The sequence below is a fragment of the Pleomorphomonas koreensis DSM 23070 genome (genome assembly GCF_000425185.1).
GTDB classification, from domain to species: domain Bacteria; phylum Pseudomonadota; class Alphaproteobacteria; order Rhizobiales; family Pleomorphomonadaceae; genus Pleomorphomonas; species Pleomorphomonas koreensis.
The window spans coordinates 112,521-167,013 of the sequence record NZ_AULH01000006.1 but is presented as its reverse complement, the minus strand read 5'-3'; the positions used below and the strand labels follow the sequence as shown (position 1 = coordinate 167,013).

Below are 54,493 nucleotides of genomic sequence, written 5' to 3'. Positions count from 1 at the left end.
GCCGTCGTCGCGGACGGGCATGCCCAGGATGCGGCGGAGTGATCCGGCGCGTTAGCTGACCGAAAACGCCTTGAGCTGTCGGCGCTCCCACGCCGGCAGTTCGGCGTTTCCGGAAACCGGCGCCAGGCGGCGCCTCGAGATTTTTCATGCAGCCCCCGCCGGCGAGGCGGACAGACGGCGGTCGGGCGGCATCACAGGAGAACGAGCCGATGAACCAAGAGGTCATGAACCTTTTCAACGCACAGGCTCCCGTGCAGGTCTTCGACCAGATCAAGATCTCCCTCGCTTCCCCCGAGAAGATCCTGTCCTGGTCCTACGGCGAGATCAAGAAGCCGGAAACCATCAACTACCGCACCTTCAAGCCCGAGCGCGACGGCCTGTTCTGCGCCCGCATCTTCGGGCCGATCAAGGACTACGAGTGCTTGTGCGGCAAGTACAAGCGCATGAAGTACAAGGGCGTCATCTGCGAGAAGTGCGGCGTCGAGGTCACGCTGTCGCGCGTCCGCCGCGAGCGCATGGGCCACATCGAACTGGCGGCGCCCGTCGCCCACATCTGGTTCCTGAAGTCGCTGCCGAGCCGGATTGGCCTCCTGCTCGACATGCCGCTGAAGGACCTCGAGCGCATCCTCTACTTCGAAAACTACGTCGTCACCGAGCCCGGCCTGACGCCCCTCAAGCAGCATCAGCTCCTCACCGAAGAGGACTACATGCGCGCCCAGGAGGAATACGGCGAGGACACCTTCACCGCCCTGATCGGCGCCGAGGCGATCCGCGAGCTGCTGCAGTCGCTCGACCTCGCCAAGCTGGCCGAGAAGCTGCGCCAGGAGATCGCCGAGTCGACCTCCGAGCTGAAGCCGAAGAAGCTCGCCAAGCGCGTCAACATCATCGAGGCGTTCATCCAGTCGGGCAACAAGCCCGAGTGGATGGTGATGAGCGTCATCCCGGTCATCCCGCCGGACCTGCGTCCGCTGGTGCCGCTGGACGGCGGCCGCTTCGCGACCTCCGACCTCAATGACCTCTATCGCCGCGTCATCAACCGCAACAACCGCCTGAAGCGCCTGATCGAGCTGCGCGCGCCGGACATCATCATCCGCAACGAGAAGCGCATGCTTCAGGAGTCGGTCGATGCGCTGTTCGACAACGGCCGCCGCGGCCGCGTCATCACCGGCGCCAACAAGCGGCCGCTGAAGTCGCTCTCCGACATGCTGAAGGGCAAGCAGGGCCGCTTCCGCCAGAACCTGCTCGGCAAGCGCGTCGACTACTCCGGCCGTTCGGTCATCGTGGTCGGCCCGGAAATGAAGCTGCACCAGTGCGGCCTGCCGAAGAAGATGGCGCTGGAGCTGTTCAAGCCGTTCATCTACTCCCGCCTCGACGCCAAGGGCTTCTCCTCGACGGTGAAGCAGGCCAAGAAGCTGGTGGAGAAGGAGCGTCCGGAGGTCTGGGACATCCTCGACGAGGTGATCCGCGAGCATCCGGTGATGCTGAACCGCGCCCCGACGCTGCACCGCCTCGGCATCCAGGCCTTCGAGCCGATCCTGATCGAGGGCAAGGCGATCCAGCTGCATCCGCTGGTCTGCTCGGCCTTCAACGCCGACTTCGACGGCGACCAGATGGCCGTCCACGTGCCGCTGTCGCTGGAGGCGCAGCTCGAAGCCCGCGTGCTGATGATGTCGACCAACAACATCCTGCACCCCGCCAACGGCGCGCCGATCATCGTGCCGTCTCAGGACATCGTGCTCGGCCTCTACTACCTGTCGATCATGAATGACGGCGAGCCCGGCGAGGGCATGGCCTTCGCCGATTTCGGCGAATTGCAGCACGCGCTCGATACCGGCGCCGTGACGCTGCATTCCAAGGTGCGCGGCCGCTTCAAGACGGTCGACAAGGACGGCAATCCGGTCTCCAAGATCTACGAGACCACGCCCGGCCGCATGATGATCGGCCAGTTGCTGCCCAAGCATCACAACGTGCCGTATGATCTCTGCAACGAGCTGATGACCAAGAAGAAGATCTCGGCGATGATCGACGCCGTCTACCGCCATTGCGGTCAGAAGGAGTCGGTGATCTTCTGCGACAAGATCATGGCCCTCGGCTTCAAGGAGGCCTGCAACGCCGGCATCTCCTTCGGCAAGGACGACATGGTCATTCCCGAGACCAAGGCGGACCTCGTCGGCGAGACGCTGGCGCTGGTCAACGACTACGAGCAGCAGTATTCCGACGGCCTGATCACCCAGGGCGAGAAGTACAACAAGGTGGTCGACGCCTGGGCCAAGTGCACCGACAAGGTGGCCGAGGAGATGATGAAGCGCATCTCCGCCGTGCAGAAGGACGACGTCGGCCGCACCAAGCCGATGAACTCCATCTACATGATGAGCCATTCGGGTGCCCGCGGTTCGCCGGCCCAGATGAAGCAGCTTGCCGGCATGCGCGGCCTGATGGCCAAGCCGTCGGGCGAGATCATCGAGACGCCGATCATCTCGAACTTCAAGGAAGGCCTGTCGGTGATGGAGTACTTCAACTCCACGCACGGCGCCCGCAAGGGTCTGGCCGACACCGCGCTGAAGACCGCCAACTCGGGCTACCTCACCCGTCGCCTCGTCGACGTGGCGCAGGACTGCATCATCACCGAGACCGATTGCGGCGCCGAGGACCAGGGCCTCAGGATGCAGGCGATCGTCGACGCCGGCCAGGTGGTGGCGACGCTAGGGGCCCGCATCCTCGGCCGCACCGCCGCCGAGGACATCACCGTGGCGGCCACGGGCGAAGTGGTGGTCGAAAAGGGCAAGCTGATCGAGGAGCGCGACGTCGAGCGCATCGAGAAGTCCGGCATCCAGTCGGTGAAGATCCGCTCGGTGCTGACCTGCGCCACCAAGATCGGCGTCTGCGCCAAGTGCTACGGTCGCGACCTCGCTCGCGGCACGCCCGTCAACATGGGCGAGGCCGTCGGCGTCATCGCCGCACAGTCGATCGGCGAGCCGGGCACCCAGCTCACCATGCGCACCTTCCACATCGGCGGCACGGCGCAGGTGGTGGACTCGTCGTTCATCGAGTCGACCATCGAGGGCACGGTCAAGATCCGCAACCGCAACGTGGTACGCGACTCTGAAGGCAAGCTGATCGCCATGGGCCGCAACCTCGCGGTCGTGCTGGTCGACGAGGCCGGCAACGAGCGTTCGACCCATCGCGTGGTCTACGGCTCGCGCCTGCACGTCGACGACGGCGACAAGATCAAGCGCGGCCAGCGTCTTGCCGAGTGGGACCCCTACACCCGCCCGGTGCTGACCGACGTCGACGGCGTCGTCGGCTACGAGGATCTGGTCGAAGGCGCCTCGGTGTCGGAGACCACCGACGAGGCGACCGGCATCACCAAGCGCGTCGTCATCGACTGGCGCGGCTCGGCCCGCACGTCGGACCTCAAGCCGGCCATCATCATCAAGGATGCCAACGGCAAGATCGGCAAGCCGCAGAAGGGCGGTGACGCCCGCTACCTGCTCAGCCCCGACGCCATCCTGTCGGTCGAGCCGGGGTCCAGGGTGCATGCCGGCGACGTGCTGGCGCGTATTCCGCTCGAAAGCGCCAAGACGCGCGACATCACCGGCGGTCTGCCGCGCGTTGCCGAGCTGTTCGAGGCCCGTCGTCCGAAGGATCACGCCATCATCGCCGAGATCGACGGCACCATCCGCTTCGGCCGCGACTACAAGAACAAGCGTCGCGTGCTGATCGAGCCGCACGACCAGAGCCTCGAGCCGCGCGAGTACCTGATCCCCAAGACCAAGAACTTCCACCTTCAGGAAGGCGACGTGGTCGAGAAGGGCGATTACATCGTCGACGGCAACCCGGCGCCGCACGACATCCTGGCGATCAAGGGCGTGGAGGCACTGGCCGCCTATCTCGTCAACGAGATCCAGGAAGTCTACCGGTTGCAGGGCGTGGTGATCAACGACAAGCATATCGAGGTGATCGTTCGCCAGATGCTGCAGAAGGTCGAGGTCACCGAGGGCGGCGACACCGACCTGATGGGCGGCGACCAGGTCGACAAGCTGGAGTTCGAGCAGATCAACGAGCGGGCGACGTCCGACGGCAAGCGGCCGGCCATCGCCCACCCGATCCTGCTCGGCATCACCAAGGCCAGCCTGCAGACCCGCTCCTTCATCTCGGCGGCGTCCTTCCAGGAGACCACCCGCGTCCTCACCGAGGCGGCGGTCAACGGCAAGGTCGACACGCTGGAGGGTCTCAAGGAGAACGTCATCGTCGGTCGCCTGATCCCGGCCGGTACCGGTTCGCTGATGAGCCGCATCCGCCAGGTGGCGACCCGCCGCGACGAGCTGATCCTCGAGGAGCGCCGCAAGGACGCCCTCGGCGAGGGCGTCGAGGTGACGGTCGGCGAAGTCGACCGGATCGGCACCGCCGTCTGATCGGCCGGACCGACGCGAAACGAAAAGGGCGCGGCGCTCCGGAAAGGGCGCCGCGCCTTTCATTTGGAGAAATGGATTCTTGCTCCGATGTCGGCTGACGTTTGACATCGGATTCGACCATGCGCATCCGGCGGCGAAATCGGGCTTTGCCCAAATTCGCCGAGAGTCTCGAAAACGCGGAAGGCATCCCGCTTTACGGATTCGTGGACGATCCAAGGATTCGCGGGCAAGGATTCGCTACGGGCATCCGGGCAGCGGCTTCAGTTCGCCGATATGGAAGCGGATTCGCCGTTCCGACCGCTCGATCCCCTGGCAAATGACATGCATATTGCATTTGTTGCGTCGGATCGTACGGAAATTGCCGCTTTATGCTGGGGTGGCGCGCGCAGATAGCCGGGAGGCCGAGGTTTCCGCCTTTTTTGCGCGTCCGGCTTGACGGTCGGGGATAGTTTGAGTAGTGTCCGCGCACTTGATGAGTTGGTCTGTAACGAGAGATCGATCACTGGTCCTTAAACCTTTGATCAAGCATCGTTAAACGCAATTCGCTCCACTGGTGGTGAAAGCTGTTGTACGCACGAACGGTGCCGATCGGCATTGTTCCTCTGCTTTCCGCCGCGCCGGACGTGAGATTTCACGTTATCGGCGCGCTTCGTTTTGTGCGGGCGGGGTGCGGAGAGTTGCGAATTCGGTCAGGGAGCTGGCCTGTCGCCTTGGTTCTGGTGGCGGTTGGTTCTGTAAGGAAGTGAAGTTCCGGTCTTGCTGTAGATCCGGACGTTTGGATTGAAGGTGAAGGATGCCGACGATCAATCAGCTGATCCGTAACCCGCGCGTCGCGCCGGTTTATCGTGAGAAGGCCCGCCATCTCGAGGCTTGCCCTCAGAAGCGTGGCGTTTGCACGCGCGTCTATACGACGACCCCGAAGAAGCCGAACTCGGCTCTCCGTAAGGTCGCCAAGGTCCGTCTGACCAACGGTTACGAGGTCATCGGCTACATTCCCGGCGAAGGTCACAACCTTCAGGAGCACTCGGTGGTCATGATCCGTGGCGGCCGCGTCAAGGACCTTCCGGGCGTGCGCTACCACATCCTCCGCGGCGTGCTCGACACGCAGGGCGTCAAGAACCGCAAGCAGCGCCGTTCCAAGTACGGCGCCAAGCGTCCGAAGTGATCCCTGGCCGGATCCGCGCGTGAAGCCGGGTCCGGTCGGTCTTGTTTTGCTATACCCGGAGACGAAGTATGTCCCGTCGTCACAGTGCAGAGAAGCGCGAGATCAATCCCGATCCGAAGTTCGGTGATATCGTCGTTTCCAAGTTCATGAACTCGATCATGCAGGACGGCAAGAAGTCGGTCGCCGAGGCGATCGTCTATGGTGCCTTCGACAGCATCGAGACCCGCACCCGCCAGAGCGCCGTGCAGACCTTCCATCAGGCGCTCCACAACGTGATGCCGCAGATCGAGGTTCGTTCGCGCCGCGTCGGTGGTGCCACCTACCAGGTTCCGGTCGAGGTTCGGACCGAGCGTCGTCAGGCGCTGGCCATCCGCTGGCTGATCACGGCCGCTCGTGGCCGCAACGAGAAGACGATGATCGATCGTCTGTCGGGCGAGCTGATGGATGCCGCCAACAACCGCGGCACCGCCGTCAAGAAGCGTGAAGACACCCACCGGATGGCCGAGGCCAACCGCGCCTTCTCGCATTATCGCTGGTAAGCCGGACAGGCGGAGACGAACATGGCTCGTACGCATAAGCTCGAGGACTACCGCAACTTCGGCATCATGGCCCACATCGACGCGGGCAAGACGACGACGACGGAGCGGGTCCTCTTTTACTCGGGCAAGTCCCACAAGCTCGGCGAAGTGCACGACGGCGCTGCCACCATGGACTACATGGAGCAGGAGCAGGAGCGTGGCATCACCATCACGTCGGCTGCCACCACCACCTTCTGGAACGGCAAGCGCCTGAACATCATCGACACCCCCGGCCACGTCGACTTCACCATCGAAGTCGAGCGTTCGCTGCGCGTGCTGGATGGCGCCGTCTGCGTGCTGGACTCCAACCAGGGCGTCGAGCCGCAGACCGAGACGGTGTGGCGCCAGGGCGACAAGTACAACGTGCCGCGTATCGTCTTCTGCAACAAGATGGACAAGACCGGCGCCAACTTCGACCAGTGCCTCAGCGACATCCGCACCCGCCTCGGCGCCCGTCCGGTGGCCCTGCAGCTGCCGATCGGTTCCGAAGCCAACTTCAAGGGCGTCGTCGACCTCATCCGCATGAAGGCAGTGGTCTGGGAAGACGAGCAGCTCGGCGCCAAGTTCCATGACGAAGAGATTCCGGCCGACATGCTGGAGCGCGCCAAGGAAGCGCGTGGCGAGCTGATCGAAGCCGCCGTCGAGCTGGACGACGACGCCATGGAGGCCTACCTCGAGGGCAACGAGCCCGACGAGGCGACCCTCAAGAAGCTGATCCGCAAGGCGGTTCTGATTTCGGCCTGGTTCCCGGTTCTCGCTGGCTCGGCGTTCAAGAACAAGGGCGTGCAGACGCTGCTCGACGCCGTCGTCGACTTCCTGCCGTCGCCGGTCGACGTGCCGCCGACCCGTGGCATCGATCCGAAGACCGAGGAAGAGACCGTCCGCCTGTCGTCCGACGACGAGCCGCTCTCCATGCTCGCCTTCAAGATCATCGAAGATCCCTACGGCGTTCTGACCTTCGCCCGCGTCTACTCGGGCGTGCTGACCAAGGGTTCAACCGTCCTCAACTCGACCCGCGAGAAGAAGGAGCGCATCGGCCGTATGGTGCAGATGCACGCCGACACCCGCGAGGACGTCGAGGAAGCCCGTGCCGGCGACATCGTCGCCTTCGTTGGCCTCAAGGACACCCGCACCGGCGACACGCTCTGCGACCCGCTGAAGCCGGTCATCCTTGAGAAGATGGAATTCCCCGAGCCGGTCATCGAGATGGCCGTCGAGGCGGCCACCAAGAGCGAGCAGGAGAAGCTCTCCATCGCTCTGGCCAAGCTGGCTTCGGAGGATCCGTCCTTCCGCGTCTCGACCGACCAGGAGTCGGGCCAGACGATCATCAAGGGCATGGGCGAGCTGCATCTCGACATCAAGATCGACATCCTCCGTCGCGCCCCGCACAACATTAAGGTGAACGTCGGCGCGCCGCAGGTGGCCTACCGCGAGACCATCCGCAAGGCGACCGAGATCGACTACACCCACAAGAAGCAGACCGGCGGTACCGGTCAGTTCGCCAAGGTGAAGTTCATCGTCGAGCCGAACGAAGTCGCCAAGGGCTTCACCTTCGAGAACAAGATCATCGGCGGCGTGGTTCCCAAGGAATACATCCCCGGCGTCGAGAAGGGCCTGAACTCGGTGATGACCTCCGGTCCGCTCGCCGGCTTCCCGGTGGTCGACGTCAAGGTGACGCTGATCGACGGCGCCTACCACGAGGTGGACTCCTCGGCCATCGCCTTCGAAATCGCCTCGCGCGCCGCTCTGCGCGAAGCCATCGAGAAGGCCTCGCCCGTGCTGCTTGAGCCGGTGATGAAGGTCGAGATCGTGTCGCCCGAGGAGTACGTCGGTTCCGTCATCGGCGACGTCAACTCCCGCCGCGGCCAGATCCAGGGCCAGGACATGCGCGGCAACGCCAATGTCATCACGGCCTTCGTGCCGCTCGCCAACATGTTCGGCTACGTGAACCAGCTCCGTTCGATGAGCCAGGGCCGCGCCAGCTACACCATGCAGTTCGACCACTACGAGCAGGTTCCGGCGGCGGTTGCCCAGGAAGTCCAGGCCAAGTACGCCTGAGTTCCCGACCGCTGACCTCAACCCGCTACACGAGACAAAGGAAGATATCCGATGGCCAAGGAAAAGTTTTCGCGGACGAAGCCGCACTGCAACATCGGCACGATCGGTCACGTCGACCACGGCAAGACGTCGCTGACTGCGGCGATCACCAAGGTTCTGGCCGAGACGGGCGGTGCGACGTTCAAGGCCTATGACCAGATCGACGCGGCTCCGGAAGAGAAGGCGCGCGGCATCACGATCAACACGGCGCACGTCGAGTACGAGACGCAGAACCGTCACTACGCGCATGTCGACTGCCCCGGCCACGCCGACTATGTGAAGAACATGATCACCGGCGCGGCGCAGATGGACGGCGCGATCCTGGTGGTCTCGGCGGCCGACGGCCCGATGCCGCAGACCCGCGAGCACATCCTGCTGGCCCGTCAGGTCGGCGTTCCGGCGATCGTGGTGTACCTGAACAAGTGCGACATGGTCGACGATCCGGAGCTGCTGGAACTCGTCGAGATGGAAGTGCGCGAGCTTCTGTCGTCCTACGACTTCCCCGGCGACGACATCCCGATCATCAAGGGTTCGGCTCTCGTTGCCCTCGAGGGCGGCGATCCGGTTCTGGGCCATGACTCGATCCTCGAGCTGATGACCCAGGTCGACGCCTACATCCCGCAGCCGGATCGTCCGGTCGACCAGCCGTTCCTGATGCCGATCGAGGACGTGTTCTCGATCTCCGGCCGCGGCACGGTGGTGACCGGCCGCGTCGAGCGCGGCATCGTCAAGGTCGGCGAGGAAGTCGAGATCGTCGGCATCCGTCCGACCACCAAGACGACGGTGACCGGCGTCGAGATGTTCCGCAAGCTGCTCGACCAGGGCCAGGCGGGCGACAACATCGGCGCGCTGCTGCGCGGCACCAAGCGCGAGGACGTCGAGCGCGGCCAGGTGCTGTGCAAGCCGGCTTCGGTGAACCCGCACACCAAGTTCAAGGCCGAAGCCTACATCCTGACCAAGGAAGAGGGTGGCCGTCACACGCCGTTCTTCACCAACTACCGCCCGCAGTTCTACTTCCGCACGACGGACGTGACCGGCGTGGTGACGCTGAACGAAGGCGTGGAGATGGTGATGCCGGGCGACAACGTGACGATGAACGTCCAGCTGATCGTGCCGATCGCCATGGAGGAGAAGCTCCGCTTCGCCATCCGTGAAGGCGGCCGTACCGTCGGCGCCGGCGTCGTCGCTTCGATCGTCGAGTAATTGATCGTTTCGAGGTGATACGGGGCGGGGTTCGCTCCGCCCGCGTCTCCTCCAGAGGTAGAGAAATGAACGGTCAGAATATCCGTATCCGTCTCAAAGCGTTCGATCATCGTATCCTCGATGCCTCGACGCGCGAGATCGTCAACACGGCCAAGCGCACGGGCGCGCAGGTCCGGGGCCCGGTTCCGCTTCCGACGCGAATCGAGAAGTTCACGGTCAACCGCTCGCCCCACATCGACAAGAAGAGCCGCGAACAGTTCGAGATGCGCACTCACAAGCGCCTCCTGGACATCATCGATCCGACCCCGCAGACCGTGGACGCGCTGATGAAGCTCGACCTCGCGGCCGGCGTGGACGTCGAGATCAAGCTCTGAGAACAAGAGCCGGGTTGAGAGAGAACGCTATGCGCTCAGGTGTCATTGCACAGAAGGTCGGCATGACCCGCGTCTACAACGACGCAGGCGAGCATGTTCCCGTGACGGTTCTCAAGCTAGAGAACTGCCAGGTGGTCGCTCACCGTACCGAAGAAAAGAACGGCTATACCGCGCTCCAGCTTGGCGCCGGTACGGTCAAGGTCAAGAACGTCTCGAAGGCGCTGCGCGGCCACTTCGCCGTGGCGCAGGTCGAGCCGAAGCGTGAAGTCGCCGAGTTCCGGGTGTCGCCCGAGAATCTCATCGAGGTTGGGGCCGAGCTGACGGCCGACCATTTCGTCGCCGGCCAGTTCGTCGACGTCACCGGTACCTCGATCGGCAAGGGCTTCGCCGGCGCCATGAAGCGCTGGAACTTCCATGGCGGCCGCGCCACCCACGGTAACTCGGTGTCGCACCGCGTTCTGGGTTCGACCGGTCAGCGTCAGGATCCGGGCAAGGTCTTCAAGAACAAGAAGATGCCTGGCCATCTCGGCGACGAGCGCGTGACCACGCAGAACCTGAAGATCGTGCGCACCGACGCCGATCGCGGTCTGATCCTGGTCGAGGGCGCGGTCCCCGGTGCCAAGGGCGGCTGGATCCTCGTCCGCGATGCGGTCAAGAAGAAGCTTCCGGAAGGTGTTCCCACCCCGGGCAAGTTCCGCAAGGCGGCGCCCGCTGCGACTGCGGAGGCAGGTGAGTGATGGAACTCGAAGTCAAGACCCTCGATGGCACCGTTGCCGGGACGGTCGCGCTCTCGGACGAGATCTTCGGTCTCGAACCGCGCGCCGACATCCTGCAGCGCGTCGTGCGCTGGCAGCTCGCCAAGCGCCAGGCCGGCACGCACAAGACTCTGACCCGTACAGAGATCACCAAGACCGGCAAGAAGATGTACCGGCAGAAGGGCACCGGCGGCGCCCGTCACGGCAACAAGGCGGCTCCGCAGTTCCGTGGCGGCGGCAAGGCCTTCGGCCCCGTGGTGCGCAGCCACGAGCACGACCTGCCCAAGAAGGTTCGGGCCCTTGGCCTGAAGCTCGCCCTGTCGGCCAAGGCCAAGGGTGCCAACATTTTCGTCCTGGACGAGGCGGTCGCCGCCGAGGCCAAGACGAAGGCCCTGAAGACGAAGCTCGCCGCGCTCGGTCTCACCAACGCGCTGATCATCGACGGCGCTTCGCCGCAGGATCAGTTCCGCCTGGCGGCCCGTGCCATCCCGCAGATCGACGTGCTGCCCGTGCAGGGCATCAACGTCTACGACATCCTGCGGCGTGACACGCTGGTTCTCACCAAGGCGGCCGTGTCGGCGCTCGAGGAGCGGTTCAAATGACCAATCTGAAGCACTACGACATCATCCGCACGCCGGTGGTCACCGAAAAGGCGACCATCCAGGCTGAGAACAACAAGGTGGTCTTCAACGTTGCCCGGACCGCCACCAAGCCGGAGATCAAGGCTGCCGTCGAGCAGCTGTTCTCGGTGAAGGTGAAGAGCGTCAACACGCTCGTGCGCAAGGGCAAGACGAAGCGCTTCCGGGGCATCATCGGCACCCAGTCCGACGTGAAGAAAGCGGTCGTGACCCTCGAGGAGGGGCACTCGATCGACATCACGACGGGCCTCTGATCCGAGCGGCAGGACGATTATGGCACTCAAATATTACAAGCCGACGACCCCGGGCCAGCGTCAGTTGGTCCTCGTCGATCGCTCCGAGCTTCACAAGGGCGCGCCGGTGAAGGCGCTGACCGAAGGTCTCAACAAGACCGGCGGTCGCAACAACCTCGGCCGTATCACCGCCTACCATCGCGGTGGCGGTCACAAGCGCTCCTATCGCCTCGTCGACTTCAAGCGTCGCAAGCTCGGCGTTCCCGCCGTGGTCGAGCGGCTGGAGTACGACCCGAACCGCACCGGCTTCATCGCCCTCATCAAGTATCAGGACGGTGAACTCAGCTACATCCTGGCCCCGCAGCGGCTCTCGGTCGGCGACACCGTCGTCGCCGCCGCCGCCGCCGACGTCAAGCCCGGCAACGCGATGCAGCTGTCGGCCATTCCGGTCGGCACGCTGGTCCACAATGTCGAGCTGAAGCCGGGCAAGGGCGGCCAGATCGCCCGGTCGGCCGGTTCCTACGCCCAGATCGTCGGCCGCGACCAGGGTTACACCGTCGTGCGTCTCAACTCCGGTGAGCAGCGCAAGGTGCTCGGCACCTGCTTCGCCACCATCGGCGCCGTGTCGAACCCCGACCACGCCAACGTGTCGATCGGCAAGGCCGGCCGCAACCGCTGGCTGGGCAAGCGTCCGGTCAACCGCGGCGTGACGATGAACCCGATCGACCATCCGCACGGCGGCGGCGAAGGCCGCACTTCGGGCGGCCGTCACCCGGTCACCCCGTGGGGCAAGCCGACCAAGGGCAAGAAGACGAGGTCGAACAAGTCCACGGACAAGTTCATCGTCCGTAGCCGCCACGCGCGCAAGAAGTCGCAGTAAGAGAGAGGAACGACCGTGACTCGTTCGGTTTGGAAAGGCCCGTTCGTCGACGGCTACCTCCTCAAGAAGGCGGAAGTCAGTCGCGCCAGCGGCCGCAATGAAGTCATCAAGATCTGGAGCCGCCGCTCCACGATCCTGCCGAATTTCGTCGGACTGACGTTCGGCGTCTACAACGGCCAGAAGCACATCCCGGTGTCGGTGAACGAGGACATGGTGGGGCACAAGTTCGGCGAGTTCGCGCCGACCCGCACCTACTATGGCCATGGCGCCGACAAGAAGGCGAAGAGGAAGTAACCCATGGGCAAGCCGAAGCGTGAACGCACGCTCGCCGACACTGAGGCGCAGGCGGTGACCCGCAACCTCCGCGTCTCGCCGCAGAAGCTCAACCTTGTCGCGGCGCTGATCCGCGGCAAGAAGGTCAACACGGCCCTGGCCGATCTCACCTTCTCGCGCAAGCGCATCGCCGGCGACGTGAAGAAGACGCTGGAGTCGGCGATCGCCAATGCCGAGAACAACCACGACCTCGACGTCGACGCGCTCGTCGTCAAGGAAGCTTTCGTGAGCAAGGGCCTCGTCATGAAGCGCTTCTCGCCGCGGGCTCGTGGTCGCGTCGGCCAGATCCAGAAGCCTTTTGCGAACCTGACCATCGTGGTTCGTGAAGTCGAGGAGACCGCCTGATGGGTCACAAAGTCAATCCGATCGGTCTGCGTCTCGGCATCAACCGGACCTGGGACTCGCGCTGGTTCGCCGGCAAGACCGAGTACGGCGCGCTGCTGCATGAAGACCTCGCCATCCGCAACTTCCTCTTCAATGAGCTGAAGGCGGCGGCGGTCTCCAAGATCGTCATCGAGCGTCCGCACAAGAAGTGCCGCGTCACCATCCACTCGGCTCGTCCGGGCGTGGTGATCGGCAAGAAGGGTGCGGACATCGAGAAGCTGCGCAAGCAGATCGCCAAGTTCACCGCCTCGGAAGTGCATCTCAACATCGTCGAGGTGCGCAAGCCCGAGACCGACGCGACGCTGATCGCCGCGTCGATCGCCCAGCAGCTCGAGCGCCGCGTGGCTTTCCGCCGTGCGATGAAGCGTTCGGTGCAGTCGGCGATGCGTCTCGGTGCCGAAGGCATCCGCATCAACGCCGGCGGCCGTCTCGGCGGCGCCGAAATCGCCCGCCTGGAGTGGTATCGCGAGGGCCGCGTGCCCCTGCATACCCTGCGCGCCGACATCGACTACGGCATTGCCACCGCCCACACCGCCTATGGCACCAACGGCCTCAAGGTCTGGGTGTTCAAGGGCGAGATCCTGGAGCACGACCCGCTCGCTTCCGAGCGCAAGGCTCTCGAGGGTGGCAATGACGGCGAGCGTTCGGGCGGCGACCGCCGTCGTGACCGCGACCCCCGTGGCGACCGTGAAGGCCGTGGCCGTGGCCGTGGTCGTGACCGCGACGCCGATGGTGCGCGTTAACTAGAGTTTTGGGAGAAGGAAGATGCTTCAACCGAAGCGCACCAAATTCCGCAAGCAGTTCAAGGGCCGCATTCATGGCGCGTCCAAGGGCGGCACCGATTTGAACTTTGGCGCCTATGGCCTCAAGGCCATGGAACCCGAGCGCGTCACCGCGCGGCAGATCGAGGCGGCCCGCCGCGCGATCACCCGCCAGATGAAGCGTGTCGGTCGTGTCTGGATCCGCGTCTTCCCGGACGTGCCGGTCACCGCCAAGCCGACCGAAGTCCGCATGGGTAAGGGCAAGGGGTCCATCGAGTTCTGGTGCGTTCGCATCAAGCCCGGCCGGATCATGTTCGAGCTCGACGGCGTTCCCGAGGAGGTCGCCCGCGAGGCGCTCCGTCTCGGCGCGGCCAAACTTCCGATCAAGACGCGCTTCATTCAGCGCATCGCCGAGTGATCCGGAGGGGCATCCGCCCGGAAGGCAAGGCGCCTTCCGGACGCGGATGCTTATCGGAAGACCGGCCCTACTGTTAGGACGAGAAAACGATGAAGGCGAACGACGTTCGGGCCATGACGCCCGACCAGCTCGAGGACGAGCTGGCCAAGCTGAAGAAAGAGCAGTTCAACCTGCGCTTCCAGAAGGCGACGGGCCAGCTTGAGAATACGTCCCGCGTGCGGGTCGTGCGTCGCGACATCGCCCGCATCCAGACGGTTCTGCGCGACAAGCGCGCGGTTGCCAACGCTTAAAGGAGAGACGAGTTGCCGAAGCGCATCCTGCAAGGCGTCGTCGTCAGCGACAAGACCGACAAGACGGTCGTGGTGAAGGTGGAGCGTCGCTTCACCCATCCGGTGCTCAAGAAGACCGTGCGCCGGACCAAGAACTACCAGGCGCATGACGAGGCGAACCAGTACAAGGTTGGAGACGTGGTTTCCATTGAGGAAAGCCGTCCGATCTCCAAGACCAAGCGCTGGGTTGTGCTCTCCACCGCCAGCGCCAGCTGAGCGGACGAGACGAATTAGCTTCCCCGGGTCATTGACTTCCGGCCCGGAGAGGCTTATGCGGCAGACGCTGATTTCTAGACGGAGCGGTAGAATCTGCCGTTCCGTTTCGGATTGTTTTGTCGAGGCTGCCTGAGGGCAGCGCGACCTGACGGCGAAAGCGAGACATCCGGTCTTGTTTCCGGCCGCCTCACGAGGCGGCAGGGTAGGGACCGGGCCTCCCGGGCTGCGGATACGGCCTGGGACTGGAGCGAACTCGAAAGAAGGGTCCGGCACGCCGCACCCCCATTTCCAGAGTTCCGATCAAAGTCGCTGCCCCTGGCGCCTCCCGGCGCCGGCGGGCGCATGCATCAAAGATAAGGCGGCCCAGTCATGATTCAGATGCAAACCAACCTCGACGTGGCGGATAATTCCGGCGCCCGTCGTGTTATGTGCATCAAAGTGCTCGGCGGCGCGAAGCGGCGTTATGCCTCGGTGGGCGACATCATCGTCGTTTCCATCAAGGAAGCCATTCCTCGCGGCCGTGTGAAGAAGGGCGACGTGATGAAGGCGGTCGTGGTCCGCACGGCCAAGGACATCCGTCGCACGGACGGTTCGGTCATTCGTTTCGACAAGAATGCCGCCGTTCTCATCAACAACCAGAAAGAGCCGATCGGGACCCGTATCTTCGGGCCGGTTCCGCGCGAGCTTCGCGCCAAGAACCACATGAAGATCATCTCGCTCGCCCCGGAGGTTCTGTAACCATGGCCGCCAAGATCAAGAAGGGCGACAAGGTCGTGGTTCTCGCCGGCAAGGACAAGGGCAAGACCGGTGAGGTCATCGAGGTCCGTCCGTCCGAGAATCGCGCCGTTGTCCGCGGCGTCAACATCGTTCGCCATCATCAGCGCCAGTCGGCCAAGTCCGAGGGTGGTGTCGTCGCCAAGGAAGCGGCGCTCGACCTCTCGAACCTTGCCGTTGCCGATCCGAAGGACGGCAAGCCGACCCGCGTTGGGTTCAAGCTGCTCGACGACGGCCGCAAGGTCCGCTTCGCCAAGCGTTCCGGAGATGTGATCGATGGCTGATGCGGTCTACATTCCGCGCCTCAAGCGCACCTACGACGAGACGATCCGCAAGGCTCTCATCGACCAGTTCAACTACAAGAACGCGATGGAAGTTCCGGCTCTCGACAAGATCGTTCTGAACATGGGCGTCGGCGAGACCGTCGCCGATGGCAAGAAGATCAACTCGGCTGTCGGCGATCTCACGCTCATCGCCGGCCAGAAGCCGGTGGTCACCAAGGCCCGTCAGTCCATCGCGACCTTCAAGCTGCGCGAGGGCATGAACATCGGCGCCAAGGTGACGCTGCGTCGCCAGCGCATGTACGAGTTCCTCGACCGCCTGATCACCATCGCGCTGCCGCGTGTGCGTGACTTCCGTGGTCTGAACCCGAAGTCCTTCGACGGCCGTGGCAACTTCGCCATGGGCATCAAGGAGCACATCGTTTTCCCCGAGATCGAGTACGACAAGGTCGAGCAGGTCTGGGGCATGGACATCATCGTCTGCACCACGGCGAAGACCGACGACGAGGCGCGCGCGCTTCTCAAGGCCTTCAATTTCCCGTTCCGGCAGTGACGAGAAGGGTTCGGATTTAAATGGCAAAGAAGAGCGCCATCGAGAAGAACAAGCGTCGCCAGAAGCTGGTGAAGCAGTTCTCCGCCAAGCGTGAGGCCCTCAAGGCCGTCGCGAACGACAAGTCGCTGTCGATCGAGGAGCAGTTCGCTGCCCGCCTGAAGCTCGCCGAGCTTCCGCGCAACTCGTCGGCGGTCCGCGTTCGCAACCGCTGCGAAGTCACCGGCCGTCCGCGGTCTTATTATCGCAAGCTCAAGATGAGCCGTATCGCCCTGCGTGAGCTGGGGTCGCTCGGTCTCATCCCGGGCCTTGTGAAGTCGAGCTGGTAAGGAGAACGGTCCCCATGCCGATGACCGATCCTTTGGGTGATATGCTCACCCGCATTCGCAATGCCCAGATGCGCAAGATGTCGAAGGTGACGACGCCGGCCTCCAAGCTGCGCAAGAACGTCCTCGACGTCCTGGTTGCCGAGGGCTTCCTGCGTGGCTATGCCGAGGTTGATGCCGAAGGCCGTGCCGAGTTCGAGATCGAGCTGAAGTACTACGATGGCCTCGGTGTCATCCGTACCATCGAGCGCGTCTCCAAGCCGGGCCGCCGCGTCTACGCTTCGGTGAAGAACCTCCCCCGAGTTGCCAACGGCCTCGGCGTGTCGATCCTCAGCACCCCGCGCGGTGTGATGGCCGACCACGACGCCCGCGAGCAGAATGTCGGTGGCGAAGTTCTCTGCCGCGTCTTCTAACCTTCGACTGGAAACGGGTTAAAACCATGTCGCGCATTGGCAAGAAGGCTGTTCCGGTCCCTAGTGGGGTCACGGCCGACATCGCTGGGCAGACCGTTTCGGTCAAGGGACCGAAAGGCACGCTCACCTTCGATCTGAACGAGCACGTCAACGTCTCCAAGACCGACGACGGCTCGATCCAGATCGAACCGAAGGACGACTCCAAGCTGGCCCGCGCCAGCTGGGGCATGTCCCGTACGCAGATCGCCAACCTTGTGAAGGGTGTGACGGTCGGCTTCGAGCGCAAGCTCGAGATCTCCGGCGTCGGCTACAAGGCGGCCTTGCAGGGCAAGACCCTGCAGCTGTCGCTCGGCTACAGCCATGACATCGCCTATCCGGTGCCGGAAGGCATCGCGATCGCCGTTACGAAGCCGACGGAAATCGTCGTCTCCGGCATCGACGCCCAGCGTGTCGGTCAGGTCGCCGCCGAGATCCGCAAGTACCGCCCGCCGGAGCCCTACAAGGGCAAGGGCGTGAAGTACGCGGGCGAGTATATCGTCCGTAAGGAAGGCAAGAAGAAGTAAGGGGACGATCATGGCTCACCTCACCGGCAACGATCGCCGCCGCGCCCGCGTGCGCCGCGCGATCAAGGCGGCGGCCAACGGTCGCCTCCGGCTCTCCGTGCATCGCTCGTCGCTGCACATCTATGCTCAGGTTATCGATGACGTTCAGGGTCGTACCCTGGCGTCCGCGTCGACCCTCGACAAGGACGTCCGCGACACTCTGAAGACCGGGGCCAACGTGGCCGCGGCCGCCGTGGTCGGCAAGCTCATCGCAGAACGCGCCAAGGCGGCGGGGGTGACCTCGGTCATCTTCGATCGTGGTCAGTTCCTGTACCATGGCCGCATCAAGGCGCTGGCGGATGCCGCCCGCGAGGGCGGACTCGACTTCTAAGGCCGGTCCCGATCGAGAGAGACAAAGACAATGGCTGAACGTGAACGCAACAACCGGGACCGGGATCGCAACGAAGAGCGCGACAGCGAGTTCGTCGATCGCCTGGTCCATATCAACCGCGTCGCCAAGGTGGTGAAGGGTGGTCGTCGCTTCGGCTTCGCCGCTCTCGTCGTCGTCGGCGACCAGAAGGGCCGGGTCGGCTACGGCCACGGCAAGGCGCGTGAAGTGCCCGAGGCGATCCGCAAGGCGACGGAAGCCGCCAAGCGCGCCCTGGTGCGCGTGCCGCTGAAGGAAGGCCGGACGCTGCATCACGACGTCGCCGGCCGCTGGGGCGCCGGTCGCGTCTACGTGCGCACCGCGCCGGCCGGTACCGGCATCATCGCCGGTGGCCCGATGCGCGCTGTGTTCGAGACGCTCGGCGTCCAGGACGTGGTGGCGAAGTCGCTCGGCTCGTCCAACCCCTACAACATGATCCGCGCTACCTTCTCCGCCCTGGCGAACGAGGATAGCCCGCGGTCGGTTGCCGCCCGTCGCGGTCTCAAGGTCTCGACCTTGCAGTCCCGCCGTCGCGACATCGACCCGGAAGCTGCGGCGTCGGCCGAAGGCTGATGGATATCGAACGGGGGGAGGGGTTCCCTCCCTCCTCATTCGTAAACTGGCTTTCGTAAGGTGAAAACCATGTCGACCAACAAGAAGTCGAGCAAGACCGTCACGGTCGAGCAGATCTACAGCCCCTCCCGCCGCCCCGCCGAGCAGCGCGCCACGCTGATCGGTCTCGGTCTCAACAAGCTGCACCGCACCGCGACGCTGGAGGATACCCCCTCCGTTCGCGGCATGATCGCCAAGGTCCAGCACCTCGTCCGCGTCGTGGACGAGGCCTGAGACAGCGACGGTCGAAAGGATCGATGAAATGAAGCTCAACGAGCTCAAGGATAACGAAGGCGCGACCAAGCCGCGCATGCGCGTCGGTCGCGGCATCGGCTCGGGCAAGGGCAAGACCGCCGGTCGCGGCGTCAAGGGCCAGACCTCGCGGTCGGGCGTCGCCATCAACGGCTTCGAAGGCGGCCAGATGCCGCTGCATCGCCGCCTGCCCAAGCGCGGCTTCAAGAACATCTTCGCCCTCGATCTCAACGAGATCAGCCTGACCAAGGTCCAGGCCGCCGTCGATGCCGAGAAGCTCGACGCCAAGGCGCCGGTGACCGTCGAAGCGCTGGTGGCCGCCGGCCTGCTGCGTCGTCCGCTGGACGGCGTGCGCGTGCTGGGTGGCGAGATCAAGTCGGCGCTGACCTTCGAGGTCGTCGGGGCTTCGGCGCCGGCGATCACGGCGGTCGAGGCGGCCGGCGGCAAGGTCACCGTGTCGGTGCTGACCAAGCGCACCAACGGCAAGGCTGCCGCGGAGACGACTGGCGCCTGATGATCATCAGGCCCCCGGTCGACGCCGGTTTCACGCGAACGTTTTCGTGCCGCGTGGGATTGGTGTCGTCCGGGGGCTTATTTCGTTCGCGACATGGGTCTATAAAGCGGACGAGCAGGATTGGCCTGGAGCGCGGCTTTGCGCGCCCGGCGGTCCGAAACCGGCACGCGGCGCTTCATCGAATCGCTCGAACGCGCTAAGGCCGGCGGCATGACGGGCGAGGCGCCCCGCGAGGCGGGACGGCGTGCCCCGAGGTTTCCCATTTCGGGCGGAGTGAGACATGGCCTCTGCGGCAGAACAACTCGCTGCAAATCTGAATTTCGGCGCGCTCGCCAAGGCGGAAGAGCTCAAGAAGCGGATTTGGTTCACCCTTGGCGCGCTCCTGGTGTATCGCCTCGGCACCTACATTCCGCTGCCGGGCATCAACCTGCAGGCGCTCGCCGAAGCCTTCAAGCAGCAGAGCCAGGGCATCCTCGGCCTGTTCAACATGTTCTCCGGCGGCGCCGTAGGCCGCATGGCGATCTTCGCGCTGGGCATCATGCCCTATATCTCCGCCTCGATCATCATCCAGCTCCTGACTTCGGTCATCCCGGCGCTGGAGGCGGTCAAGAAGGAAGGCGAATCGGGCCGTAAGAAGATCAACCAGTACACCCGCTACCTGACGGTGGTGCTGGCCGCCGTGCAGTCCTACGGCATCGCCGTCGGCTTGCAGGGGCAGGGGTCGATCGTCCTCAATCCCGGCCCGACCTTCATCATTTCCACCGTGCTGTCGCTGATGGGCGGCACCATGTTCCTGCTGTGGCTCGGCGAGCAGATCACCTCCCGCGGCATCGGCCAGGGCACGTCGCTGATCATCTTCGCCGGCATCATCGCCAACCTGCCGCACGCCCTCGTCGGCATGCTGGAACTCGGCCGCCAGGGCGCTCTCGCCACGCCGATCATCCTCGCCGTGCTGGTGCTGGCCGTGGTGGTCATCGGCGGCATCGTGTTCTTCGAACGCGCCCAGCGCCGGCTGCTGATCCAGTATCCGAAGCGCCAGGTCGGCAACAAGATGTTCCAGGGCGAATCGAGCCATCTGCCGCTGAAGCTCAACACCTCGGGCGTCATCCCGCCGATCTTCGCTTCGTCGATCCTGCTCATTCCCGGCACCATCACCGGCTTTGCCGGCGCCAACGCCGCCGGCGGCTGGTTGCAGACCTTCGGCACGCTGATGGCGCACGGACAGCCGCTCTACATGCTGTCCTACGCGGCGATGATCGTCTTCTTCGCCTTCTTCTACACGGCCATCGTGTTCAATCCGACCGACACGGCCGAGAACCTGAAGAAGCAGGGCGGCTTCATCCCCGGCATCCGGCCGGGCGAGCGCACCGCCAACTACATCGACTACGTGCTGACCCGCATCAACGTGCTCGGCGCCATCTATCTCGTCGTCGTCTGCCTGCTGCCCGAGTTCCTGATCTCGACCACCGGTGTCCCGTTCTACTTCGGCGGCACGTCGCTGCTGATCGTGGTGTCGGTCACCATGGACACGGTGTCCCAGATCCAGGGGCATCTCCTCGCCCATCAGTATGAAGGGCTGATCAAGAAGAGCAAACTTCGGGGGAAGCGTAGATGAGGCTGATTCTTCTCGGACCGCCGGGCGCCGGCAAGGGGACGCAGGCGCAGCGGCTGGTCGATCGCTACGGCATCGTGCAGTTGTCGACCGGCGACATGCTGCGCGCCGCCGTCGCCGCCGGCACCGAGATCGGCAGGAAGGCCAAGGCGATCATGGACGCCGGCCAGCTCGTGCCGGATGAAATCGTCAACGGCATCATCTCCGAGCGAATCGACGCGCCGGATGCGAAGAACGGCTTCGTGCTCGACGGCTTCCCGCGCACGGTGGTGCAGGCCGAGGCGCTGGAGAAGATGCTGGCCGGCAAGGCCATGAAGCTCGACGCCGTCATCGAGTTCAAGGTCGACGCCGAGAAGCTGGTCGATCGCATCGTCCGCCGGGCCGAAGATGCCAGGGCCGCCGGCCAACCGGTGCGCAAGGACGACAATCCCGAGGTGTTCCGCAAGCGCCTCGAGGAGTTCCGCGCCCTGACCGCGGCGCTGACCCCTTTCTATGCCGAGCGCGGCCTGTTGAAGCCCGTCGACGGCATGGCCCCCATCGAGGACGTGGCGGAAGCGATTCGCACCGCCCTGGAGCGCCTGCCGGCCTGATCGGCGGCTGCTTCCAATCAAGACAAGGCCCGGCGGCGGGACATCCGTTCCTCTGCCGGCCGATCGGTCGCCGTTCGGGCTTTCCTGCGGCGATTTCGGCGACGAATCCGTGCCGAAAGGTTGACGGAAAGGCTGGTTCCGGCTATGAACCGCCACCTATCCACGGGTTCGTCGTGCGATGGCTCGTTGGCGCTTGTCCGTTGCGGACGATGTGTCGCTGCCCTCGCCAAGTTTAGCCCGGCCGGCGCCGCCCTCCGCGGACCGCCGTCAAGACACCGACCTCCACGGCATGATCCGGGGGAGGGAGCGCCCGAGAGGGTCGCGACTGCAGGAGTGAAGTGAAGTGGCCCGTATCGCTGGCGTCAATATTCCCACGGCCAAGCGCACTCTGATTGCGCTTCAGTATATCCATGGCATCGGCCCGAAGTTCGCCGAGGAGATCATGGAGAAGGTCGGCATCGATCAGACCAAGCGCGTCAACGAGCTGTCCGACGCCGAGGTGCTGCAGATCCGCGAAGTGATCGACCGCGACTACGTCGTCGAGGGCGACCTCCGCCGCGAGACGGCGATGAACATCAAGCGCCTGATGGACCTCGGCTGCTACCGCGGCCTGCGCCATCGCAAGGGCCTGCCGGTCCGCGGCCAGCGCACGCACACCAACGCCCGCACCCGCAAGGGTCCGGCCAAGGCGATCGCCGGCAAGAAGAAGTGATTCCGTTTCGTCGGACCGGCGGCTCGCCGGCCCGGCGGAAAGGTTGGGACATGGCGCCGGTTCCGCGAGCGATCGCGGTCGGCGCTTTGTCCATGGTGGAGGGTCCGGCAGGATCGTTCGCCGTTCCGGGGAAGGGCAGGTGCCTTCCCGCAGTCGTTCCGGTGCGCTGGGTTTCGAGTAGAGGCATGCGCTCCGGTGTAGCCGCTGGCATTACGGCGGTGACGAGATCGAAAACGAAAGAGTGAGAGAGCATGGCCAAGGAAGCCGCAGGCCGCGTCCGCCGTCGCGAACGCAAGAACATCACGTCCGGCATCGCCCACGTGAATTCCACCTTCAACAACACGATGATCACCATCACCGACGCGCAGGGCAACACCATCTCCTGGTCGTCGGCCGGCACCATGGGCTTCAAGGGTTCGCGCAAGTCGACCCCGTACGCCGCCCAGATGGCCGCCGAGGATGCCGCCCGCAAGGCGTCCGAGCATGGCGTCAAGACCCTCGAAGTCGAAGTCTGCGGTCCCGGCTCCGGCCGTGAGTCGGCGCTGCGCGCCCTGCAGGCCGCCGGCTTCCTGGTCAGCTCGATCCGCGACGTTACCCCGATCCCGCATAACGGCTGCCGTCCGCGCAAGCGTCGTCGCGTCTGACGCTCATCCGCGAACGCCCGGCGGCCGATCCGCGGCGCCGGGCATGGCCCGTCAAGGCGGTGGTCCCTGCGGGAGATGCGGCCCGTGGCGAACCGCTTCACATGAAAGGGTATCAACGTGAGCATCCAGAAGAACTGGCAGGAGCTCAAGAAGCCGAACAAGCTCGAGGTCATCCCGAGCCGCGATCCGAAGCGCTTCGCGACCGTCGTCGCCTCGCCGCTCGAGCGCGGTTTCGGCCTGACGCTGGGCAACGCGCTCCGTCGTGTCCTGTTGTCCTCGCTGCAGGGTGCGGCGGTGACGGCGGTTCAGATCGACGGCGTGCTGCACGAGTTCTCATCGATCGCCGGTGTGCGTGAAGACGTCACCGACATCATCCTGAACATCAAGGAAATCGCCGTCCGCATGCAGGGCCAGGGCCCGAAGCGGATGGTCGTGCGCAAGCAGGGTCCGGGCGTCGTCACCGCCGGCGACATCCAGACCGTCGGCGACATTGAGATCCTGAACCCCGAGCTGGTCCTCTGCACCCTCGACGAGGGCGCCGAGATCCGCATGGAGTTCACCGTCGACACCGGCAAGGGCTACGTGCCGGCCGACCGCAACCGTCCCGAGGACGCTCCGATCGGTCTCATCCCGGTCGACAGCCTCTACTCGCCGGTGCGCAAGGTGTCCTACAAGGTCGAGAACACCCGCGAGGGCCAGGATCTCGACCTCGACAAGCTGACGCTGACCGTCGAGACCGACGGCTCGGTCAAGCCCGAGGACGCCGTCGCCTACGCCGCCCGCATCCTCCAGGACCAGCTGGCGATCTTCGTCAACTTCGAGGAGCCGCAGAAGGACACCAAGGTCGAGACCGTTCCGGAACTCGCCTTCAATCCGGCGCTGCTCAAGAAGGTGGACGAACTCGAGCTGTCGGTCCGTTCGGCCAACTGCCTGAAGAACGACAACATCGTCTACATCGGCGACCTGATCCAGAAGAGCGAGGCGGAGATGCTCCGCACGCCGAATTTCGGCCGCAAGTCGCTCAACGAGATCAAGGAAGTGCTGGCGCAGATGGGGTTGCATCTCGGCATGGAAGTCCCGAACTGGCCGCCCGAGAACATCGAAGACCTGGCCAAGCGCTACGAAGACCACAACTACTGAGCCGAAAGCTCGCCGGAGGGCGTGGCTCTCCGGCTCGTTGAAACAATCCTGCCCGGCGTGAGCCGCGCGAAAGAAAAATAGGAGTAGGCCATGCGTCACGGTAATGCGGGCCGTCGGTTCAACCGCACTCAGAGCCATCGCAAGGCGATGCTCGCCAACCTCGCCATCTCGCTCGTCGAGCATGAGCAGATCGTCACCACCCTGCCGAAGGCCAAGGACCTGCGTCCGATCGTCGAGAAGCTGGTGACCATCGCCAAGAAGGGCGATCTCGCCGCCCGTCGTCAGCTCGCTTCCGAGCTGCAGAACAACGAGATCGCCGCCAAGAAGCTGTTCGATGTGCTCGGCCCCCGCTACAAGGCCCGCGCCGGCGGCTACACCCGCGTGCTGAAGGCCGGCTTCCGCCATGGCGATTCGGCCCCGGTGGCGGTGATCGAGTTCGTCGACCGCGACGTCGCCGCCAAGGGCGCCGCCGACAAGGCCCGCCAGGCCGCCGAGCCGGTCGAGGCCGAGACGGCCGCCGCCTGATCGGCAGCGATCTGTGAGCTTGCGAAGGGGCGGCCCGCCGGGTCGCCCCTTTGTTTTTGGCCCTTTGTCGGCCGGACGAGTTGTTCGACCGTCCTTCCGTTGCCATATTCGGCGGCGTAGAAAAGGGCTCTGGCCGCATGGGAAGCGGCACGCGGAGGATCGCCATGCGTCTCGCCGGATTGTCACGCCTCGTCCTGGCCGTCGGCCTCGTCGCTTCCACAGCGCTCGGCGCCGCAGCCGAGGAGCGGGTGGTGCCGGCCTCCGAAGCGGCGGTCAAGCTGTCGTTCGCACCGGTGGTCAAGGCGGCCGCCCCGGCGGTGGTCAATGTCTATTCGACGAGGACGGTCAAGGTGGCGTCGTCGCCGCTGATGGACGATCCGTTCTTCCGCCAGTTCTTCGGCAACGACTATCCCGGCATCGGCCGCCAGCGCGAGCGGCACCAGCAGTCGCTCGGCTCCGGCGTCATCGTCGATCCCTCCGGCCTGATCGTCACCAACAACCACGTCATCGAGGATGGCGACGAGGTGAAGGTGGCACTGCCCGACCGCAGCGAGTTCGAGTGCGACGTGGTGCTCAAAGACGACCAACTCGATCTCGCCGTGCTGAAGGTGCGCAATCCCAAGGGCGCGCTGCCGACGCTGCCGCTCGCCGATTCCGACCAGCTTCAGGTCGGCGACCTGGTGCTGGCCATCGGCAACCCGTTCGGAGTCGGCCAGACGGTGACGCAGGGCATTGTCTCGGCGCTGGCCCGCAGCCAGGTCGGCATCTCCGACTACCAGTTCTTCATCCAGACCGACGCCGCCATCAACCCCGGCAACTCCGGCGGCCCGCTGGTCGACATGAACGGCAAGCTGGTCGGCATCAACACGGCGATCTTCAGCCGTGGCGGCGGCTCCAACGGCATCGGTTTCGCCATCCCTTCCAACATGGTGAAGGTGTTCGTCGAATCGGCGCGGCGCGGCGGCTCGGCCGTGCAACTGCCGTGGATCGGCGCCGAGTTGCAGCCGGTGACCTCCGACATCGCCGAAAGCCTCGGCCTCGACCGGCCGTCGGGCGTGCTGGTCACCTCCATCCTCAGGAAAAGCCCGGCCGAGGCGGCCGGCCTCGACGCCGGCGACCTGGTGGTCGCCGTCGACGGCGTCGAGGTCAGCGACCCGCGCGTCTTCAACTACCGCCTCGCCACCAAGGGCGTCGGCAATGTGGCCAAGCTCACCGTCAACCGGGCCGGCAAGCTGATCGAGCTGCCGGTGAAGCTGATGGCGGCGCCGGAGACCACGCCGCGCGAGCAACTGACCATCCAGAGCCGCTCGCCATTCCAGGGCGCCACGGTGGCCAATATGTCGCCGGCCGTCGCCGCCGAGATCGGGCTCGCCTATCGCGGCCAGACCGGCGTCGTCGTCACGGCCGTCGCCTCGGGCTCGCCGGCCGACCGGATCGGCTTGCAGAAGGGCGACATCGTGATGTCGGTCAACGGCAACGACATCGCCGCGACCAAGGTGCTGGCCGCCGTCGCCGGCTCCGATCCGCTGTTCTGGCGCGTCGCCATCGACCGCAACGGCCAAATCCTGCGCATGGCCTTCCGATGAGCGACCTGTTCGGCATCGCGGCGCCGGACGACCGGGCCGGACGGCCGCTCGCCGACCGCTTGCGACCGGCGACGCTGTCCGAGGTGGTCGGCCAGGACCATCTGGTCGGGCCGACCGGCACCATCACCCGCATGCTGGCCTCCGGCTCGCTCGGTTCGCTGATTCTCTGGGGTCCGCCCGGCTCGGGCAAGACCACCGTCGCCCGGCTGCTGGCCCGCGAGACCAACCTCGCCTTCGAGCAGGCGTCGGCTATCTTCACCGGCGTCGCCGACCTCAAGAAGCTGTTCGAGGCGGCTCGCCAGCGGCGGGCGCTCGGCCGCGGCACGCTCTTGTTCATCGACGAGATCCACCGCTTCAACCGCGCCCAGCAGGACAGCTTCCTGCCGGTGATGGAAGACGGCACGGTGACGCTGATCGGCGCCACCACCGAGAACCCGTCCTTCGAGCTGAATGCGGCGCTCCTGTCGCGCGCCCACGTGCTGGTGTTCAAGCCGCATGACGAGGCGTCGATCGGCCAGTTGCTCGACCGCGCCGAGGCGGTGACCGGCAAGCCGCTGCCGCTCGACGCGGAGGCGAGGGCGGCGCTGGTCCGCATGGCCGATGGCGACGGCCGCGCCGCGCTGACGCTGGCCGAGGACGTCTGGCGCGCCGCCGCCGAGGGCGAGGTGTTCGACGCCAAGACGTTGCAGGAGATCGTCCAGCGGCGGGCGCCGGTCTACGACAAGGCGCAGGACGGCCACTACAACCTGATCTCGGCGCTGCACAAGTCGGTGCGCGGCTCCGATCCCGACGCGGCGCTCTACTATTTCTGCCGCATGCTCGACGCCGGCGAGGACCCGCTCTACCTGATCCGCCGGCTGATCCGCATGGCCGCCGAGGACATCGGCCTCGCCGACCCGCAGGCGCTCAGCGTCTGCATCGCCGCCCAGGGCGCCTACGAGATGCTCGGCTCGCCCGAGGGCGAACTGGCCATCGCCGAGGCGGTCGTCTACGTGGCGGCGGCGCCGAAATCCAACGCCGTCTACACCGCCTTCAAGACGGCGATGGCGGCGGCCAAGCAGTTCGGCAGCCTGGTGCCGCCGCGCCATATCCTCAACGCCCCCACCAAGCTGATGAAGGGCGAGGGATATGGCGCCGGCTACCGCTACGACCACGACGAGCCCGACGCCTTCTCCGGTCAGGATTATTTCCCCGAGAAGATGGGCCGTCGCACCTTCTATCATCCGGTCGAGCGCGGCTTCGAGCGCGAGCTTCGCAAGCGGCTCGACTACTGGGCCCGCCTGCGCCGTGAGCGGCAGGGCGGCGAGTGAGAATCGTCCTCACCCGGCCGGGAGGACGCACAGCCGGGCGACGATGCGCCGGACCAGCGGCGCCAGCATCAGCACCACGGGAAAGGCGATCGGCCAGGAACTTGCCCAGCCGACGAGCCAATGGCCGGCAAAGCCGGGCGACAGGCCAGCCGCGCGCAAGGTGGAAACGCCCGAGATGACGAGCGACATCAGCCCCGACAGAATGAGGCTGAACAGGACGGGCGCATGGCGCGCCGGAATGCGAAACATGGAAAGCTCCGTTAACGTCAGGGGGCAACCGGCAAAGGCGCGACGCCCCGAGGGCGCGTTGGCTGACGTTAACGCTTACGGCCGTCCCACGAAGGGCGGTCGCCGGCTGAATGCCGGTATTTCGGCCGAGTGTCAAGCCGGCGCCGATCGAATGCCGTTCTCGGTCGCAACACCGCCGCCGGTGCATTAACCATTTGTCTTCAATAGTTTTTTAACCCGTTCCCTTAAGCTCGAAGTCGGAAATGTGGTGTAGCTTCGGTGTCATCGCGGCGAACCATCGGGGAGCGGGGGAAATGACCAGCGACAGCGGAAAGACGACAGCGCCCGGCGCCGCGCCGCTCGACGCGATCGCCCGTCTGCGCGCCGCTGTCTACGCCGACGGCGGCGTCGACGCCGACGAGGTCCGCCGCCTCTGCCGTCTGGCGGCCGAGGACGGCTTCCCGACGGCTGCCGGCCGGCAGCTCTATGTCGAGGCGCTGACCGACCATGTCGTCCTCCAGACGGCGCCGAGCGGCCACGTCGGCGAGGATATGGCCCGCTGGCTGATCGGCATGCTGACGGCCGATGGCGTCGTCATCGACGTCGAGATCGACCTGCTGGTCAACATCATGCGCCGCGCCGATTCGGTGCCGGCCGAACTGTCCGCCTTCGCGCTCTCCGAGGTGTCGCGCGCCGTGCTGTCCGGCGCCGAGGACGGCGAGGGCGGCGTCATCACCGCCGCCGACGTCGAGCGCCTGCGCCGCATCCTCTACGCCTTCGGCAACGAGCGGTCGGTGGGCATCAGCCGCGAGGAAGCGGAGGTGCTGTTCGACCTCAATGACCGCACGCGCGAGGCCGACAACGATCCCGCCTGGTCCGATCTGTTCGTCAAGGCCGTCGCCTCCTTCCTGATGGCGGCGCGCGGCTACACCGTGCTGTCGCGCGAGGAGACGCTGCGGCGCGACGCCTGGCTCGATGCGCCGGCGGGCGGCGTCACGGCACTGTTCGGCGATATGCTGTCGAGCATGCTGTCCAACGGTCTCAGCGGCATCTGGTCAGCTTGGCGTCAGCAAGACGACGCATCCGCAAAGCCGATCGAAGCCGACGAGGCGCGCATCCGCGAGGCGGAGGCCGTCACCTCCGAGGAAGTGAAGTGGCTGGCCGACCGCATCGGCCGCGACGGCGTCATCCACGCCAACGAAAGGGCATTGTTGAAATTCCTGTCCGAGGAAAGCCCGGACATCCATCCTTCGCTGCGTACTTTGCTCGACACCGCTGCCTGACCCGGTCGAGAGCGTTTCCCCTACGCAGCGTCTTGTGCGCGGCGCCCGGACACCCTCCCGGGCGCCGCGAAACATTTCGGGCCGCCGCGACGCCACCGCCGTCGACTTTGGACGATGGCATTTTTCGCCTCCATGACGCCTTGACTTGCCCCGTCGTGGGCCCTTATATCGCGCCACCACCGCATGACGGTCCGGGCGCGTAGCTCAGCGGGAGAGCACTTCGTTCACACCGAAGGGGTCACAGGTTCGATCCCTGTCGCGCCCACCATTTCTTTCAAAGGCTTGGCCGTCATCGGTCGAGCCTTTTGTTTTGGTAGCAGGGCTCTCCGGCCATCGCCGCAAACGTCGGCTGTGCGTTCGTATCCCGCCCTCAGAGGGTGAGGAATCTCGCCACCGCGTCGTCCAGCTCGTCGTAGTGGGCGATGAGGGCATCGGCACCGAGTTTGGCCGCCGGTCGGCCGCCATAACCGAAATCGACGGCGATCACCGGCACACCGGCGGCGCGGGCCGTGGCGATATCGGTTTCGCTGTCGCCGACCATCACCGCCGCCTCCGGCACGCCGCCAGCCCGGATGATCGCCTCGACGAGCGGCCGCGGGTGCGGCTTCTGCTCGGGCAGGCTGTCGCCGCCGATCACCGCCGAGAACAGAGGAGACAGGCCGGTCCCGGCGAGCACCGCCTGACCCAGCGCCTCGCGCTTGTTGGTGCAGACGGCAAGGCCGGCGCCGCGCGCCGCGAGCCGATCGAGGGCGGGGACAAGGCCGGGGTAGGGGCGCGTCTCCACGGCGATCGCTCCGGCGTAGAAACCGACGAATCGCTCGATCATGCCAGGCAGGCGAGAGGCGTCGAGCGGCCGGGCGGCGCGGCGGAATCCCTCGGAGATCAGCGCCCGCGCCCCGTGGCCGTAGAGGGTTGCCACGTCGGCGTGCGCGACAGCCGCCACGTCCTCCTCGCCCAGCAGCCGGTTGAGCGCCCGCAGGAGATCGGGGCCAGTGTCGAGCAGCGTGCCATCGAGATCGAAAACCACAACCGGGCGCATCGGATCCTCTTGCAGTGATGGAGAGGGTTTAGCACGGCGGCAGGTCGGCGCCAGCGTTCCCGTCGGCCGATTCTTCCGGCCTGATCGACCAAGGTCGCGGTTTTCCGGAACGGACTTGCGGTGTCGCACGGTTTCCGGCAAACCAGCGGGGGCCGTTTTCCGGGAAGTGGGGCTTGATCGCGGCGGGCGCATCATTTCGCCAGAATTCGGTTCCAGAGGCTTGGGCAACCGCGTGTTCGGCGCGATCGGAACGGCCGGTGATTCCTGTGGAGTTGCCCTGGCGCGTGGCCGGTTGCGAGGAAGCACGCCCCTCGGGCCAATGACGCCAACGATGAAGTCGATATCGGAGATTTGTTGTATGCACCGGACCCTGACCTTTCTCCGCCGCCCGCTGGCGGCGGCCATGGTGATTGCCGCGCTGGCGTCTCCGGCCCTTTCGGAGGACTTCACCGAGTCCCACATCGCCGCCGCGCGCGAGACCATTGCCGCTGCCCACGCCTCCGAGCAGTTCAACGGGATTCTGATTGCCCTGGCCGAGCAGACCAAGGCGCTGTTCCAGCGCTCCAATCCCGGTGCCGCCAAGGACATCGAGGAGGTGGTGAACACCGTCGCCCTCGATCTCGCCAAGCGCCGTCCGGATCTCGACCGCGAGCTGGAGCGCATCTGGGCCGGTCGCTTCAGCGAGGAAGAGCTGAAGCAGATCACCGCCTTCTTCCGCTCGCCGGTCGGCGAGAAATACGGCCAGACGGCGCCGTTGATCATCCAGGATTCGATGCGCTCGGCCGGCATCTGGCGCGATGCCATCTCCACGGAGATCGTCACCCGGTCGCGCGACGAGCTGAACAAGCGCGGCTATAACTTCTGACGCAATTGCGATCGGACCTGACCGAACCGCCGGCGGGCCTTCCGCCGGCGTTTTCGCATGGGCCCCGATGGGGAATTCGTCCGCCCATCCCGGCCGTCGGCATGATATGAGGACGGCGGTTTTTCGATACGCGGGACGGTTGGTGATGGCTTCCTTCGACTATGATCTCTTCGTCATTGGCGCCGGTTCCGGCGGCGTGCGTGCCGCACGCATTGCGGCGGGCTACGGGGCCCGCGTCGCCATCGCCGAGGAATCGCGCATCGGTGGTACCTGCGTCATTCGCGGCTGCGTGCCGAAGAAGCTGATGGTCTACGCCTCCCGCATCGCCGGCGATCTCAACGACGCCGCCGGCTTCGGCTGGGCGGTCGGCGATCGGCGTTTCGACTGGTCGGCCTTCCAGGCGGCCATGCAACGCGAAGTCGCCCGCCTCGAAGGCATCTACGCCGGCAATCTCCAGCGGGCAGGCGCCGAGATCATCCGCGACCGCGCCGTCGTCACCGGCCCCAACGAGGTCCGCCTGGTGGCCGCCGAGCGGACGATCACCGCCGGCCGCATCCTGGTCGCCACCGGCAACCGGCCGGTGCTGCCCGACGTGCCCGGCATGGAACACGCCGTCACCTCCAACGACATGTTCGACCTGCCGGCCCTGCCGGAAAAGGCGGTGGTGGTGGGCGGCGGCTATATCGCGCTGGAATTCGCCTCCATCCTGAACGGCCTCGGCGTGCCCACCAGCGTGCTCTATCGCGGCGAGCAGGTGCTGCGCGGCTTCGACCGCGAGGTTCGCGACAAGCTGGCCGACGCGCTCAGGACGCGCGGCATCGACGTCAGGACGGGCGTGCAGGTGGCGGGAATCGACAAGACGGCGGCCGGCCTCGCCGTGCGGCTCGCCGACGGCGCCGCCCTCGACACCGACCTCGTGCTCGCCGCCACCGGCCGCCGGCCCAACACTACCGGCCTCGGCCTCGAAACGGCGGGCGTGACGCTTGATGAGAGCGGCGCCGTCATCGTCAACGCGCTGTCGCAGACCTCCGTGTCGTCGATCTACGCGGTGGGCGACGTCACCAACCACGCCCAGCTGACGCCGGTGGCGATCCGCGAGGGCCACGCCTTCGCCGACACGGTGTTCGGCGGCAAGGAGAGCTTCGCCGACCTCACGGCGATCCCCACGGCGATTTTCACCACGCCTGAAGTCGGCACCATCGGCCTGTCCGAGGAGGCGGCCTGCGCCGCCCACACGGCGGTGGACGTCTACAAGGCCGAGTTCCGGCCGATGCGCAACATCCTGGCCGGTCGCGACGAGCGCAGCTTCATGAAGGTGGTGGTCGACGCCGTCACCGATCGGGTGCTCGGCGTCCACATCATGGGGCCGGAGGCCGGCGAGATGATCCAGCTCGTCGGCATCGCGGTCGCCATGGGCGCGACGAAGGGCGACTTCGACCGCACCATGGCCGTCCACCCCACCGCCGCCGAGGAACTGGTGACGCTGAGGACGCCGTCGACGCGGCACCGCTGAGCCGGCTTTCCGTCAGGCGAGGGGAATCCAGATTTCCACCGTGCCGTTGCCCGTCCGCGCATCGAAGCGCTCGTCGTAAAGCTCGAAGTCGGGCGTCTTGGCCGGCGTGAGGCCGGCGTCGGGCAGCGCCTTGTTCCAGATGGTGTAGACGGTGCGGTTGAAGCCGGAGAGGTGGCCGACGTGCCGGAAAACGGCGTAGCGGCTGGCCGGGATATCGACGGAGTCGAGATCGTCCGGAACGTGCGTCGCCGTCGATTCGAGGCCGGCGACATAGCGGAAGTGGCCGTCTGCTTCCATCTCGCAGCACACGCCGTAGGCGGCGCCGGCCACAGGGGAGGGCACTTCCTCGCAGCGCGGGTTGAAGTCGCCCCACAGCCGGGGAATGACGGCATTGGTCTCGAAGGTGCAGCGGGTGGAGAGGCCGATCACCCGGAAGGCGCCGCGTTCGCGGAATTCGGGGGCGGCGAGATCGACGATCATGTCCTTGCGCATGGTCCAGGGCTCCATCAGGGGGAGGTTGCGGGTCGTCCGGGCTTGCCGGACGGTGCTCGGCAGCACGCCGAAGCAGCCGGCGAAGGCGCGGGTGAAGGCTTCGTGCGAGCCGTAGCCGGCGTCGAGGGCGACGGCGAGAATCTCCCGGTCGCCTTCGGCCAGCGCCCCGGCGGCGACGGTCAGCCGCCGCGCCCTCAGGTAGCTCATCGGCGCCAGGCCGACGGCGGCCTGGAACAGGCGCGACAGGTGCCAGGGGCTGACGGCGCAGCGGCCGGCCAGTTCGGCCAGCGTCAGCGGCTGTCCGATGTTCAGCTCCAGATACCAGATCGCCTTCTCAAGGACGCCCATCTTTGCCTCGCGACTGCCGAGCCTCTCCTTGATGCCAGAAGCCGGCCGCCGCCGCTTGATCGGCCTTGCCCGGCTGGACATGCAAACGCCGCCCGGAGGCGGCGTTCGGGCAACTCTATCCGAAAAGGGATCAGCCGGGAATCGTCCGGCCCTTCTCGTCGAAGCGATGGATCTTGGCCGCGTCGGGCGTCGCGTAGACGATGTCGTCGGCAGTGTAGCGGTGCTCGCCGAACAGCCGCACGGTGATCAGGCCGGCGTTCTCGGTTTCGAGATAGAGGTTGGTGTCGGCGCCGAGATGCTCGGCGTGGATCACCTTGCCCCTGAAACGGCCCTCGTCCGGCGACACGCTGAGGTGCTCCGGCCGGAAGCCGATGGTGGCGCCCGCCTCGCAGACGCGTCCCGCCTCGACGAAATTCATCTGCGGCGAGCCGATGAAGCCGGCGACGAACATATTGGCCGGCTTGTTGTAGAGTTCCATTGGCGAGCCGATCTGCTCGATGACGCCGGCGTTCAGCACGACGATGCGGTCAGCGAGCGTCATAGCTTCCACCTGGTCGTGCGTCACGTAGATCATGGTGGCGCCGAGTTGGCGGTGCAGGCGGGCGATCTCGACGCGGGTCTGCACGCGCAGGGCGGCGTCGAGGTTGGAAAGCGGTTCGTCGAACAGGAACAGCTCCGGCTCGCGCACCAGCGCCCGGCCGATGGCGACGCGCTGGCGCTGGCCGCCGGACAACTCGGCCGGCCGGCGCTTCAGATAGGGTTCGAGCGACAGCATCTCCGTCGCCTTGGCGACGCGGGTGTTGATCTCGGCGGCCGGCGTGCCGGCCTGCTTGAGGCCGAGCGCCATGTTGTCGCGCACGCTGAGGTGCGGATAGAGCGCGTAGGTCTGGAAGACCATGGTGATGCCGCGCTTGGCCGGCGGCGTCACCGTCACGTCGCGGCCGTTGATCAGCACGGCGCCGGAGGTGACGTCTTCGAGGCCGGCGATCGAGCGCAACAGCGTCGACTTGCCGCAGCCGGACGGGCCGACGAAGATGACGAACTCGCCGTCCTTCACCTCGAGGTCGATGCCCTTCAGCACTTCGAGCTGGCCGAAGGATTTCCTGATGTTCCTGAGTTCCAGCGATCCCACGGGCATTTATCCTTATAGCTTGACCGGCTTGCCGGTGCGGACGCTCTCGTCGGCGGCGAGGCAGACGGCCAGCGATTTCAGCGCGTCGTTCATGTGCTGGGCGAGGTCGATGTCCTCGAGAACCGCCTTCAGCATGTAGGCCTGCTCCAGTTCGCACAGCTCCTGGTGCCCCGGCTCGCCGGCCATGGTGGTGTCGACGTCGGGCGTCAGGAAGGCGCCGTCCGGGCCGGTCGCCGCCTTGTGGACGCGGATGGTCGAGGTGCGGGTGTGGGCGTCGACGTCGTCGGACTTGCCCTCGCGCATGACGATGGAGGCGGAGCCGTTCGGCGAGATGATATCCTTCACGAAGAAGGCCTGCTCCGACATCATCGGCCCCCAGCCGGCTTCATACCAGCCGACCGAGCCGTCGGAGAACAGCACCTGCAAGTGGCCGTAGTTGTACATCTCCGGCGCGATCTCGGACGACAGGCGCAGGCCCATGCCGCGCACCTCCGTCGGCGTCGCGTCGGTCACCTGGCACATCACGTCGATATAGTGGACGCCGCAGTCGACGATCGGCGAGGTGGTGTTCATCAGCGCCTTGTGCGTCTCCCAGGTCTTGCCGGAGGACTGCTGGTTGAGGTTCATGCGGAACACGTAGGGCCCGCCGAGCGCCCGCGCCTCGGCGATGAAGCGCTGCCACGACGGATGGTGGCGCAGGATGTAGCCGACCACCAGCTTGCGGCCGTTGGCGACGGCACAGTCGACGATGCGCTTGGCGTCGGCCACCGTGGTGGCGAGCGGCTTCTCGACGAACACGTGGCAGCCCTGTTCCAGCGCCATCACCGCATAGTCGGCGTGGCTCTCCGAATAGGTGCTGATCGACGCCATGTCCGGCTTCAGCGCCCTCAGCGCCTCCGGGAAGGACGGCGAGACGGCATAGCCCCTCAGTTCCTCCGGTAGCTCCACTTTGGTGCGGTTGACGAGGCCGACGATCTCGTAGCCGGGATTGCGGTGATAGGCGAGGGCATGGCTGCGGCCCATGTTGCCGAGGCCGGCCGAGAGGACGCGAACCGGAGACGTCATTTGACCGCTCCCGAGGTAATGCCGCGAATGAGTTGCCGCGAGAAGATGACGTAGAGGATGAGCACCGGGAAGATGGCCAGCGACAGCGCCGACAGCACGGCGTTCCAGTTGATGACGAACTGGCCGATGAACAGCTGGGCGCCGAGCGTCACCGTCTTGGTGCTCTCGCTGGGGGCGAGGATCAGCGGGAACCACAGGTCGTTCCAGATCGGGATCATGGTGAACACCGCCACCGTCGCCATGGCCGGCCGCACCAGCGGCAGCACCAGGCGGAAGAAGATGGCGTATTCGCTGAGGCCGTCGATGCGGCCGGCGTTCTTGAGGTCGTCCGACACCGTGCGCATGAATTCCGACAGGATGAACACGGCGAGCGGCAGCCCCTGCGCCGTGTAGACGAGGATCAGCGCCGTCAGCGTGTTGACGAGGCCGGCCGCCACCATGCCCTGCAACAGCGCCACCGTGCCGAGGCGGATGGGGATCATGATGCCGATGGCCAGATAGAGGCCCATCAGCGTGTTGCCGCGGAAACGGTATTCGGCGAGCGCGAAGGCGGCCATGGCGCCGAACAAAAGCACCAGGAAGATCGACACCACCGTGACGATGGTGCTGTTCTGGAAATAGGTGAGGAAGTCGCCCTGCTTCATCACCGTCTCGTAGCCGACGAGGCTGAAGGTGGAGGGGGTGGGCAGCCTGAGCGGCTGGCTGAAGATCGCCTGCTTGCTCTTGAACGAGTTGACCAGCGTCAGGAACACCGGGAACAGCGCCACCAGCGTGTAGGCGACGAGCGCCAGATGGACGAGGCTTGCCCGGATCGTCGACTGTCTTGCCTTGGACATGGCCGCCCCCGTCAGAACTGGTAGCGGCGGATGCGCCGCTGGATGCCGAACAGATAGATGCAGACGCCGGTCAGGATGATCAGGAACATGATCGTGGCGATGGTGGCGCCCATCGACGGATCGCCGAGCTGCAGCTGGAAGCCGAAGAAGGTGCGGTAGAGGAAGGTGCCGAGGATGTCGGTCGCCTTGTCCGGCCCGGCCAGCGCGCCCTGCATGGTGTAGACGAGGTCGAAGGCGTTGAAGTTGCCGACGAAGGTCAGGATCGAGATGATGCCGATGGCCGGCAGCACCAGCGGCAGCTTGATCTTGAAGAACTGGCCCCAGCCGGTGATGCCGTCGATCTCGGCCGCCTCGATCACCTCCTCGGGGATGTTGAGGAGCGCGGCATAGATCAGCATCATCGGTATGCCGATGAACTGCCAGACGGAGACCAGCGACACGACGATCAGCGCCGAGCCGGACTTGCCGAGCCAGGGGCCGAACATCGCCTTGAGGCCGACAAGGTCCAGCATCCAGGGCGCGACGCCCCAGATCGGCGACAGGATCAGCTTCCAGATGAAGCCGACGATGACGAAGGACAAGAGCGTCGGCAGGAAGAAGGCGGTGCGGTAGAAGGCGGCGAACCTCAGGCCCGGCAGCGACAAGAGCGCGGCGAGTGCGATGCCGATCGGATTCTGCACCGCCATGTGGATCAGGAAGAAGATGAAGTTGTTCCTGAGGGCGTTCCAGAAATCGGCCGACCAGCGCGGATCGCCGAACAGCGTCGCGAAGTTGGAGAAGCCGACGAACACCGACCGGCCGTCGACGACGTTGAAGAACGACTGCCTCAGCGTTTCGGCGAGCGGCAGGATCATCACCGCCGTGTAGACGATTACCGCGGGGGCGAGGAAGACGAGGATGTGCCAGCGCCGCGGCCGCCGCTGCGCGGCCTCCGTGCCCTGTTCGGATGCGAGGTCGGTCATGTCGGTCCCTGTCGCGCCGGTCCGCCGGCCGGCGGGCGCCGGCGGGCGAGGGGGCAGGCGGCGCGTGGGGTCCGCGCCGCTGTCTCTGGGCTTTCCGGGGGCGTTGAAGGCGCCCCCGGAATTCCCGTCGCGAATCTCTCATGCCCCTGGGCAGAACGAAATCCGCGTCTTGGCGTCACTCACTTGGCCGGCTTGTACCAGCTGTCGAGGCCGTCCTGCAGCTTCTTGGCGGCCGCTTCCGGCGTTTCGGTGCCGTTGATCACGTTGGCCGAGGCCGCCCAGGTCTCGTTTTCGAGGTTGGGCGTGCCGCGCGACAGGATCTGGTAGGTCGAGCGGATGGTCGGCTTGCAGGTCTGCCGCCAGGAGACGAACTCCTTGGCCAGCGGATCGGTGATCTCGACCGGCGTCGAGTTCAGGCTGAAGAAGCCCGGCAGCGCGTTGGCGTAGATCGAGGCGAACTCCGGCGAGGCCACCCAGTCGAGGAACACCTTGGCCTCTTCCTTGTGGGCGCTCGCCGCGTTGAGACCCATGGCGATGTCGTTGTGGTCGGAGATGTAGCAGGTGTCCCCGTCCTTGGCGACCGGCGGCGGGAAGGCGCCGAGCTTCAGGCCGGCGCTGCTGAACGGCGAGATCTCCCACGAGCCGGCCGGGTAGATGGCGGCGCGGCCGAGCGTGAACAGGTTCTGGCTGTCCGGGTAGGTCTGCGCCTCGAAGCCGTCGCCGAGATAGGGCTTCCACTTGGCGAGCACGCGATAGGGCTCGACCCAGCCTTCGTCGGTCAGCTTCTCGGTGCCGGCGATCAGCGCCTTGCGGCCTTCCTCGCCCTTCCAGTAGGTCGGGCCGATGTTCTGATAGCCCATCGTGGCCGCTTCCCACATGTCCTTGGTGCCCATGGCCATGGGAATGTAGGTGCCGTCGGCCTTGAGCTTGTCGAGCACGGCGAAGAACTGGTCGACGGTCTTCGGTACCTCGGCGCCGACCTTCTCGAAGGCTTCCTTGTTGTAGATGAAGCCGTGGATGACCGAGGCCATCGGCACGCAGAAGGTCTTCTTGCCGTCGTCGGTGGTCCAGGCGGACTTGGCGACGTCGGAGAAGTTCTTCATGCCGTCGAGGCCGGTCAGGTCTTCGAGCTTGCCCTTCTCGAACAATTGCAGCGAGGTGTCGAACGGCCGGCAGGCAACGAGATCACCGGCCGAGCCGGCGTCGAGCTTGGCGTTGAGCGCCGCGTTGTACTCGGTGGGGGCGCTCGGCGAGAAGGTCACCTTGATGCCCGGATGCTTGGCCTCGAAGGCAGGGATGATCTTCTCCTGCCAGATCTGCATGTCGTCGTTGCGCCAGCTCTCGATATTGAGCGTGACGTCGGCCGCCGAGGCAACCCCGACGCCGGCCAGCACGCTCGATGCCAGAAGGACACCCTGCAACGTAGTGCGATTCATCGTCCGTCTCCCTATGCTCGCGTCGCCAGGACGCGCGTTGAGAACCCCGATTATGATTTTGCGACGAGCGTCATCGCCCGCCGCAGGTTTTGGCCGGCCTCGACGAGAGCGGCATCCGCCGCCTCGATATCTCCCGCGCCGGCGGCGAGCAGAATGGCGTGCTTGACCGAGCCGCGGCTCTCCTCAAGGAGTCCTGTCGCCGCGTCGGGCCTGACGCCGGCGATGTCGGTCACGATGCGGGCGGCACGCGCCCGCAGCTTGTCGTTGTCGGCCCTGACGTTGACCATGTGGCCGTCGAGCACGTGCCCGAGATGCACGGCCATCAGCGTCGACAGCATGTTGAGGGCGATCTTCTGCGCCGTGCCGGCGCCCATGCGCGTCGAGCCGGACACCACCTCCGGCGGCGTTTTCAAGAGCACCGCCACGTCGGCGGCGGCAAGCAGCGGCGCGCCTTCGTTGTTGGCAAGGCCGATCACCACGGCGCCGCGCGCCTTGGCGGCGCGGGCGGCGGAGAGCGTGTAGGGCGTCGAGCCGGAAGCAGACACCGCGATGACGCAGTCACCGGCGCCGATGCCGCTGGCTTCGAGGTCGGCGGCGCCGGCGGCGACGTCGTCTTCGCCGACCCCCAGCATGTCGATCAGGCTGTCGCGGCCGCCGGCCAGGACGACAATCGCCCGGTCGCCGGCGATGCCGTAGGTGCCGGGCAGTTCGAGGCAGTCGGCCAGCGCCATCAGGCCGGAGCTGCCGGCGCCGACATAGGCGAGGCGATGGCCGGACGACAGCGCGGCGGCGGCGCGGACGGCCGCTTCGGCAATGGCGGGAATGGCCGCCTCGGCGCTTCTCGCCGCCGCGACCTGGGCGGCGGCCAGCACCTCCAGAATGCGCGTCGGCGGCAGGGTGTCGAACCCTGTCGCATGGCTGTCGCGGTCCTCGGTGCCCTGCCTGGCCGTCATCGTGTTTCTCCCCACTCCGGTAATAATGCCAAAAAGCTACCACTTGTCCAGAGGGACAATTAGAGTTCATTCATTTTTGTGGCGGAAGGGTGTCGGCTGCTGCGGGGCCTTAAGAGATAATCCATATATTACAATGAGATGGTGCGGGGTTATCAAAAAAGCCTAGCCCGTCATCAATATGCCGATTGGCAAATGGTATTTTTTTGGTACTTTCAGGTGAGGAGGGCGGCGATGGTGGACTTCGTGATCGGCGTCGATGGCGGCGGAACCGGATGCCGGGCGGCGGTGGCCGGCCGTGACGGCCGCATCCTTGCCACGGGCGAGGGCGGCGCCGCCAACATCCTGACCGACCGCTTCGGGGCGATCGACAACATCTGCCGCGCCATAGATGGCGCCGTGGCGGCGGCCGGCCTCGGCGGCGACGCGCTCCGGCGCGCCGGCGTGCTGCTGGGCCTTGCCGGCAGCAATGTCGGCGATGCCGCCGGCTTCATTGCCGCCACCCTGCCGGCCGGCCGCGTCGAGGTGGTCTCCGACGGCCTGATCGCCCTCGAAGGCGCCATTGGCGCCGGCGACGGCGCGGTGGCGATCCTCGGCACCGGCTCCATCTTCTTCGCGCGACAGGGGGACACGGTACGCTCCTACGGCGGCTGGGGTTTCATCATCGGCGATTTCGGCTCCGGCGCCAGTCTCGGCCGGGCGGCGCTGGCCGCGACGCTGCTCGCCCACGACCGCATCATTGCCGCCTCGCCGCTGACCGACCGGCTGATCGCCGACTTCGGCGGCACGCCCGGCCCGATGGTCGAGTTCGCCCGCACGGCGAGCCCCGGCGACTTCGGCCGCTTCGCGCCGGCCGTCTTCGCGGCGGCGGCGGCCGGCGATCCCGTCGGGCTCGACATCGTCGGCAAGGCGGCGGTGGCAGTCGATCTCGCCCTCGACCGCATCGCCGATGACGGCGCCGCCCGCATCGCGCTGCTCGGCGGCCTTGCGCCGCTCTATCCGGCCTATCTCGCCGAGCGCCACCGGCCGCGCCTCGTCGCCCCGAAGGACAACGCGCTCGCCGGGGCGGTGGCGCTGGCCGCCCGCCGCTTCTCCGGCGCAGGGGAGGGGTCGGCATGAGCGGCGCCATCTCCGACATTCTGTCGCCCGAGCAGTTGCAGGTGGCTGGCACCGGCCCGCTCTACCTGAAGCTCAGGCAGGCGATCGAGACAGCCATCGACGGCGGCCGCCTCAAGCACGGCGACGCGCTGCCGCCCGAACGCGAGATCGCCGATTTCGCCGGCATCAGCCGCGTCACCGTGCGCAAGGCGGTGGACGATCTCGTCGAGGCCGGCCTCTTGATGCGCCGCCACGGCTCCGGCACCTTCGTGGTCAAGCCGGTCGAGCGGGTGCAGCAGTCGCTGTCGCTGCTCACCTCGTTCACCGAGGACATGGCGCGGCGCGGCCTCACCGCCAGCTCGCGCTGGCTCGATCGCGGCCTGCACCTGCCCTCGCCCGAGGAGGCGATGATGCTGGGCCTGGCCGGCGGCGCCCGCGTCGCCCGGCTGGAACGGCTCAGAATCGCCAACGACCTGCCGCTGGCCATCGAGCGGGCTTCGCTGTCGGCCGAGGTGCTGCCCGACCCGACGGTGGTAACCTCCTCGCTCTACGAGATCCTGGCGAAAAGCGGCAACCGGCCGGTCAGGGCGGTGCAACGCATCTCCGCCTGCAACATCCGCGGCCGCGACGCATCGCTGCTCGGCGTGCAGGCCGGCGACGCGGGCCTGTCCATCGAGCGTATTTCCTACCTCGCCTCCGGCCGCGTGGTAGAATTCACCCGCTCGCTCTATCGCGCCGACGCCTATGATTTCGTCGCGGAGCTGACGCTGCCGCAGTCCTGATCCGTCACCATCAAGGAGACGACACCATGTCCGCCCTCATCATCCGCGGTGCCCGCCTGTTCGACGGCGATGCCTGGCACGACGACGCCGAGATCGCCGTGATCGACGGCCGCTTCGTCGATCCCGCCGAGGCGCCGGCCGGTGCCGAGGTGATCGACGCCGCCGGTCTCGACGTCATCCCCGGCTTCATCGACCTGCAGGTCAACGGCGGCGGCGGCATCAACTTCAACGACGATCCGAGCGTTGCCACCATCGAGCGCATCTCGGCCGCCCACGCCCGCTTCGGCACCACGGCGCTCTTGCCGACGCTGATCACCGACCGCCGCGAGGCCCGCGCCGCAGCGATCGCCGCCGGCCGGGCGGCGCGGGCGGCCAATGTGCCGGGCTTCCTCGGCCTGCATATCGAAGGGCCGCATCTCTCCGCCGCCAAGCGCGGCGTGCACGCCGCCGCCTACGTCCGGCCGATGGAAGAGCAGGACGTCCGCGAGCTGCTCGGCGCCGTCGCCGTCGGCGACCCGGTGATGCTGACGGTGGCCCCCGAATCGACGCCCGTCGAGGCGGTGCGGCGTCTGGCGGCGGCCGGCGGTATCGTCAGCCTCGGCCATACCGACTGCGACTACGACACGGCGCTCGCCTATGTGGCGGCCGGCGCCGCCACGGCGACGCATTTGTTCAACGCCATGAGCCCGTTCGGCCATCGGACGCCGGGCATGGTCGGCGCCATCCTCGACAGCGGCATCTCGGCCGGCCTGATCGCCGACGGCGTGCACGTGCATCCGGCGGCGGCGCGGGTGGCGCTCAGGGCCAAGCGCGGGCCGGGCCGGCTGTTCCTGGTCACCGACGCCATGCTGACCATCGGCACCGACCTGCCGGAATTCGAGCTGAACGGCCGCACCATCTTCCGCCGCGACGGCCGCCTGGCGCTGGCCGACGGCACGCTGGCCGGCGCCGACATCGACATGCTGTCGTCCGTGCGCTACGCCGCCGCCCATTTCGACATCAGCCTCGACGAGGCGATCCGCATGGCCACCGTCTACCCGGCCGAGGCGATGCGCATCGGCCGCCGCAAGGGGCGGATCGTCCCCGGCTATGACGCCGATTTCCTGCTGCTCACCCCCGGCTTCGAACTCAAGTCGACATGGATCGGTGGCGAGAAGGTGTATTCGGCCTGAGGCGGAAGGCTGATAAGGGAGCCTCATTCGGCCCGAGATGGTCCGCCTTCGCGGACCATGACATTGATATAAACATGAAATTCTCGTCATGGTCCGCGAAGGCGGACCATCTCGGGCCGGAAGGGCTCCGTCAGAGCTTCCTCAGCATCACCTGTTCGATGGCGTGGCTGGCGCTCTTGCGCAGCACCAGGTCGGCGCGGAGGCGGGTCGGCTGGATGTTCTCGCGAAGGTTGGCGAGGTTGATGCGCGTCCATAGGCCGATGGCGGTCTCCAGCGCCTCCGCCTCGGAGATTTCCGCGTAGCGGCGGAAGTATGACTGCGGGTCGCGGAAGGCGGTCTGCCTGAGGCGCATGAAGCGCTCGACGTACCAGCGCTGGAGGTCGGCCTCGTCGGCGTCGATGAAGATCGAGAAGTCGAAGAAGTCGGACACGAAGGGGATGGCGCGGCCGTCGCGCGGCAGCTTGCCGGTCTGCAGGACGTTGAGCCCTTCGAGGATCAGGATGTCCGGCTGGTCGACGACGGTGCGCTCGTCCGGCACGATGTCGTAGACGAGGTGCGAGTAGACCGGCGCCCAGACGTTCGGCTTGCCGGCCTTGATGTCGGTGAGGAAGGACAGGAGCGCCGCCCGGTCGTAGCTTTCCGGGAAGCCCTTCTTCTCCATCAGCCCTTCCTCGCGCAGCACGGCGTTGGGGAACAGGAAGCCGTCGGTGGTGACGAGGTCGACCTTGGGCGACGACGGCCAGCGCGACATCATCGCCCTCAGGATGCGCGCCGTCGTCGACTTGCCGACCGCCACCGAGCCGGCGATGCCGATGATGAACGGCTTCTTGGCCTCGGCGCGGCCGAGGAAGCGGCGCGTCGAGGAATGCAGCGACTGCGCCGATTCGACGTAGAGTGACAGGAGGCGCGACAGCGGCAGGAAGATGTCGGACACTTCCTCGAGCTGCACCGGATCGTTGAGGGCGCGCAGGCGGAGGACGTCGTCGAGCGACAGCGTCAGCGGCATGCCGGCCCTGAGCACGGCCCAGTCGGCGCGGGTGTAGACATCGTAGGGCGACAGTGCTTTGCGCACGAACTGTTCCATTCGTCACCGTCTCCGGATCGCCGCTCGGCGGTCCGCTGGTTCCGGTTGAAGGCGGGATTGCGGCCGCCGGCCAGGCCGGCGCGCCATGATCGGGGGGTCAGTCGGCCGGGCGGCCGGCCTTTTCCTGGAGGCCGGACTGCGCCGTGCGGCGCTTCAGCTCGGCCAGCACGTCGTCGAGCGGCACGCCCTTCAGCGCCAGCACGACCATCAGGTGGTAGAGGAGGTCGGCGGCCTCGTAGGTCACCGCTTCGGCGTCGCCGGAAACGGCGGCGATCACCGTCTCCACCGCTTCCTCGCCGAGCTTCTGCGTCGCCTTGGCGATGCCCTTGCCGGCCAGCTTGCGCGTGTAGGAGGTCGCATCGCCGTTCCTGAGGCGTTCGGCGACGATCGCTTCGAGGTCGGAAAGCGTGAAAATGCTGTCAGCCATGCCGTTCATCCCTGAAGGCGGACGGGAACGCCGGCCGCGGCGAGATGCGCCTTGGCCTCGCCGATGGTGAAAGTGCCGAAATGGAAGATCGAGGCGGCCAGCACGGCGGCGGCGTGGCCGTCGCGGATGCCTTCGACCAGATGGTCGAGCGTGCCGACGCCGCCCGAAGCGATCACCGGCACGGACACCGCATCGGCGATGGTGCGGGTCAGTTCGAGATCGAAACCGATCTTGGTGCCGTCGCGGTCCATGGAGGTGAGCAGGATCTCGCCGGCCCCCAGCGACACCACTTCCTGGGCATACTCAACGGCGTCGATGCCGGTGGCCTGCCGGCCGCCGTGGGTGAACACCTCCCAGCGCGGCTTGCCGTCCGAGGGGACGCGTTTGGCGTCGATGGCGACGACGATGCACTGGTCGCCGAACTTCTCGGAGGCGCGGCGGACGAGGTCGCGGTCGCGCACGGCCGCCGACATGATCGACGCCTTGTCGGCGCCGGCCAGCAGCAGTTCGCGGATGTCCTCGACCGAGCGGACGCCGCCGCCGACCGTCACCGGCATGAAGCAGCGCTCGGCCGTGCGGCGGACCACGTCGAGGATGGTGCCGCGATTCTCGTGGCTGGCCGTGATGTCGAGGAAGCACAATTCGTCGGCGCCGGCCGCGTCATAGGCGGCGGCGGCCTCGACCGGATCGCCGGCATCGATGAGGTCGACGAAGTTGACCCCCTTGACCACCCGGCCGTCCTTGACGTCGAGGCAGGGGATGACGCGCGCCTTCAGCATAGGGGTCACCCTCGGATTGAAAACGCCCATTTCTTATACGGCTCTACGGGCCGGCGCCAGTCCCAAGGCGCCGGACAGGCTTGCGGTGGGCGGGAAGCACGGCCGGCCTCCGACAAGTCGCCGGGCTGCCGGTGAGGGCGCGCTGCGCCCTGGTTCTCGGCCGACAGGTTTCAATGCAAATCGAAGGTCGTTTTCAAGAGTATGCATCCAATGATAGGCATACCTCCAGAATACAATTTAGAAATATAAACGACCCGTAAATGAAGATTCATTTAAATGAGAATAATAGGCAGCGTAACGCTGGCCGGGGACAGTCTTTCCCGTTACATGCGCCACGCATACGAGCCGACGGATCCGGGAGGGATCGTTCGGCGGTGCTGGACGGGCAGCCAAGGCAGGAGCTGAGATTCATGTGGCCCTTTTCAAATCATGAGGCTGCGGTGCTCGCGGCCCTCGATCGGTCCCTCGCGGTCATCGAGTTCGACCCGTCCGGAACGATCCTCACCGCCAACGCCAACTTCCTGAAGGTCATGGGCTACGAGCTGGCCGACATCGTCGGCAAGCATCATTCGATGTTCGTCGATCCGGCGGAGGTCAAGGGTCCGGCCTATGCCGCCTTCTGGCGCGATCTCACGGCTGGCCAGTTCATGTCGGCGGAGTTCCGCCGCATCGCCAAGGGAGGCCGCTCCGTCTGGATTCAGGGCACCTACAATCCCCTGCTCGACAAATCCGGCAAGGTCTATCGCGTCGTCAAGTTCGCCACCGACGTCACCGAACGCAAGCTGGAAGACGCCAAGGTGCAGGGCCAGATCGCCGCCATCAACCGCGCCCAGGCGGTGATCTCCTTCGAGCCGGACGGCACGATCATCGAAGCCAACGAGAACTTCCTGAAGACGCTCGGCTACCGGCTCGACGAAATCGTCGGCAAGCATCATTCGATGTTCGTCCCGCCCGACGAGCGCGACAGCCCCGCCTACCGGAAGTTCTGGGAGGATCTCAGGGCCGGCCAGTTCAAGTCGGACGAGTTCCACCGCATCGGCAAGGGCAACCGCGACGTCTTCGTCCAGGCGACCTACAATCCGATCTTCGACGAAAGCGGCCGGCTGATCCGGGTCACCAAGTTCGCCACCGACATCACCGCCGTCATGAGCCGCCGCCGCAAGCGGCATGACGCCCAGGACGATATCAACCGCGAGCTTGGCGAGGTGGCCGGCATGGTCGCCCGGTCCAACGCCGAGGCGGCGGGCGCCAACGCCATCGCCGGCACCACGGCGTCTAACGTTCAGGCGGTGGCCGCCGGGGCGGAGGAGCTTGCCTCCTCGGTCGCCGAAATCAGCCGTCAGGTCAGCGTCGCCCTGTCGGTGTCGCAGGAGGCTGTCGCCCAGGCCGACACCGCGACGCAGGTGGTGTCCGGATTGGCGGCGGCGGCGCAGAAGATCGACCAGGTGGTCGAACTGATCAACACCATCGCCGGCCAGACCAATCTTCTCGCCCTCAACGCCACCATCGAGGCGGCGCGGGCCGGCGAGATGGGCAAGGGCTTCGCGGTGGTGGCGCAGGAGGTGAAGCAACTCGCCGCCCAGACCTCGCGGGCCACCGAAGAGATCGCCAGCGAGATCGCTGCCGTCCAGACCATCTCCTCCAAGGCAGTGCAATCGATCGATGGAATCACCACCATCATCGGCCGCATCAACGACATCTCCTCGTCGATCGCCGCGGCGGTGGAGGAGCAGGCCGCCGTGACGCAGAACATGTCCGGCAGCATGCATACGGCGGCGACCGGCGTCGAGGAGATCGCCAGGGCGCTCTCCGACATCAGCCGCTCGACGCAGTCGATCGACGAAACGGCCACCAAGTTGCAGAAGGCGGCGGCGTCACTCGCCTGACCGGTAACACCGCGCCGATCTGCATCGCCCCTGCCGTCTTGTACGGCGGGGGCGTTTTGCTATCAGCGCCAGCTTGTCTCCGCCCACATCCGGGCAAAGGCTGTGCGATAGTCGGGATAGGCATAGGCAAGGCCGAGCATGGACTTGCTCCTGCCGTTGGCGACCCGCTTGTTCTCGCCATAGAAGCTGCGGGCCATCGGCGACAGATCGGCGGTGGCAAAGTCCTGCTCGGGCGGCGGCGGCACGCCCATCAGGCCGGCGGCATAGGCGACGACGTCCTGCGGCGGCGCCGGCTCGTCGTCGGTGATGTTGAAGAGGCCGGAGGCGCCCGTCGCGAAGACCCGATCCACCGCCGCCGCGATATCCTCGACGTGGATGCGGTTGAACACCTGTCCCGGTTTCACCAGCCGGCGGGCGCTGCCGTCGGCGAGGTTGACGAAGGCGTTGCGGCCAGGGCCGTAGATGCCGGACAGCCGCAGCACGGCCACCGGCACGCCGCTGCGGGCGCCGAAGTCGAGCCACTGGTCTTCCGCCCGGACGCGGGCGAGCGAACGGGCGCTCTGCGGCCGGCATTCGCTTTCCTCGTCGACCCAGGCGCCGTCGTGGTCGCCGTAGACGCCCACCGTCGACAGATAGGCGACGGCGGCAGGCGATTCGGCGGCGAGCGCCTCGGCCAGCACCGGCAGGACGCGGTCGCCACCATCCGGCCCCTCGGCCGGGGCGATGGAGACGAGAACATGCGTGATGCCGGAGAGCGCCTGCTTCAGCGCCTCGGCCGATTCCCGCGAGCCGTCGAAGAGGCGCATGTCGGCGAGAGAGGCGAGGGCGGCGGCCTTGCCGGCCGAACGCGTGGTGCCGATCGCCGCGGCCGGCGAGAGGCGGCGGAGCGCCGCTTGTGCGCTGTAGCCGAGACCGAGGGCGAGGAGCTTCATGGGGTTCTCCCTATGTCGTGCCGGTACCGGCCGGAGACACGTTGCATAGAGGCATTCGCCACCTACATAAAGGCGTCATTTCAGGGACGGCCTCCGCGCTCCGGGCGGGCGGCCGTTGCCGCAAGGAGCATCCCATGATGGAACATACCAACCCGTCGACCTGGTACGGCACCACCATCGTCTCGGTCCGCAAGGACGGCAAGGTGGTGATCGCCGGCGACGGGCAGGTGACGCTCGGCGCCACCGTCATCAAGCACACGGCGCGGAAGGTGCGGCCGCTCGGCCGCGGCGATGTCATCGCCGGTTTTGCCGGCGCCACCGCCGACGCCTTCACGCTGTTCGAGCGGCTTGAGGCCAAGCTGGAGCAGTATCCCGGCCAGTTGATGCGCGCCTGCGTCGAGCTTGCCAAGGACTGGCGCACCGACCGCTATCTCCGCCGCCTCGAAGCGATGATGATCGTCGCCGACGCCTCGGTGACGCTGGTGCTGACCGGCACCGGCGATGTGCTGGAGCCCGAGGGCGGCATCGCCGGCATCGGCTCGGGCGGCACCTACGCGCTGGCCGCCGCCCGCGCGCTGGCCGACAGCGGTCTCGACGCCGAGGCCATCGCCCGCAAGGCGATGAAGATCGCCGCCGACATCTGCGTCTACACCAACGAGAACGTGGTGGTCGAAAGCCTGCCGAAAGCCTGAGTTCCATCCAAGGATAAGACTATGCCCGATTTCTCCCCCCGCGAGATCGTCTCCGAACTCGACCGTCACATCGTCGGCCAGAAGGACGCCAAGCGCGCCGTCGCCATCGCGCTCAGGAACCGCTGGCGCCGCCTGCAACTCGACCCGTCGCTGCGCGAGGAAGTGCTGCCCAAGAACATCCTGATGATCGGCCCGACCGGCGTCGGCAAGACGGAGATCTCCCGTCGTCTCGCCCGCCTCGCCAACGCGCCCTTCGTCAAGGTCGAGGCCACCAAGTTCACCGAGATCGGCTATGTTGGCCGCGATGTCGAGCAGATCGTCCGCGATCTCCTGGAGGTTGGCATCTCGCTCGTCCGGGCGCAGCGGCGCAAGGACGTCGAGGCGAAGGCGCATCTCGCCGCCGAGGAGCGGGTGCTCGACGCTCTCGTCGGCACCTCGGCCAGCCCGTCGACGCGCGACACCTTCCGCCGCAAGCTGCGCGGCGGCGAACTCGACGACAAGGAGATCGAGGTCGAGCTGACCTCGGCGGCCGGCGCGCCCGGCGGCATGGAAATTCCCGGCATGCCGGGCGGCCAGGTGATCAACCTCTCGGAGATGATGCAGAAGATGATGGGCGGCGTGAAGAAGACCCGTCGCGTCTCCGTCAAGGACAGCCACGACCTGCTCACCGCCGAGGAGGCCGACAAGCTGATCGATCAGGACAAGATCGTCGCCGAGGCCATTGAGGCGGTGGAGAATAACGGCATCGTCTTCCTCGACGAGATCGACAAGATCTGCGCCAAGGACGGCCGCGACGGCTCGGTGTCGCGCGAGGGCGTGCAGCGCGACCTGCTGCCGCTCATCGAGGGCACGACGGTTTCCACCAAGCACGGCGCGGTGAAGACCGACCACATTCTGTTCATCGCCTCGGGCGCCTTCCACGTCGCCAAGCCCTCGGACCTCCTGCCCGAGTTGCAGGGCCGCCTGCCGATCCGCGTCGAGCTGAAGCCGCTCGACAAGGACGACTTCCGCCGCATCCTGACCGAGCCGGAAGCCAGCCTGATCAAGCAATATGTGGCGCTGCTCGCCACCGAGGGCGTGACGCTGGCCTTCACCGACGACGCCATCGATGCCGTTGCCGAGATCGCCGTGCACGTCAATGCCACGGTGGAGAACATCGGCGCCCGGCGGCTCCAGACGGTGCTGGAGCGCATCCTCGACGACATCTCCTTCTCGGCACCCGACCGCTCCGGCGAGACGTTGACCGTCGACGGCGCGGCGGTCAGGACGGCGGTCGGCGATCTCGCCCGCAACACCGATCTCAGCCGCTTCATCCTGTGACGGCCTCCTTCGGGGAAGACATCATGGCGCTATCTCCGGAGGAAACCGCCCGCTACGCCCGCCACATCGTGCTCGCCGGCGTCGGCGGGCCCGGCCAGCAGAAGCTGAAGGCGGCCAGCGTGCTGCTGGTGGGGGCGGGCGGCCTCGGCAGCCCGGCCATTCTCTATCTCGCCGCCGCCGGCATCGGCCGCCTCGGCATCGTCGACGACGACGCGGTCAGCCTGTCCAACCTGCAACGACAGGTGATCCACGCCGAAGCCGACCTCGGCCGCCCCAAGGCGGCGAGCGCCGCGGCGGCGGTCGGCCGGCTCAACCGGCACGTCGTCGTCGAGCCGCACGCCGTCCGGCTCGATGCCGACAACGCCGCCGAACTGCTCGCCGGCTACGACGTGATCGTCGACGGCTCGGACAATTTCGCGACGCGCTATCTCGTCGCCGACACCGCCGAGGCGCTCGGAAAGCCGCTGGTCACCGCGGCGATCCAGGGCTTCGACGGCTCGATCACCACGCTGCTGCCGCACCTCGCCGATGCCGATGGCCAACCCAATCCACGCTACCGCGACCTCTTTCCGGCGCCGCCGCCCGACGGCACGGTGCCCAGTTGCGCGCTGGCCGGCGTGATCGGCGCCTTGCCGGGCGTGCTCGGCTCGCTGGCCGCCATGGAAGTCATCAAGCTGATCACCGGCGCCGGCGAGCCGCTGACCGGCCGCCTGCTGATGGTCGACACGCTCGGCATGCGCTTCGAGACGGTGCGCTATCGCCGTCGGAGATGAGCCGGTGGGGCGGAGAAACGTTGCGAAACGCAACTTTCTTGTCGTCCTCGCGGGTTTTGCGTATATCGTTTCAACCGGATCGGTCGCATCGTCGACGGGTCCCCTCTGGCCCTGGCGGGCTCTCCGCCGGAGGGCGCAGGATCGGTCGGCCGCTTGCCGGGGGGCATGGGTGGCTGGCTTTCCGGGCGACGCCGCCGGTTCCGGCCGGGTGTCGCGCGGGCTTTAGTAGCGGCCTCGGGAAGAGAGACGCCGTTGTCCCTCGTCAGTTTGCCGGTCGCCGGCGCATCGGGACGGACAGATGGGTGAAAGTTCAACTCCGCAGACCAAGACCGTGAAGCTCGCCGACGTGGCGCGCGCCGCCGGTGTCAGCCAGGGCACGGTCTCCAACGTCTTCAACCGGCCGGGCCTCGTCTCCGACCAGCTCCGCGAGCGGGTCGAGGAGGCGGCGCGATCGCTCGGCTATCGTGGCCCCGACCCGCGCGGCCGCCTGCTCAGGGCTGGCCGCGTCAACGCCATCGGCGTCGTCGCCGTCGGGCCGCTCAACGGTTTCTTCGACGACCAGTATACCCGCCTGTTCCTGTCCGGCGTCGCCCGCGCCTGCGAGGCGCGCGGCGCCGGCATCTCGCTGGTGTCGGCCACCGACGACGAGATCGCCGCCTGGAACATCCGCACCGCTCTGGTCGACGGCTTCATCCTCAACTGCCTCAACGAAGGCAGCATGCTGGTCGAGCTGGCCGAGAAGCGCGGTCTACCCTTCGTGGCCGTGGACTTTCCCGTCGGCCCCGGCTTCGACGTCGTACGAATCGACGACTATCGAGGCGCCTGCGCGGCGGCGCAGCATCTTGTCGACCTCGGTCACCGGCATTTCGCCGTGCTGACCTTCGAGACCGAGAAGGAGGTGCGCCTCGGCTTCGTCGACGACGTCCGCGCCGAGCGCTCGTCCTTCGAGGTGGTGAGGCAGCGTCTTTCCGGCTATCGCGACGTGTTCCGGGCCGCCGGCCTGCCGCCGCAGCCGGTGTTCGAGACCGGCTCCGACGACGAAGGCGTCCACACCGGCGTCGACGCCGTGCTGGCCGCCAATCCCGACACCACCGCCTTCATCTGCACCTCCGACCGGGTGGCGCTGCACGTCATCACCTATCTTCAGTCGCTCGGCCACAAGGTGCCCGACGATTTCTCGGTGGTCGGCTTCGACGGCATCGAGGAGGCGGCGAGCTTCCGCCCGCCGCTCACCACCATCAGCCAGCCGGGTATCGCCAAGGGCGAGGCGGCGGTGGAACTGATCCTCGGCGACCAGCCGGACGGTGCCGGCGGCCGGGTGGTCGAGCTGCCGATCGAACTGGTGGTCGGCCAATCGACGGCGCCGCCGCGCAAGGTTTGACAACGATCGCCGGGCTGCCCGATATCGATACTGGCGACCTTCCGGCCCGAGATCCTCTGCCTTCGCGGAGGATCTCGGGCCGGAAGAGGCGCTTCGGATATCGGGCGCTCCTGCCCGCCTACGGCGCCAGCCCGAACAGGCTGAGGTCGGATGGGCCGAGCCGGTCCTTGGCCGTCTGGATCTGGTGCCAGTAGGGGTAGAGGAGCGGCAGCGCGCTGACCTCGTCGAGCCGCCGGCGCTCGTCGGCGGAGAGCTTGAGATCGGCCGCCTTGAGGTTGTCGGCGAACTGCGCTTCGGTGCGGCCGCCGATCACCACCGACGTCACGCCCGGCCGGCCGAGCAGCCAGGCGAGCGCCACCTGCGCGCCGCTGACGCCCCGCGCGCCGGCGATGTCCACCAGCGTGTCGACGATGTTCCAGAGGCGGTTCTCGTCGCGGATCGGCGGCTCGGTCCAGCCTGCAAGCTGCCGCGAGCCTTCGGGCGCCTCCGCGTTGCGCCGGTGCTTGCCCGACAGGAGACCGCCGGCCAGCGGGCTCCACACCAGGATGCCGAGCCCCTGGTCGAGCGAAATCGGTACCAGCTCGTACTCGGCTTCGCGCGCCTCCAGTGTGTAATGGATCTGCTGCGACACGAAGCGCTGGCGATGCTCGGCGGCGGCGGCGCCGAGCGCCTTCATGATGTGCCAGCCGGAGAAGTTGGAGCAGCCGACATAGCGCACCTTGCCGGCGCGGACGAGGCTGTCCAGCGCTTCCATGAACTCCTCGACCGGCGTCAGGCCGTCCCACTGGTGCACCTGGTAGAGGTCGATGGTGTCGGTCTTGAGGCGCCTCAGGCTGGCCTCGCATCCCGCGATGATGTGATGGCGGCTGAGGCCGCGATCGTTGGGACCGGGACCGGTCGGAAAGCGCACCTTGGTGGCGACGAGGATGCCCTTGCCCTGCCGCGTCTTGAGGAGGTCGCCGATGATCTCCTCGGAGAGGCCGTCGGAATAGGCATCGGCGGTGTCGATCATGTTGATACCGGCGTCGACGCAGAGGTCGACGATCCGCGCCGCCTGGGCCGGACCGACGGCGCCGACCTTGGCGAAGTTGCCTTTGCCGCCGAAGGTCATGGTGCCCATGGTGAGGGTGGAAACCTTGAGGCCCGAACGGCCCAGCAGACGGTATTCCATGGCAATCTCCCTTGGTTCGCGGAACGGGAATCGGACTTTATGTCCGTGTCGGAAGGCTGTGAAGGCCGGTACCGCCGCCGGCGGTTCGGGTCGGTCGGCATTTTTCGCTTGGCGCCCCGGCCGGCTGGTGTAAAAGCCGGTTCGGATCGGAGGACACACCATGCCGCTCAACAGCATGACAGGATTTGCGCGCCTCGACGGCTCTGCCGGCGGCAACCGCTTCGCCTGGGAGCTGCGCTCCGTCAACGGCCGTGGGCTCGACCTCCGGCTGCGCCTGCCGCCCGGCTTCGATGCCGTGGAAGTGGCGGTGCGCCGCACCGCGTCGGCGGCGCTCGGCCGCGGCAACGTGTCGATCACCCTGACGGTGACGCGCGAGACGTCGTCGCAGACCTTCCGCATCGACGAGGGACTGCTGGCGGCGCTGATCGACACCGCTCGCCGCTACGCCGGCACGCCGGGCATCCGCGACGCTTCCCTCGACGGCCTTCTGGCGGTGCGCGGCGTCGTCGATGTGGTCGAGGCGGCGCCCGACGAGGCGGCGGCACACGCCTTCGAGGCCGAGCTGATCATCGCTTTCAGCCGGGCGCTTGCCGATTTCCAGGCCTCGCGCGCTTCCGAGGGCGTGGCGCTCGCCCGCATCCTCGGCGATCAGGTGGACGAGATCGCCCGCCTCGTCGCGGAAGCCGAGGCGCTGCCCACCCGCACACCGGAAGCGATCCGCGACCGGCTGGAGGAGCAACTCGCCGCGCTGCTCGCCCGCGACGACATCGACCCGCAGCGCCTGCACGTCGAGGCGGCGCTGATTGCCACCCGCGCCGATGTGCGCGAGGAGATCGACCGCCTGAAGGCGCATATCGCCCAGGCGCGCGAACTCCTGGCCGGCGACGCCGCCGTCGGCCGTCGGCTGGACTTCCTGGCGCAGGAGTTCAACCGGGAATCCAACACCCTCTGTTCCAAATCCAACGACACCGCCCTGACGCGGATCGGTCTCGCCCTGAAGGCGGTGGTCGATCAGTTCAAGGAGCAGGTGCAGAACGTCGAGTGATCGCCATGGTGACCCACGAGCCGAGGCACGTCCGCTTTCCCCGCCGCGGACTGATGTTCGTCATTTCCTCGCCGTCGGGCGCCGGCAAGGGCACGCTGTCGCGCAATATCCTCGACACCGACCGCGACATGACGCTGTCGATCTCGGTGACGACGCGTGATCGCCGGCCGAGCGAGATCAACGGCGTCCACTACCACTTCATCTCGCAGCAGC

Annotated in this window: 62 protein-coding genes and 1 tRNA gene (2 of these 63 only partly in view); 49 read left to right on the top strand and 14 right to left on the bottom strand. The window is 66.5% G+C overall.

The genetic code is table 11. From position 1 onward, the window contains the following. The 35 genes from rpoB to H512_RS0104110 form a co-directional block, all read left to right on the top strand. Positions 1–42, top strand: partial view of a DNA-directed RNA polymerase subunit beta gene (rpoB, locus tag H512_RS0104280; protein WP_026782430.1) — the end only. The gene continues 4,095 nt to the left of window position 1, outside the view; the window shows 42 of its 4,137 coding nt (coding positions 4,096–4,137); its start codon lies beyond the left edge, outside the window; its stop codon occupies positions 40–42. 167 nt (positions 43–209) lie between these two features. Next, the gene (gene rpoC, locus H512_RS22425; protein WP_036789946.1) at positions 210–4,415 is read left to right on the top strand and encodes a DNA-directed RNA polymerase subunit beta'; all 4,206 of its coding nucleotides are present in this window, start codon (positions 210–212) and stop codon (positions 4,413–4,415) included. A gap of 793 nt (positions 4,416–5,208) precedes the next feature. Beyond that, complete coding sequence (rpsL, locus tag H512_RS0104270; RefSeq protein ID WP_026782429.1) at positions 5,209–5,580, top strand: 30S ribosomal protein S12; 372 nt, start codon at positions 5,209–5,211, stop codon at positions 5,578–5,580. A gap of 68 nt (positions 5,581–5,648) precedes the next feature. Next, complete coding sequence (gene rpsG / locus H512_RS0104265) at positions 5,649–6,119, top strand: 30S ribosomal protein S7 (protein ID WP_026782428.1); 471 nt, start codon at positions 5,649–5,651, stop codon at positions 6,117–6,119. 21 nt (positions 6,120–6,140) lie between these two features. Beyond that, a complete protein-coding gene (gene fusA, locus H512_RS0104260) occupies positions 6,141–8,216 on the top strand; it encodes an elongation factor G (protein ID WP_026782427.1) in 2,076 nt (691 codons plus the stop codon). Between the two features lie 51 nt (positions 8,217–8,267). Beyond that, complete coding sequence (gene tuf, locus H512_RS0104255; protein WP_026782426.1) at positions 8,268–9,458, top strand: elongation factor Tu; 1,191 nt, start codon at positions 8,268–8,270, stop codon at positions 9,456–9,458. A gap of 65 nt (positions 9,459–9,523) precedes the next feature. Further along, positions 9,524–9,832: a 30S ribosomal protein S10 gene (rpsJ, locus tag H512_RS0104250; RefSeq protein ID WP_026782425.1), complete on the top strand. Its 309-nt coding sequence runs from the start codon at positions 9,524–9,526 to the stop codon at positions 9,830–9,832. Between the two features lie 29 nt (positions 9,833–9,861). Continuing rightward, on the top strand, positions 9,862–10,569 hold the full coding sequence (rplC, locus tag H512_RS0104245) for a 50S ribosomal protein L3 (protein WP_026782424.1): 708 nt from the start codon (positions 9,862–9,864) through the stop codon (positions 10,567–10,569). Beyond that, positions 10,569–11,189, top strand: a complete 621-nt coding sequence (rplD, locus tag H512_RS0104240) for a 50S ribosomal protein L4 (protein WP_026782423.1) — start codon at positions 10,569–10,571, stop codon at positions 11,187–11,189. The genes rplC and rplD overlap by 1 nt, the downstream gene beginning before the upstream one ends. Beyond that, positions 11,186–11,479: a 50S ribosomal protein L23 gene (locus tag H512_RS0104235; RefSeq protein ID WP_026782422.1), complete on the top strand. Its 294-nt coding sequence runs from the start codon at positions 11,186–11,188 to the stop codon at positions 11,477–11,479. The genes rplD and H512_RS0104235 overlap by 4 nt, the downstream gene beginning before the upstream one ends. A gap of 19 nt (positions 11,480–11,498) precedes the next feature. After that, a complete protein-coding gene (gene rplB / locus H512_RS0104230) occupies positions 11,499–12,338 on the top strand; it encodes a 50S ribosomal protein L2 (protein WP_026782421.1) in 840 nt (279 codons plus the stop codon). A gap of 15 nt (positions 12,339–12,353) precedes the next feature. Beyond that, the gene (rpsS, locus tag H512_RS0104225) at positions 12,354–12,632 is read left to right on the top strand and encodes a 30S ribosomal protein S19 (protein WP_026782420.1); all 279 of its coding nucleotides are present in this window, start codon (positions 12,354–12,356) and stop codon (positions 12,630–12,632) included. Between the two features lie 3 nt (positions 12,633–12,635). Then, positions 12,636–13,016, top strand: a complete 381-nt coding sequence (gene rplV / locus H512_RS0104220; RefSeq protein ID WP_036789942.1) for a 50S ribosomal protein L22 — start codon at positions 12,636–12,638, stop codon at positions 13,014–13,016. Then, the gene (gene rpsC, locus H512_RS0104215) at positions 13,016–13,798 is read left to right on the top strand and encodes a 30S ribosomal protein S3 (RefSeq protein ID WP_026782418.1); all 783 of its coding nucleotides are present in this window, start codon (positions 13,016–13,018) and stop codon (positions 13,796–13,798) included. Before rplV ends, rpsC begins: the two co-directional genes overlap by 1 nt. 22 nt (positions 13,799–13,820) lie before the next feature. Next, positions 13,821–14,234, top strand: a complete 414-nt coding sequence (rplP, locus tag H512_RS0104210; protein WP_026782417.1) for a 50S ribosomal protein L16 — start codon at positions 13,821–13,823, stop codon at positions 14,232–14,234. Between the two features lie 89 nt (positions 14,235–14,323). Continuing rightward, the gene (gene rpmC / locus H512_RS0104205) at positions 14,324–14,524 is read left to right on the top strand and encodes a 50S ribosomal protein L29 (protein ID WP_026782416.1); all 201 of its coding nucleotides are present in this window, start codon (positions 14,324–14,326) and stop codon (positions 14,522–14,524) included. A gap of 12 nt (positions 14,525–14,536) precedes the next feature. After that, positions 14,537–14,779 (top strand): 30S ribosomal protein S17, encoded by a 243-nt coding sequence (gene rpsQ / locus H512_RS0104200; protein WP_026782415.1) that lies wholly within the window; start codon positions 14,537–14,539, stop codon positions 14,777–14,779. 369 nt (positions 14,780–15,148) lie between these two features. Further along, complete coding sequence (rplN, locus tag H512_RS0104195) at positions 15,149–15,517, top strand: 50S ribosomal protein L14 (RefSeq protein WP_026782414.1); 369 nt, start codon at positions 15,149–15,151, stop codon at positions 15,515–15,517. Between the two features lie 2 nt (positions 15,518–15,519). Then, entirely contained in the window at positions 15,520–15,837 is a 318-nt protein-coding gene (rplX, locus tag H512_RS0104190; protein ID WP_026782413.1) for a 50S ribosomal protein L24, read from the top strand. After that, entirely contained in the window at positions 15,830–16,387 is a 558-nt protein-coding gene (gene rplE / locus H512_RS0104185; RefSeq protein ID WP_036789937.1) for a 50S ribosomal protein L5, read from the top strand. Before rplX ends, rplE begins: the two co-directional genes overlap by 8 nt. Before the next feature lie 20 nt (positions 16,388–16,407). Further along, on the top strand, positions 16,408–16,713 hold the full coding sequence (rpsN, locus tag H512_RS0104180; protein ID WP_026782411.1) for a 30S ribosomal protein S14: 306 nt from the start codon (positions 16,408–16,410) through the stop codon (positions 16,711–16,713). Between the two features lie 14 nt (positions 16,714–16,727). Beyond that, the gene (gene rpsH / locus H512_RS0104175) at positions 16,728–17,123 is read left to right on the top strand and encodes a 30S ribosomal protein S8 (RefSeq protein ID WP_026782410.1); all 396 of its coding nucleotides are present in this window, start codon (positions 16,728–16,730) and stop codon (positions 17,121–17,123) included. Between the two features lie 26 nt (positions 17,124–17,149). Further along, complete coding sequence (gene rplF, locus H512_RS0104170) at positions 17,150–17,686, top strand: 50S ribosomal protein L6 (RefSeq protein WP_026782409.1); 537 nt, start codon at positions 17,150–17,152, stop codon at positions 17,684–17,686. A gap of 10 nt (positions 17,687–17,696) precedes the next feature. Beyond that, complete coding sequence (gene rplR / locus H512_RS0104165; RefSeq protein ID WP_026782408.1) at positions 17,697–18,056, top strand: 50S ribosomal protein L18; 360 nt, start codon at positions 17,697–17,699, stop codon at positions 18,054–18,056. A 30-nt stretch (positions 18,057–18,086) separates the two neighbouring features. Beyond that, complete coding sequence (gene rpsE, locus H512_RS0104160) at positions 18,087–18,665, top strand: 30S ribosomal protein S5 (RefSeq protein ID WP_026782407.1); 579 nt, start codon at positions 18,087–18,089, stop codon at positions 18,663–18,665. A gap of 69 nt (positions 18,666–18,734) precedes the next feature. Next, complete coding sequence (rpmD, locus tag H512_RS0104155) at positions 18,735–18,938, top strand: 50S ribosomal protein L30 (RefSeq protein ID WP_026782406.1); 204 nt, start codon at positions 18,735–18,737, stop codon at positions 18,936–18,938. Positions 18,939–18,966: 28 nt separating this feature from the next. Continuing rightward, positions 18,967–19,470 (top strand): 50S ribosomal protein L15, encoded by a 504-nt coding sequence (gene rplO / locus H512_RS0104150; RefSeq protein ID WP_026782405.1) that lies wholly within the window; start codon positions 18,967–18,969, stop codon positions 19,468–19,470. A gap of 280 nt (positions 19,471–19,750) precedes the next feature. Further along, complete coding sequence (secY, locus tag H512_RS0104145) at positions 19,751–21,085, top strand: preprotein translocase subunit SecY (protein ID WP_026782404.1); 1,335 nt, start codon at positions 19,751–19,753, stop codon at positions 21,083–21,085. Next, the gene (locus H512_RS0104140; RefSeq protein ID WP_026782403.1) at positions 21,082–21,672 is read left to right on the top strand and encodes an adenylate kinase; all 591 of its coding nucleotides are present in this window, start codon (positions 21,082–21,084) and stop codon (positions 21,670–21,672) included. Before secY ends, H512_RS0104140 begins: the two co-directional genes overlap by 4 nt. A gap of 343 nt (positions 21,673–22,015) precedes the next feature. Further along, complete coding sequence (gene rpsM, locus H512_RS0104135; RefSeq protein ID WP_026782402.1) at positions 22,016–22,384, top strand: 30S ribosomal protein S13; 369 nt, start codon at positions 22,016–22,018, stop codon at positions 22,382–22,384. A 251-nt stretch (positions 22,385–22,635) separates the two neighbouring features. After that, the gene (gene rpsK / locus H512_RS0104130; protein ID WP_026782401.1) at positions 22,636–23,028 is read left to right on the top strand and encodes a 30S ribosomal protein S11; all 393 of its coding nucleotides are present in this window, start codon (positions 22,636–22,638) and stop codon (positions 23,026–23,028) included. A 117-nt stretch (positions 23,029–23,145) separates the two neighbouring features. Continuing rightward, positions 23,146–24,168, top strand: coding sequence for a DNA-directed RNA polymerase subunit alpha (locus H512_RS0104125; RefSeq protein ID WP_026782400.1), 1,023 nt, complete (start codon positions 23,146–23,148; stop codon positions 24,166–24,168). 90 nt (positions 24,169–24,258) lie between these two features. Further along, positions 24,259–24,693: a 50S ribosomal protein L17 gene (gene rplQ, locus H512_RS0104120; protein ID WP_026782399.1), complete on the top strand. Its 435-nt coding sequence runs from the start codon at positions 24,259–24,261 to the stop codon at positions 24,691–24,693. Between the two features lie 164 nt (positions 24,694–24,857). Then, positions 24,858–26,279 (top strand): DegQ family serine endoprotease, encoded by a 1,422-nt coding sequence (locus H512_RS0104115; RefSeq protein WP_156899341.1) that lies wholly within the window; start codon positions 24,858–24,860, stop codon positions 26,277–26,279. Beyond that, entirely contained in the window at positions 26,276–27,589 is a 1,314-nt protein-coding gene (locus tag H512_RS0104110) for a replication-associated recombination protein A (protein ID WP_026782397.1), read from the top strand. The genes H512_RS0104115 and H512_RS0104110 overlap by 4 nt, the downstream gene beginning before the upstream one ends. A gap of 9 nt (positions 27,590–27,598) precedes the next feature. Here the strand turns inward: H512_RS0104110 and H512_RS0104105 are convergent, their stop codons facing one another. After that, positions 27,599–27,838 (bottom strand): DUF2798 domain-containing protein, encoded by a 240-nt coding sequence (locus H512_RS0104105; RefSeq protein ID WP_026782396.1) that lies wholly within the window; start codon positions 27,836–27,838, stop codon positions 27,599–27,601. 293 nt (positions 27,839–28,131) lie between these two features. Here H512_RS0104105 and H512_RS22420 point away from each other — a divergent pair, with 293 nt between their 5' ends. Together H512_RS22420 and H512_RS0104095 are read left to right on the top strand one after the other, a co-directional pair. Then, the gene (locus H512_RS22420) at positions 28,132–29,100 is read left to right on the top strand and encodes a hypothetical protein (RefSeq protein WP_036789929.1); all 969 of its coding nucleotides are present in this window, start codon (positions 28,132–28,134) and stop codon (positions 29,098–29,100) included. A 193-nt stretch (positions 29,101–29,293) separates the two neighbouring features. Further along, positions 29,294–29,368, top strand: a tRNA-Val gene (locus H512_RS0104095). A gap of 102 nt (positions 29,369–29,470) precedes the next feature. Here the strand turns inward: H512_RS0104095 and gph are convergent. After that, a complete protein-coding gene (gph, locus tag H512_RS0104090; protein ID WP_026782395.1) occupies positions 29,471–30,139 on the bottom strand; it encodes a phosphoglycolate phosphatase in 669 nt (222 codons plus the stop codon). 358 nt (positions 30,140–30,497) lie between these two features. Between gph and H512_RS0104085 the strand changes: the two genes are divergently transcribed. Continuing rightward, positions 30,498–31,004, top strand: coding sequence for a DUF2059 domain-containing protein (locus H512_RS0104085; RefSeq protein ID WP_026782394.1), 507 nt, complete (start codon positions 30,498–30,500; stop codon positions 31,002–31,004). A gap of 145 nt (positions 31,005–31,149) precedes the next feature. Further along, a complete protein-coding gene (gene gor, locus H512_RS0104080) occupies positions 31,150–32,517 on the top strand; it encodes a glutathione-disulfide reductase (RefSeq protein WP_026782393.1) in 1,368 nt (455 codons plus the stop codon). Between the two features lie 12 nt (positions 32,518–32,529). On the opposite strand, the gene H512_RS0104075 is transcribed toward gor, so the two are convergent. The 7 genes from H512_RS0104075 to H512_RS0104045 all read right to left on the bottom strand — a co-directional run bounded on the left by H512_RS0104075 (position 32,530) and on the right by H512_RS0104045 (position 39,741). Further along, entirely contained in the window at positions 32,530–33,357 is an 828-nt protein-coding gene (locus H512_RS0104075; protein ID WP_026782392.1) for an AraC family transcriptional regulator, read from the bottom strand. 130 nt (positions 33,358–33,487) lie between these two features. After that, positions 33,488–34,489 (bottom strand): ABC transporter ATP-binding protein, encoded by a 1,002-nt coding sequence (locus tag H512_RS0104070; RefSeq protein ID WP_026782391.1) that lies wholly within the window; start codon positions 34,487–34,489, stop codon positions 33,488–33,490. 12 nt (positions 34,490–34,501) lie between these two features. Further along, positions 34,502–35,554 carry a Gfo/Idh/MocA family protein gene (locus tag H512_RS0104065; protein WP_026782390.1) on the bottom strand — a complete coding sequence of 351 codons (1,053 nt, stop codon included), beginning with the start codon at positions 35,552–35,554 and terminating at the stop codon, positions 34,502–34,504. Then, positions 35,551–36,390, bottom strand: coding sequence for a carbohydrate ABC transporter permease (locus H512_RS0104060; protein ID WP_026782389.1), 840 nt, complete (start codon positions 36,388–36,390; stop codon positions 35,551–35,553). Before H512_RS0104060 ends, H512_RS0104065 begins: the two co-directional genes overlap by 4 nt. A gap of 11 nt (positions 36,391–36,401) precedes the next feature. Further along, on the bottom strand, positions 36,402–37,352 hold the full coding sequence (locus tag H512_RS0104055; RefSeq protein WP_036789923.1) for a carbohydrate ABC transporter permease: 951 nt from the start codon (positions 37,350–37,352) through the stop codon (positions 36,402–36,404). A gap of 179 nt (positions 37,353–37,531) precedes the next feature. Further along, positions 37,532–38,788: an ABC transporter substrate-binding protein gene (locus tag H512_RS0104050; protein ID WP_026782387.1), complete on the bottom strand. Its 1,257-nt coding sequence runs from the start codon at positions 38,786–38,788 to the stop codon at positions 37,532–37,534. Positions 38,789–38,838: 50 nt separating this feature from the next. Beyond that, positions 38,839–39,741, bottom strand: coding sequence for an N-acetylmuramic acid 6-phosphate etherase (locus H512_RS0104045; RefSeq protein WP_026782386.1), 903 nt, complete (start codon positions 39,739–39,741; stop codon positions 38,839–38,841). Between the two features lie 231 nt (positions 39,742–39,972). On the opposite strand from H512_RS0104045, the gene H512_RS0104040 reads away from it, so the two are divergent. The 3 genes from H512_RS0104040 to nagA are packed head-to-tail and all read left to right on the top strand — an operon-like array spanning position 39,973 to position 42,790. Then, positions 39,973–40,857, top strand: coding sequence for a glucosamine kinase nucleotide-binding domain-containing protein (locus H512_RS0104040; protein ID WP_026782385.1), 885 nt, complete (start codon positions 39,973–39,975; stop codon positions 40,855–40,857). After that, positions 40,854–41,618, top strand: a complete 765-nt coding sequence (locus H512_RS0104035) for a GntR family transcriptional regulator (protein ID WP_026782384.1) — start codon at positions 40,854–40,856, stop codon at positions 41,616–41,618. Before H512_RS0104040 ends, H512_RS0104035 begins: the two co-directional genes overlap by 4 nt. 26 nt (positions 41,619–41,644) lie before the next feature. Further along, on the top strand, positions 41,645–42,790 hold the full coding sequence (gene nagA / locus H512_RS0104030) for an N-acetylglucosamine-6-phosphate deacetylase (RefSeq protein WP_026782383.1): 1,146 nt from the start codon (positions 41,645–41,647) through the stop codon (positions 42,788–42,790). Between the two features lie 130 nt (positions 42,791–42,920). Here nagA and coaA read toward each other — a convergent pair whose 3' ends face one another. The 3 genes from coaA to hisF all read right to left on the bottom strand — a co-directional run bounded on the left by coaA (position 42,921) and on the right by hisF (position 45,080). After that, positions 42,921–43,874: a type I pantothenate kinase gene (gene coaA, locus H512_RS0104025; protein ID WP_026782382.1), complete on the bottom strand. Its 954-nt coding sequence runs from the start codon at positions 43,872–43,874 to the stop codon at positions 42,921–42,923. A 97-nt stretch (positions 43,875–43,971) separates the two neighbouring features. Further along, on the bottom strand, positions 43,972–44,301 hold the full coding sequence (locus tag H512_RS0104020; RefSeq protein ID WP_036789920.1) for a phosphoribosyl-ATP diphosphatase: 330 nt from the start codon (positions 44,299–44,301) through the stop codon (positions 43,972–43,974). 5 nt (positions 44,302–44,306) lie between these two features. Continuing rightward, positions 44,307–45,080 (bottom strand): imidazole glycerol phosphate synthase subunit HisF, encoded by a 774-nt coding sequence (hisF, locus tag H512_RS0104015; protein WP_026782380.1) that lies wholly within the window; start codon positions 45,078–45,080, stop codon positions 44,307–44,309. Positions 45,081–45,490: 410 nt separating this feature from the next. Here hisF and H512_RS0104010 point away from each other — a divergent pair, with 410 nt between their 5' ends. Next, positions 45,491–46,966, top strand: a complete 1,476-nt coding sequence (locus H512_RS0104010) for a methyl-accepting chemotaxis protein (protein ID WP_026782379.1) — start codon at positions 45,491–45,493, stop codon at positions 46,964–46,966. A gap of 62 nt (positions 46,967–47,028) precedes the next feature. On the opposite strand, the gene H512_RS0104005 is transcribed toward H512_RS0104010, so the two are convergent. Beyond that, on the bottom strand, positions 47,029–47,898 hold the full coding sequence (locus H512_RS0104005; RefSeq protein WP_026782378.1) for an SDR family oxidoreductase: 870 nt from the start codon (positions 47,896–47,898) through the stop codon (positions 47,029–47,031). Positions 47,899–48,032: 134 nt separating this feature from the next. On the opposite strand from H512_RS0104005, the gene hslV reads away from it, so the two are divergent. The 4 genes from hslV (at position 48,033) to H512_RS0103985 (ending at position 52,064) form a co-directional block, all read left to right on the top strand. Next, positions 48,033–48,590, top strand: coding sequence for an ATP-dependent protease subunit HslV (gene hslV, locus H512_RS0104000; RefSeq protein ID WP_425414158.1), 558 nt, complete (start codon positions 48,033–48,035; stop codon positions 48,588–48,590). 21 nt (positions 48,591–48,611) lie between these two features. Continuing rightward, complete coding sequence (gene hslU, locus H512_RS0103995; protein WP_026782376.1) at positions 48,612–49,910, top strand: ATP-dependent protease ATPase subunit HslU; 1,299 nt, start codon at positions 48,612–48,614, stop codon at positions 49,908–49,910. Positions 49,911–49,933: 23 nt separating this feature from the next. After that, positions 49,934–50,683: a HesA/MoeB/ThiF family protein gene (locus H512_RS0103990; RefSeq protein ID WP_036789917.1), complete on the top strand. Its 750-nt coding sequence runs from the start codon at positions 49,934–49,936 to the stop codon at positions 50,681–50,683. 298 nt (positions 50,684–50,981) lie between these two features. Beyond that, on the top strand, positions 50,982–52,064 hold the full coding sequence (locus H512_RS0103985) for a LacI family DNA-binding transcriptional regulator (protein ID WP_026782374.1): 1,083 nt from the start codon (positions 50,982–50,984) through the stop codon (positions 52,062–52,064). A gap of 118 nt (positions 52,065–52,182) precedes the next feature. Here H512_RS0103985 and H512_RS0103980 read toward each other — a convergent pair whose 3' ends face one another. Then, positions 52,183–53,235, bottom strand: coding sequence for an aldo/keto reductase (locus H512_RS0103980; protein WP_026782373.1), 1,053 nt, complete (start codon positions 53,233–53,235; stop codon positions 52,183–52,185). Positions 53,236–53,395: 160 nt separating this feature from the next. On the opposite strand from H512_RS0103980, the gene H512_RS0103975 reads away from it, so the two are divergent. Further along, entirely contained in the window at positions 53,396–54,280 is an 885-nt protein-coding gene (locus H512_RS0103975; protein ID WP_026782372.1) for a YicC/YloC family endoribonuclease, read from the top strand. 5 nt (positions 54,281–54,285) lie between these two features. Continuing rightward, positions 54,286–54,493: the 5' portion of a guanylate kinase gene (gene gmk, locus H512_RS0103970; protein WP_053239573.1), read on the top strand. Its footprint extends 443 nt past the window's final position; the window shows 208 of its 651 coding nt (coding positions 1–208); it begins with the start codon at positions 54,286–54,288; the stop codon falls past the right edge of the window.

Excerpts from the sequence above, each read along its gene's own strand:
- rpoC (WP_036789946.1), top strand. The coding sequence starts at position 210 with ATGAACCAAGAGGTCATGAACCTTTTCAACGCACAGGCTCCCGTGCAG.
- rpsL (WP_026782429.1), top strand. The coding sequence starts at position 5,209 with ATGCCGACGATCAATCAGCTGATCCGTAACCCGCGCGTCGCGCCGGTT.
- rpsG (WP_026782428.1), top strand. The coding sequence starts at position 5,649 with ATGTCCCGTCGTCACAGTGCAGAGAAGCGCGAGATCAATCCCGATCCG.
- fusA (WP_026782427.1), top strand. The coding sequence starts at position 6,141 with ATGGCTCGTACGCATAAGCTCGAGGACTACCGCAACTTCGGCATCATG.
- tuf (WP_026782426.1), top strand. The coding sequence starts at position 8,268 with ATGGCCAAGGAAAAGTTTTCGCGGACGAAGCCGCACTGCAACATCGGC.
- rpsJ (WP_026782425.1), top strand. The coding sequence starts at position 9,524 with ATGAACGGTCAGAATATCCGTATCCGTCTCAAAGCGTTCGATCATCGT.
- rplC (WP_026782424.1), top strand. The coding sequence starts at position 9,862 with ATGCGCTCAGGTGTCATTGCACAGAAGGTCGGCATGACCCGCGTCTAC.
- rplD (WP_026782423.1), top strand. The coding sequence starts at position 10,569 with ATGGAACTCGAAGTCAAGACCCTCGATGGCACCGTTGCCGGGACGGTC.
- H512_RS0104235 (WP_026782422.1), top strand. The coding sequence starts at position 11,186 with ATGACCAATCTGAAGCACTACGACATCATCCGCACGCCGGTGGTCACC.
- rplB (WP_026782421.1), top strand. The coding sequence starts at position 11,499 with ATGGCACTCAAATATTACAAGCCGACGACCCCGGGCCAGCGTCAGTTG.
- rplV (WP_036789942.1), top strand. The coding sequence starts at position 12,636 with ATGGGCAAGCCGAAGCGTGAACGCACGCTCGCCGACACTGAGGCGCAG.
- rpsC (WP_026782418.1), top strand. The coding sequence starts at position 13,016 with ATGGGTCACAAAGTCAATCCGATCGGTCTGCGTCTCGGCATCAACCGG.
- rplP (WP_026782417.1), top strand. The coding sequence starts at position 13,821 with ATGCTTCAACCGAAGCGCACCAAATTCCGCAAGCAGTTCAAGGGCCGC.
- rpmC (WP_026782416.1), top strand. The coding sequence starts at position 14,324 with ATGAAGGCGAACGACGTTCGGGCCATGACGCCCGACCAGCTCGAGGAC.
- rplN (WP_026782414.1), top strand. The coding sequence starts at position 15,149 with ATGATTCAGATGCAAACCAACCTCGACGTGGCGGATAATTCCGGCGCC.
- rplX (WP_026782413.1), top strand. The coding sequence starts at position 15,520 with ATGGCCGCCAAGATCAAGAAGGGCGACAAGGTCGTGGTTCTCGCCGGC.
- rplE (WP_036789937.1), top strand. The coding sequence starts at position 15,830 with ATGGCTGATGCGGTCTACATTCCGCGCCTCAAGCGCACCTACGACGAG.
- rpsN (WP_026782411.1), top strand. The coding sequence starts at position 16,408 with ATGGCAAAGAAGAGCGCCATCGAGAAGAACAAGCGTCGCCAGAAGCTG.
- rpsH (WP_026782410.1), top strand. The coding sequence starts at position 16,728 with ATGCCGATGACCGATCCTTTGGGTGATATGCTCACCCGCATTCGCAAT.
- rplF (WP_026782409.1), top strand. The coding sequence starts at position 17,150 with ATGTCGCGCATTGGCAAGAAGGCTGTTCCGGTCCCTAGTGGGGTCACG.
- rplR (WP_026782408.1), top strand. The coding sequence starts at position 17,697 with ATGGCTCACCTCACCGGCAACGATCGCCGCCGCGCCCGCGTGCGCCGC.
- rpsE (WP_026782407.1), top strand. The coding sequence starts at position 18,087 with ATGGCTGAACGTGAACGCAACAACCGGGACCGGGATCGCAACGAAGAG.
- rpmD (WP_026782406.1), top strand. The coding sequence starts at position 18,735 with ATGTCGACCAACAAGAAGTCGAGCAAGACCGTCACGGTCGAGCAGATC.
- rplO (WP_026782405.1), top strand. The coding sequence starts at position 18,967 with ATGAAGCTCAACGAGCTCAAGGATAACGAAGGCGCGACCAAGCCGCGC.
- secY (WP_026782404.1), top strand. The coding sequence starts at position 19,751 with ATGGCCTCTGCGGCAGAACAACTCGCTGCAAATCTGAATTTCGGCGCG.
- H512_RS0104140 (WP_026782403.1), top strand. The coding sequence starts at position 21,082 with ATGAGGCTGATTCTTCTCGGACCGCCGGGCGCCGGCAAGGGGACGCAG.
- rpsK (WP_026782401.1), top strand. The coding sequence starts at position 22,636 with ATGGCCAAGGAAGCCGCAGGCCGCGTCCGCCGTCGCGAACGCAAGAAC.
- rplQ (WP_026782399.1), top strand. The coding sequence starts at position 24,259 with ATGCGTCACGGTAATGCGGGCCGTCGGTTCAACCGCACTCAGAGCCAT.
- H512_RS0104115 (WP_156899341.1), top strand. The coding sequence starts at position 24,858 with ATGCGTCTCGCCGGATTGTCACGCCTCGTCCTGGCCGTCGGCCTCGTC.
- H512_RS0104110 (WP_026782397.1), top strand. The coding sequence starts at position 26,276 with ATGAGCGACCTGTTCGGCATCGCGGCGCCGGACGACCGGGCCGGACGG.
- H512_RS0104105 (WP_026782396.1), bottom strand. The coding sequence starts at position 27,838 with ATGTTTCGCATTCCGGCGCGCCATGCGCCCGTCCTGTTCAGCCTCATT.
- H512_RS22420 (WP_036789929.1), top strand. The coding sequence starts at position 28,132 with ATGACCAGCGACAGCGGAAAGACGACAGCGCCCGGCGCCGCGCCGCTC.
- gph (WP_026782395.1), bottom strand. The coding sequence starts at position 30,139 with ATGCGCCCGGTTGTGGTTTTCGATCTCGATGGCACGCTGCTCGACACT.
- H512_RS0104085 (WP_026782394.1), top strand. The coding sequence starts at position 30,498 with ATGCACCGGACCCTGACCTTTCTCCGCCGCCCGCTGGCGGCGGCCATG.
- gor (WP_026782393.1), top strand. The coding sequence starts at position 31,150 with ATGGCTTCCTTCGACTATGATCTCTTCGTCATTGGCGCCGGTTCCGGC.
- H512_RS0104075 (WP_026782392.1), bottom strand. The coding sequence starts at position 33,357 with ATGGGCGTCCTTGAGAAGGCGATCTGGTATCTGGAGCTGAACATCGGA.
- H512_RS0104065 (WP_026782390.1), bottom strand. The coding sequence starts at position 35,554 with ATGACGTCTCCGGTTCGCGTCCTCTCGGCCGGCCTCGGCAACATGGGC.
- H512_RS0104060 (WP_026782389.1), bottom strand. The coding sequence starts at position 36,390 with ATGTCCAAGGCAAGACAGTCGACGATCCGGGCAAGCCTCGTCCATCTG.
- H512_RS0104055 (WP_036789923.1), bottom strand. The coding sequence starts at position 37,352 with ATGACCGACCTCGCATCCGAACAGGGCACGGAGGCCGCGCAGCGGCGG.
- H512_RS0104050 (WP_026782387.1), bottom strand. The coding sequence starts at position 38,788 with ATGAATCGCACTACGTTGCAGGGTGTCCTTCTGGCATCGAGCGTGCTG.
- H512_RS0104045 (WP_026782386.1), bottom strand. The coding sequence starts at position 39,741 with ATGACGGCCAGGCAGGGCACCGAGGACCGCGACAGCCATGCGACAGGG.
- H512_RS0104040 (WP_026782385.1), top strand. The coding sequence starts at position 39,973 with ATGGTGGACTTCGTGATCGGCGTCGATGGCGGCGGAACCGGATGCCGG.
- H512_RS0104035 (WP_026782384.1), top strand. The coding sequence starts at position 40,854 with ATGAGCGGCGCCATCTCCGACATTCTGTCGCCCGAGCAGTTGCAGGTG.
- nagA (WP_026782383.1), top strand. The coding sequence starts at position 41,645 with ATGTCCGCCCTCATCATCCGCGGTGCCCGCCTGTTCGACGGCGATGCC.
- coaA (WP_026782382.1), bottom strand. The coding sequence starts at position 43,874 with ATGGAACAGTTCGTGCGCAAAGCACTGTCGCCCTACGATGTCTACACC.
- H512_RS0104020 (WP_036789920.1), bottom strand. The coding sequence starts at position 44,301 with ATGGCTGACAGCATTTTCACGCTTTCCGACCTCGAAGCGATCGTCGCC.
- hisF (WP_026782380.1), bottom strand. The coding sequence starts at position 45,080 with ATGCTGAAGGCGCGCGTCATCCCCTGCCTCGACGTCAAGGACGGCCGG.
- H512_RS0104010 (WP_026782379.1), top strand. The coding sequence starts at position 45,491 with ATGTGGCCCTTTTCAAATCATGAGGCTGCGGTGCTCGCGGCCCTCGAT.
- H512_RS0104005 (WP_026782378.1), bottom strand. The coding sequence starts at position 47,898 with ATGAAGCTCCTCGCCCTCGGTCTCGGCTACAGCGCACAAGCGGCGCTC.
- hslV (WP_425414158.1), top strand. The coding sequence starts at position 48,033 with ATGATGGAACATACCAACCCGTCGACCTGGTACGGCACCACCATCGTC.
- hslU (WP_026782376.1), top strand. The coding sequence starts at position 48,612 with ATGCCCGATTTCTCCCCCCGCGAGATCGTCTCCGAACTCGACCGTCAC.
- H512_RS0103990 (WP_036789917.1), top strand. The coding sequence starts at position 49,934 with ATGGCGCTATCTCCGGAGGAAACCGCCCGCTACGCCCGCCACATCGTG.
- H512_RS0103985 (WP_026782374.1), top strand. The coding sequence starts at position 50,982 with ATGGGTGAAAGTTCAACTCCGCAGACCAAGACCGTGAAGCTCGCCGAC.
- H512_RS0103980 (WP_026782373.1), bottom strand. The coding sequence starts at position 53,235 with ATGGAATACCGTCTGCTGGGCCGTTCGGGCCTCAAGGTTTCCACCCTC.
- H512_RS0103975 (WP_026782372.1), top strand. The coding sequence starts at position 53,396 with ATGCCGCTCAACAGCATGACAGGATTTGCGCGCCTCGACGGCTCTGCC.